Annotated in this window: 49 protein-coding genes and 1 tRNA gene (2 of these 50 only partly in view); 26 read left to right on the forward strand and 24 right to left on the reverse strand. The window is 65.2% G+C overall.

The window, feature by feature from the left end; translation table 11 throughout:
• Window positions 1–559 carry the 3' portion of a 23S rRNA (guanosine(2251)-2'-O)-methyltransferase RlmB gene (gene rlmB / locus ACZ0AJ_RS06230; protein ID WP_183551326.1) on the forward strand. Its footprint begins 185 nt before the window's first position, so only the last 559 of its 744 coding nucleotides appear in the window; the start codon falls outside the window, past its left edge; the stop codon is at window positions 557–559.
• A 187-nt stretch (window positions 560–746) separates the two neighbouring features.
• A complete protein-coding gene (locus ACZ0AJ_RS06235; protein ID WP_482898381.1) occupies window positions 747–1412 on the forward strand; it encodes a YceH family protein in 666 nt (221 codons plus the stop codon).
• On the opposite strand, the gene ACZ0AJ_RS06240 is transcribed toward ACZ0AJ_RS06235, so the two are convergent.
• The 7 genes from ACZ0AJ_RS06240 to ACZ0AJ_RS06270 form a co-directional block, all read right to left on the reverse strand.
• Window positions 1372–2160, reverse strand: a complete 789-nt coding sequence (locus tag ACZ0AJ_RS06240) for a hypothetical protein (RefSeq protein WP_499453194.1) — start codon at window positions 2158–2160, stop codon at window positions 1372–1374. The two genes, ACZ0AJ_RS06235 and ACZ0AJ_RS06240, sit on opposite strands and share 41 nt — an antisense overlap.
• Before the next feature lie 5 nt (window positions 2161–2165).
• The gene (locus ACZ0AJ_RS06245; RefSeq protein WP_499453196.1) at window positions 2166–3149 is read right to left on the reverse strand and encodes a hypothetical protein; all 984 of its coding nucleotides are present in this window, start codon (window positions 3147–3149) and stop codon (window positions 2166–2168) included.
• The gene (locus ACZ0AJ_RS06250; protein WP_499453198.1) at window positions 3146–4018 is read right to left on the reverse strand and encodes an ABC transporter ATP-binding protein; all 873 of its coding nucleotides are present in this window, start codon (window positions 4016–4018) and stop codon (window positions 3146–3148) included. Before ACZ0AJ_RS06250 ends, ACZ0AJ_RS06245 begins: the two co-directional genes overlap by 4 nt.
• On the reverse strand, window positions 4015–4383 hold the full coding sequence (locus ACZ0AJ_RS06255) for a GntR family transcriptional regulator (protein ID WP_499453199.1): 369 nt from the start codon (window positions 4381–4383) through the stop codon (window positions 4015–4017). Before ACZ0AJ_RS06255 ends, ACZ0AJ_RS06250 begins: the two co-directional genes overlap by 4 nt.
• Window positions 4384–4628: 245 nt before the next feature.
• Entirely contained in the window at window positions 4629–5396 is a 768-nt protein-coding gene (locus tag ACZ0AJ_RS06260) for a UDP-2,3-diacylglucosamine diphosphatase (protein WP_499453201.1), read from the reverse strand.
• 43 nt (window positions 5397–5439) lie between these two features.
• Window positions 5440–5931, reverse strand: coding sequence for a peptidylprolyl isomerase (locus ACZ0AJ_RS06265; RefSeq protein WP_499454237.1), 492 nt, complete (start codon window positions 5929–5931; stop codon window positions 5440–5442).
• A gap of 59 nt (window positions 5932–5990) precedes the next feature.
• A complete protein-coding gene (locus ACZ0AJ_RS06270; RefSeq protein WP_499453202.1) occupies window positions 5991–6608 on the reverse strand; it encodes a peptidylprolyl isomerase in 618 nt (205 codons plus the stop codon).
• A 286-nt stretch (window positions 6609–6894) separates the two neighbouring features.
• On the opposite strand from ACZ0AJ_RS06270, the gene cysS reads away from it, so the two are divergent.
• From cysS to ACZ0AJ_RS06315, 9 genes are all read left to right on the forward strand, one after another.
• Window positions 6895–8295 (forward strand): cysteine--tRNA ligase, encoded by a 1401-nt coding sequence (gene cysS, locus ACZ0AJ_RS06275; protein WP_499453204.1) that lies wholly within the window; start codon window positions 6895–6897, stop codon window positions 8293–8295.
• Window positions 8295–8984 (forward strand): DNA-3-methyladenine glycosylase family protein, encoded by a 690-nt coding sequence (locus ACZ0AJ_RS06280; RefSeq protein ID WP_258837698.1) that lies wholly within the window; start codon window positions 8295–8297, stop codon window positions 8982–8984. Before cysS ends, ACZ0AJ_RS06280 begins: the two co-directional genes overlap by 1 nt.
• 99 nt (window positions 8985–9083) lie before the next feature.
• On the forward strand, window positions 9084–10061 hold the full coding sequence (locus ACZ0AJ_RS06285; RefSeq protein WP_499453206.1) for an acetyl-CoA carboxylase carboxyltransferase subunit alpha: 978 nt from the start codon (window positions 9084–9086) through the stop codon (window positions 10059–10061).
• Between the two features lie 62 nt (window positions 10062–10123).
• The gene (gene tilS, locus ACZ0AJ_RS06290) at window positions 10124–11548 is read left to right on the forward strand and encodes a tRNA lysidine(34) synthetase TilS (protein ID WP_499453208.1); all 1425 of its coding nucleotides are present in this window, start codon (window positions 10124–10126) and stop codon (window positions 11546–11548) included.
• 158 nt (window positions 11549–11706) lie between these two features.
• The gene (locus tag ACZ0AJ_RS06295) at window positions 11707–12954 is read left to right on the forward strand and encodes an aspartate kinase (protein ID WP_183551359.1); all 1248 of its coding nucleotides are present in this window, start codon (window positions 11707–11709) and stop codon (window positions 12952–12954) included.
• 97 nt (window positions 12955–13051) lie between these two features.
• Window positions 13052–13144 (forward strand) — tRNA-Ser (locus ACZ0AJ_RS06300).
• Between the two features lie 546 nt (window positions 13145–13690).
• Window positions 13691–14254 carry an Xre family toxin-antitoxin system antitoxin gene (locus tag ACZ0AJ_RS06305; protein ID WP_499453210.1) on the forward strand — a complete coding sequence of 188 codons (564 nt, stop codon included), beginning with the start codon at window positions 13691–13693 and terminating at the stop codon, window positions 14252–14254.
• Window positions 14251–14724: an RES family NAD+ phosphorylase gene (locus tag ACZ0AJ_RS06310; protein ID WP_499453211.1), complete on the forward strand. Its 474-nt coding sequence runs from the start codon at window positions 14251–14253 to the stop codon at window positions 14722–14724. Before ACZ0AJ_RS06305 ends, ACZ0AJ_RS06310 begins: the two co-directional genes overlap by 4 nt.
• Before the next feature lie 21 nt (window positions 14725–14745).
• A complete protein-coding gene (locus ACZ0AJ_RS06315) occupies window positions 14746–15264 on the forward strand; it encodes a GNAT family N-acetyltransferase (RefSeq protein WP_499453213.1) in 519 nt (172 codons plus the stop codon).
• Window positions 15265–15290: 26 nt separating this feature from the next.
• Here the strand turns inward: ACZ0AJ_RS06315 and ACZ0AJ_RS06320 are convergent, their stop codons facing one another.
• The 4 genes from ACZ0AJ_RS06320 to ACZ0AJ_RS06335 all read right to left on the reverse strand — a co-directional run bounded on the left by ACZ0AJ_RS06320 (window position 15291) and on the right by ACZ0AJ_RS06335 (window position 22565).
• On the reverse strand, window positions 15291–20912 hold the full coding sequence (locus ACZ0AJ_RS06320) for an Ig-like domain-containing protein (RefSeq protein WP_499454242.1): 5622 nt from the start codon (window positions 20910–20912) through the stop codon (window positions 15291–15293).
• Between the two features lie 65 nt (window positions 20913–20977).
• Entirely contained in the window at window positions 20978–21511 is a 534-nt protein-coding gene (locus ACZ0AJ_RS06325) for a phage tail protein (protein WP_499454243.1), read from the reverse strand.
• A 10-nt stretch (window positions 21512–21521) separates the two neighbouring features.
• On the reverse strand, window positions 21522–22019 hold the full coding sequence (locus ACZ0AJ_RS06330; RefSeq protein WP_499453217.1) for a phage tail protein: 498 nt from the start codon (window positions 22017–22019) through the stop codon (window positions 21522–21524).
• A gap of 30 nt (window positions 22020–22049) precedes the next feature.
• Window positions 22050–22565, reverse strand: coding sequence for a phage tail protein (locus ACZ0AJ_RS06335; protein WP_499453219.1), 516 nt, complete (start codon window positions 22563–22565; stop codon window positions 22050–22052).
• A gap of 447 nt (window positions 22566–23012) precedes the next feature.
• Here ACZ0AJ_RS06335 and ACZ0AJ_RS06340 point away from each other — a divergent pair, with 447 nt between their 5' ends.
• Complete coding sequence (locus ACZ0AJ_RS06340; protein ID WP_499454245.1) at window positions 23013–24134, forward strand: Gfo/Idh/MocA family protein; 1122 nt, start codon at window positions 23013–23015, stop codon at window positions 24132–24134.
• Window positions 24135–24232: 98 nt separating this feature from the next.
• The gene (locus tag ACZ0AJ_RS06345; RefSeq protein WP_499453223.1) at window positions 24233–25465 is read left to right on the forward strand and encodes an MFS transporter; all 1233 of its coding nucleotides are present in this window, start codon (window positions 24233–24235) and stop codon (window positions 25463–25465) included.
• Between the two features lie 12 nt (window positions 25466–25477).
• On the opposite strand, the gene ACZ0AJ_RS06350 is transcribed toward ACZ0AJ_RS06345, so the two are convergent.
• Together ACZ0AJ_RS06350 and ACZ0AJ_RS06355 are read right to left on the reverse strand one after the other, a co-directional pair.
• Window positions 25478–25978 carry a hypothetical protein gene (locus ACZ0AJ_RS06350; RefSeq protein WP_183551392.1) on the reverse strand — a complete coding sequence of 167 codons (501 nt, stop codon included), beginning with the start codon at window positions 25976–25978 and terminating at the stop codon, window positions 25478–25480.
• Window positions 25975–29331, reverse strand: a complete 3357-nt coding sequence (locus ACZ0AJ_RS06355) for an nSTAND1 domain-containing NTPase (protein WP_499454247.1) — start codon at window positions 29329–29331, stop codon at window positions 25975–25977. The genes ACZ0AJ_RS06350 and ACZ0AJ_RS06355 overlap by 4 nt, the downstream gene beginning before the upstream one ends.
• Before the next feature lie 332 nt (window positions 29332–29663).
• Here ACZ0AJ_RS06355 and ACZ0AJ_RS06360 point away from each other — a divergent pair, with 332 nt between their 5' ends.
• The 5 genes from ACZ0AJ_RS06360 to ACZ0AJ_RS06380 all read left to right on the forward strand — a co-directional run bounded on the left by ACZ0AJ_RS06360 (window position 29664) and on the right by ACZ0AJ_RS06380 (window position 35103).
• Entirely contained in the window at window positions 29664–30497 is an 834-nt protein-coding gene (locus ACZ0AJ_RS06360) for a hypothetical protein (RefSeq protein ID WP_499454249.1), read from the forward strand.
• 4 nt (window positions 30498–30501) lie between these two features.
• Window positions 30502–31065 (forward strand): hypothetical protein, encoded by a 564-nt coding sequence (locus ACZ0AJ_RS06365; RefSeq protein ID WP_499453229.1) that lies wholly within the window; start codon window positions 30502–30504, stop codon window positions 31063–31065.
• Between the two features lie 44 nt (window positions 31066–31109).
• A complete protein-coding gene (locus ACZ0AJ_RS06370; protein WP_499453230.1) occupies window positions 31110–31541 on the forward strand; it encodes a DUF2231 domain-containing protein in 432 nt (143 codons plus the stop codon).
• A 29-nt stretch (window positions 31542–31570) separates the two neighbouring features.
• The gene (locus ACZ0AJ_RS06375) at window positions 31571–32830 is read left to right on the forward strand and encodes a PQQ-dependent sugar dehydrogenase (RefSeq protein ID WP_499456740.1); all 1260 of its coding nucleotides are present in this window, start codon (window positions 31571–31573) and stop codon (window positions 32828–32830) included.
• Window positions 32831–33048: 218 nt separating this feature from the next.
• On the forward strand, window positions 33049–35103 hold the full coding sequence (locus ACZ0AJ_RS06380; protein ID WP_499454252.1) for a TonB-dependent receptor: 2055 nt from the start codon (window positions 33049–33051) through the stop codon (window positions 35101–35103).
• Window positions 35104–35108: 5 nt separating this feature from the next.
• Here ACZ0AJ_RS06380 and ACZ0AJ_RS06385 read toward each other — a convergent pair whose 3' ends face one another.
• From ACZ0AJ_RS06385 to ACZ0AJ_RS06395, 3 genes are all read right to left on the reverse strand, one after another.
• The gene (locus tag ACZ0AJ_RS06385) at window positions 35109–35738 is read right to left on the reverse strand and encodes a Rossmann-fold NAD(P)-binding domain-containing protein (protein WP_499453232.1); all 630 of its coding nucleotides are present in this window, start codon (window positions 35736–35738) and stop codon (window positions 35109–35111) included.
• Between the two features lie 97 nt (window positions 35739–35835).
• Window positions 35836–36465 (reverse strand): superoxide dismutase, encoded by a 630-nt coding sequence (locus ACZ0AJ_RS06390; protein WP_499453236.1) that lies wholly within the window; start codon window positions 36463–36465, stop codon window positions 35836–35838.
• A 222-nt stretch (window positions 36466–36687) separates the two neighbouring features.
• Window positions 36688–37185 carry a nuclear transport factor 2 family protein gene (locus ACZ0AJ_RS06395; protein WP_499453238.1) on the reverse strand — a complete coding sequence of 166 codons (498 nt, stop codon included), beginning with the start codon at window positions 37183–37185 and terminating at the stop codon, window positions 36688–36690.
• Window positions 37186–37367: 182 nt separating this feature from the next.
• Between ACZ0AJ_RS06395 and ACZ0AJ_RS06400 the strand changes: the two genes are divergently transcribed.
• The 3 genes from ACZ0AJ_RS06400 (at window position 37368) to ACZ0AJ_RS06410 (ending at window position 43136) form a co-directional block, all read left to right on the forward strand.
• On the forward strand, window positions 37368–37706 hold the full coding sequence (locus ACZ0AJ_RS06400; RefSeq protein WP_499453240.1) for a hypothetical protein: 339 nt from the start codon (window positions 37368–37370) through the stop codon (window positions 37704–37706).
• 74 nt (window positions 37707–37780) lie between these two features.
• Entirely contained in the window at window positions 37781–40243 is a 2463-nt protein-coding gene (locus tag ACZ0AJ_RS06405) for a heavy metal translocating P-type ATPase (protein ID WP_499453242.1), read from the forward strand.
• A gap of 157 nt (window positions 40244–40400) precedes the next feature.
• On the forward strand, window positions 40401–43136 hold the full coding sequence (locus ACZ0AJ_RS06410; protein ID WP_499453244.1) for a PAS domain S-box protein: 2736 nt from the start codon (window positions 40401–40403) through the stop codon (window positions 43134–43136).
• On the opposite strand, the gene ACZ0AJ_RS06415 is transcribed toward ACZ0AJ_RS06410, so the two are convergent.
• Genes ACZ0AJ_RS06415 through ACZ0AJ_RS06430 form a run of 4 tightly spaced genes read right to left on the reverse strand, consistent with a single transcriptional unit; the run spans window position 43133 to window position 46763 of the window.
• Window positions 43133–44539, reverse strand: a complete 1407-nt coding sequence (locus ACZ0AJ_RS06415; protein ID WP_499453246.1) for a multicopper oxidase family protein — start codon at window positions 44537–44539, stop codon at window positions 43133–43135. The two genes, ACZ0AJ_RS06410 and ACZ0AJ_RS06415, sit on opposite strands and share 4 nt — an antisense overlap.
• On the reverse strand, window positions 44536–45951 hold the full coding sequence (locus ACZ0AJ_RS06420; protein WP_499453248.1) for a TolC family protein: 1416 nt from the start codon (window positions 45949–45951) through the stop codon (window positions 44536–44538). The genes ACZ0AJ_RS06415 and ACZ0AJ_RS06420 overlap by 4 nt, the downstream gene beginning before the upstream one ends.
• Window positions 45951–46289, reverse strand: a complete 339-nt coding sequence (locus tag ACZ0AJ_RS06425) for a hypothetical protein (protein WP_499453250.1) — start codon at window positions 46287–46289, stop codon at window positions 45951–45953. Before ACZ0AJ_RS06425 ends, ACZ0AJ_RS06420 begins: the two co-directional genes overlap by 1 nt.
• Before the next feature lie 60 nt (window positions 46290–46349).
• Window positions 46350–46763, reverse strand: coding sequence for a DUF2946 family protein (locus tag ACZ0AJ_RS06430; protein WP_499453252.1), 414 nt, complete (start codon window positions 46761–46763; stop codon window positions 46350–46352).
• Window positions 46764–46875: 112 nt separating this feature from the next.
• Here ACZ0AJ_RS06430 and ACZ0AJ_RS06435 point away from each other — a divergent pair, with 112 nt between their 5' ends.
• The 5 genes from ACZ0AJ_RS06435 (at window position 46876) to ACZ0AJ_RS06455 (ending at window position 51871) form a co-directional block, all read left to right on the forward strand.
• Entirely contained in the window at window positions 46876–47286 is a 411-nt protein-coding gene (locus ACZ0AJ_RS06435; RefSeq protein ID WP_499454258.1) for a hypothetical protein, read from the forward strand.
• Window positions 47287–47433: 147 nt separating this feature from the next.
• On the forward strand, window positions 47434–50139 hold the full coding sequence (locus tag ACZ0AJ_RS06440) for a bifunctional acetate--CoA ligase family protein/GNAT family N-acetyltransferase (RefSeq protein WP_499453255.1): 2706 nt from the start codon (window positions 47434–47436) through the stop codon (window positions 50137–50139).
• A 134-nt stretch (window positions 50140–50273) separates the two neighbouring features.
• Window positions 50274–50579 (forward strand): hypothetical protein, encoded by a 306-nt coding sequence (locus ACZ0AJ_RS06445; protein ID WP_499453257.1) that lies wholly within the window; start codon window positions 50274–50276, stop codon window positions 50577–50579.
• Window positions 50580–50722: 143 nt separating this feature from the next.
• Window positions 50723–51082 carry a hypothetical protein gene (locus ACZ0AJ_RS06450; protein ID WP_499453259.1) on the forward strand — a complete coding sequence of 120 codons (360 nt, stop codon included), beginning with the start codon at window positions 50723–50725 and terminating at the stop codon, window positions 51080–51082.
• 204 nt (window positions 51083–51286) lie between these two features.
• The gene (locus ACZ0AJ_RS06455; RefSeq protein ID WP_499453261.1) at window positions 51287–51871 is read left to right on the forward strand and encodes a CDP-alcohol phosphatidyltransferase family protein; all 585 of its coding nucleotides are present in this window, start codon (window positions 51287–51289) and stop codon (window positions 51869–51871) included.
• A gap of 1841 nt (window positions 51872–53712) precedes the next feature.
• Here ACZ0AJ_RS06455 and ACZ0AJ_RS06460 read toward each other — a convergent pair.
• The 4 genes from ACZ0AJ_RS06460 to ACZ0AJ_RS06475 all read right to left on the reverse strand — a co-directional run.
• Window positions 53713–54957 carry a DEAD/DEAH box helicase gene (locus ACZ0AJ_RS06460; protein WP_499453266.1) on the reverse strand — a complete coding sequence of 415 codons (1245 nt, stop codon included), beginning with the start codon at window positions 54955–54957 and terminating at the stop codon, window positions 53713–53715.
• Between the two features lie 113 nt (window positions 54958–55070).
• The gene (locus ACZ0AJ_RS06465; RefSeq protein ID WP_499453268.1) at window positions 55071–55208 is read right to left on the reverse strand and encodes a hypothetical protein; all 138 of its coding nucleotides are present in this window, start codon (window positions 55206–55208) and stop codon (window positions 55071–55073) included.
• Window positions 55209–55276: 68 nt separating this feature from the next.
• Window positions 55277–57004: an ArnT family glycosyltransferase gene (locus tag ACZ0AJ_RS06470; protein WP_499454262.1), complete on the reverse strand. Its 1728-nt coding sequence runs from the start codon at window positions 57002–57004 to the stop codon at window positions 55277–55279.
• Window positions 56976–57499, reverse strand: the 3' portion of a protein-coding gene (locus ACZ0AJ_RS06475; protein WP_499453274.1) for a TVP38/TMEM64 family protein. Its footprint extends 181 nt past the window's final position; only the last 524 of its 705 coding nucleotides appear in the window; its start codon lies off the right edge, out of view; it ends in the stop codon at window positions 56976–56978. Before ACZ0AJ_RS06475 ends, ACZ0AJ_RS06470 begins: the two co-directional genes overlap by 29 nt.

Consider the following 57499-nt stretch of genomic DNA (forward strand, 5'->3'; position numbering starts at 1 on the left):
TACCGGCACCCGCCGTCACCAGGGCGTGATCGCGTTTGCCAGCCAGCTCGCGCTGGCGCGCAATCTCGATGAGCTGCTCGACGCCATCGAAGGTCCGCCATTGCTGCTGATCCTGGATGGCATCACCGATCCGCACAACCTGGGCGCCTGCCTGCGCGTGGCCGACGGTGTCGGCGCGCACGCGGTCATCGTGCCAAAGGACCGTGCGGTCGGCCTGAACGCCACCGCCGCCAAGGTCGCCAGCGGCGCCGCCGAGACGGTTCCGTACATCACGGTGACCAACCTGGCGCGCACGATGCGCGAGCTGAAGGAACGCGACATTCTCCTGATCGGCACCACGGACGACGCCGACAAGGGTCTGTACGAAGCCGACTTCTCGGGCCCGGCCGCACTGGTCATGGGTTCGGAAGGCGAGGGCATGCGCCGCCTGACGCGCGAGACCTGCGATGTGCTGGTCAGCATCCCGATGTTCGGTTCGGTCGAAAGCCTGAACGTGTCGGTGGCCTCGGGCGTCTGCCTGTACGAAGCGCGCCGCCAGCGTATCGGCCGCGACAGCTGATTGTTCTTCATGTCCGGATTGTCGCGCTCGCGGCAATCCGGGCAGTTTCATCCCTCCGCAGTACCAAAATTCCCACCCAATAACGCTCTTCCCGAATCGGCGACGAAACACGCCATGCCATCCTGCGCCAACGACGGTGGTAAACTCGTTTCGAACAACTGAACCGTTTGGCATAACAAGGAAACGCATGACGAATGAAATGGTGGCAGTACTCGATCCGGTCGAGCTGCGCGTGCTGGCCGTGCTGGCCGAAAAAGAAGGCCTGACGCCCGATAATTATCCGATGTCGCTCAACGCGATCGTCAATGGCTGCAACCAGTTGTCGAGCCGCGATCCGGTCATGCAGATCAGCGAAGCGGTCGTGCTCGATACGCTGCAGCGGCTGACCGAGCGCAAGCTCGTGAACGCCATCTCGCAGGCCGGCGCGCGCGTCGTCAAGTACGAACACCGCATGCGCATCAAGTGGACGCTCGAGCAGGACAAGCTGGCCGTGCTCACGATCCTGATGCTGCGCGGCCTGCAGACCGCTGGCGAGATCCGCACCCGCAGCGGGCGCCTGCACGAATTCAAGACCGTGGCCGATGTCGAAACGGCGCTGCAATTTTTGATCGACAAATACCCGCCGCTGGTCGTGAAACTCGAGCGCGCGCCGGGTACCAAGGAATCGCGTTATGGCCAGCTGCTGGGCGGCGAGATCACCATCGTTGCCGGCAGCGAGCAGACGTCCAGCAGCGCGAGCAACCTGACGCAGGGCGGCCGCATCGCGCAGCTCGAAGAAGAAGTCGCCGCGCTGCGCGGCGAGATGGAAGACCTCAAGGGCCAGTTCGAGGCGTTTCGCCAGCAGTTTCAGTAACCGGCTCGAACGCCAGTTCGATCAGCGCGTCGTCGCTCCAGTCCGGATCGTTCATGGCGGTGCGAAAGCTCTGCCCCTCGACCGGCAGGTCTTTCGTGCGATCACCTTCACGCAAGGTCGCACGTGCGAGGCGCTCTGGGGTGTCGAATTGAAAGCCCTCGCGCTCGGCATTGAAGAAATTGCACCAGTTGGGCGTCAGCAGCACGCTGTTGACGAACAGCGTGCGCATCAGGCCAAGCTCTTCCTTGCCGATCGCGACCAACACGTGGCATTCAAGCCGCAGGTCGCCCAGGCGCCGCACGTTCTCTGGCAAGCCAGGCGAGCGTACCAGAGGCGTCACGCGGTACATGCGCCGCTTGCGATTGAGGACCAGTTCGCTGTCCGCTGCCAGCGCTGCGCTGCTGCGCGGCACGATGGTTTCGAACGCATCGCTCAGGGGCAGCGGCAGCGCGAAGTCGTCCTTGCCTTCCAGGCGCAGCGCCAGTGGCGCCTCGCCCGGCTTGGGTGTCTTGTCGGTCCAGGCACGGCGCTCGACGCGAAAGCGCAAGGCGTCGGCGTTTGGTGCCATGCGGTGATGGCGCTCGAATGCGTCCAGGCCCGCGACGATTGCCGTGTACTTGCGCACTTCCGGCTTGCGGATCGCGTTGACGTGGATGGTCTCGGGACTGTCCGGTGGCGTGTCGGCAGCGCTGGCGCTGACGTTGATACTCGCCAGCATGCCCAGCATCAAGATGACATGAAGTCGCATCGCGCTTACCCCTCGTCACGCCAGCGGCGCAGGCGAATCGCGCCGTAGATCATGGCGCAGCCAGCGGCGGCCGCGATCCAGACACCCGGCGTGAGTAGCGTGGCATACGACGTGCCCAACAGCAGCGGCCCATCCAGCCCAGCCTGTTGCTGCTGCGCCAGCGCCTCTCCATTGACTTCGCCGAACCAGATCCCGGGGAACACGCCCAGCAGCACCCGCGCTACGATCTCTTCGCCGAACCACTTGACGTTCATCGACACGCCGGCAAAACGCCCGGCCAGGAAATCGAACCAGGCCAGGATGGCGAGCGCCACCAGCGGCGCACCGACGGCCCACAGGAACACGCGCGACTTCGCCCAGCTCGATACCAGCAGCAGCCAGCCCACTGTCGGCAACGCCCACAGGATGTACAGCGGCAGGAAGCTGATCAGATACACGGGCGCCAGGTAAAAGTTGACATTGGCCAGCACCGGTGCGATCAGGTTGATGCCCTTGATGGCCCCGCCCAGCAGGCCGATCACCAGCAGGATCAGCGAGGCGGCAATGCCGATCGCGATGGTCGCCAGCGGCGCGACCAGCAGCGCCGTCACCGCCTTCGACAGCACGGTCTGGGCATCGGACATCGGCAGCGATTTCCAGAACAGGATGCTGCGGTCGCGCCGGTCGTCGTACAGCGTCGCCATGCAGTAAAAGAACACGACCACCGGCAGCACGAAGAACAGCGGCGCCGTGATCACCAGGTAGCTCGACGCGGCGGCGGTGGCCAGCTTGGCCAGCACCGCCGGCGGCAGGCCATTGACCGTCATGACCTGTTCGCCACTGACCTGCACGTGGAACGACGGATTGGCGATGATGGCGTACAGGAAGCCGCCACCGAACAGCAGCACGATCACGGCGGCCACGGCCAGCGGCGCCCAGAAGAAGGCGCCCTTGTGTTCCCACAGTTCGCGCCGGATCAGCCATTTCATGGTGCTCATTGGCGTAGTCATGCGTAGGTTCCTTTCATGGTGGCGACGAACAGGTCGGCCACGCTCGGGTTGCGAACTTCGCCGAGCGCAGCCAGTTGCGTGCGGGAGAGGCCGCCGGCGCGCAGTGCGTCGAACAGCATCACGGATTTGCCGAACACCGTTCGCTCGTCGATCGGTTGCAGCGCTCTGGCCGCCGCCACCTTGTCGCTGCCCACCATGACTTCGACGTAGCGTTCGCCGATTTCTTCCATTGACGCGGCCAGCGCGATCTTGCCGTCACGGATGAACAGCAGGTCGGTCAGGATGTGCTCGACTTCCTCGACCTGGTGCGTCGTGATGACGATCGTCTTGTGTTCATCAAAATAGTCTTCGAGCAGGTTCTGGTAAAACGCCTTGCGGTAGATGATGTCCAGCCCGAGCGTCGGCTCGTCCAGCACCAGCAGCTTGGCGTCGATCGCCATCACGAGCGCCAGGTGCAGTTGCACGATCATGCCCTTGGACATTTCCTTGACCTTCATGGTTGGCGTCAGCTTGGTGTTGGCGATATAGCGTTCGGCCTTGCTGCGGTCGAAGCGCGGGTGCACGCCCGCCACGAAGTCGATTGCATCCTTCACGCGCAGCCAGCGCGGCAGAATGGCGACGTCGGCGATGAAGCAGACGTCCTTCATCAGCTCGTCGCGCTGGGTGCGCGGATCGAGTCCCAGCACCGACAGTTCGCCTTCACACTGGATCAGGCCAAGGGCTGCCTTGAGCGTCGTCGTCTTGCCCGAGCCGTTGGGGCCGATCAGGCCGACGATGCGGCCGGCGGCGATCTCGATGTCGATGCTGTCGACGGCGATCCGCTTGCCGTAGTGTTTGGTCAAGCCACGCGCGGAAATGACGTTGCTCATGCCGCACCTCCGTGGTCCGCGTTGGCCAGCAGCTCTTTGACGTCCAGGCCCAGGCGGCGGATACGCTCGAGCATCGCCGGCCACTCTTCACTGATGAAACGTGCGCGCTCGCTGGCCAGCAGTTTCTCGCTGGCGCCTTCGGTGACATACATGCCAATTCCCCTTCGTTTTTCCACCAGGTTCTCGTCGACCAGTTCCTGATAGGCCTTCGAGACGGTGATTGGGTTGAGTTGATAGTCGGCGGCAATCTGGCGCACCGAGGGCAGGGCGTCGCCGGCCTTGAGATCGCCGTCGAGCATCATGCCGACGACGCGCTCCTTGAGCTGGTGGTAAATCGGGGTCTTATCGTTCCAGCCGACGGTCATCTAGGGCCTCCGTGGTGGTTCGGTGCGGCGTCAGGGAGTTGCGCATGCCTGCCTCCTCATGGTGATATGTTGAAGTGGTGTTGTAGTTGAGTATAACAGTGGCCGCGCAAAGGTCAACATGCAGACGCGCGATTATGCAATGGGGATGTAGGGTGGGCGGGTTTCCCACCCACGCGTTCGAGCGACGTTCGCACACCCAGGCATGCCACGTGACGTTGAACGCGTGGGCGGCACAGCCGCCCACTCTACCGGGATGTCAGGATGGTGCCGTCGAAATCGTGACGAATGAGGCTGCCATCGGGGTGCAGCGCGAGCCAGCCGCCGCGGGCGGGTACCTCGTCCAGTTCCCAGTCGGGCAGCACATAGCGCAGCTTGTCGCCGTACGCGTGCACGGCGGGCCGGTGCGTGTGCCCGTGAATGATGACGTCGGCATCGAGCGAGGCGAACACATCGGCTACCGCATCGGGCGTCACGTCCATCGTCTCGTATGACTTGCCCGTGTGGGCTTCGCGCGAGCCTTCGCGCAGTCCGGCGATGATGCCCTTGCGCTGCGCGAGCGGCATGCCGAGAAATTGCGCCTGCCAGTCAGGTGCGCGCACCTGGGCGCGAAATGCCATGTATTTGGTGTCGAGCGTGCACTGCGCGTCGCCATGTACGAGCGCGATACGGCGCGAGCCGGCCTCGATGACATGGGGTTCCTGCAGCAGGGTCAGATGGGCGGCGTGCGCGAAGCCTTCCCCGACCAGAAAGTCGCGATTGCCCGCAATCCAGAAGACCGCCACGCCGGCATCGGCGACGGCGCGGATCGCCGTGATGATGGTCTGGTGGAACGGATCGGCAACGTCATCGTCGCCGGCCCAGTATTCGAAGATATCGCCGAGCAGGTACAGGTGCTCGGCATGCACCGCGCGCTCGGCCAGGAAGCGCAAAAATGCTTCCAGCGTGCGCGGGTGCGAGACCTGCAGATGCAGGTCGGAGATGAACAGCGCGAACGGGCGCGCAGGCAGCGTCATTGGCGTACTCAAGACGACGACTGATGCTGGTGCGCGCCGCGCATTACAGGACTTCGATTTTCTCGATGATGACTGGGTCGACCGGCACGTCGGAGTGCATGCCGCCGCGGCTGGTCTTGACGTTGTTCAGCGCGTCGACGACTTCCTGGCCACCGGTGACTTTACCGAACACGGCGTAACCCCAGCCGTCCTGGCCCGGGTAGTCGAGGAAGGTATTGTTCTTGGTGTTGATGAAGAACTGGGCCGATGCCGAATGCGGATCCGACGTACGGGCCATGGCCAGCGTGTACTTGTCGTTCTTCAGGCCGTTCTTGGCTTCGTTCTCGACGGTGGCCGGCGTTGGCTTTTGCTTCATGCCTGGCTCGAAACCGCCGCCCTGGATCATGAAGTCCTTGATCACGCGGTGGAAGATCGTGTTGCTGAAGTGGCCCTTGTTGACGTAGTCGATGAAGTTGGCAACGGTCTTCGGTGCTTTTTCAGCGTCCAGTTCAGCGGTGATGTTGCCTTGGTTAGTGGTGATGAGAATCGTCGTCATGTGGTGTCCTTGTAATTGGTTGATGGGCATGCGCGCCGGATGCAGGCGCGGCGGAACCGTTATTTTACTAGCTTGTCGCCCTTGAGCAGCGTCACGGACGTAATCTTGATCGGCACGACTGGCACGTTTTGCATGCCGCGCACGTCGTCGACCACGACGGCCTTGATCTTGTCGACCGTCTCCTGGCCCTTGACCACCTTGCCGAACACCGTGTAACCCGAGCCGCCGACGAACGGAAAATCGATGCCCGAATTGTCGGCCACGTTGATGAACCATTGCGACGTGGCGCTGTCAGGATTGTCTTCGCGCGCCATCGAAATCGTGTACGGCTGGTTCGACAGGCCGTTGTTCGATTCGTTCTTGATGGGTTTGAGCGTCTTGCGGCCCTCGAACTTTTCGTTCATGCCACCGCCCTGGATCATGAAGCCGTCGATCACGCGATGGAAGATCGTGCCGTTGTAGGCGCCGGACTTGGCATAGGCCGCGAAGTTGGCCACGGTCTTGGGGGCTTTCTCCTGATCGAGTTCGACGACGATCTCGCCCATGCTGGTCTTGATCGAATACTGCGGCATGTCGGCCGCCAGCGCGCTGCCGGAGAACAGCAGGCCGCAGGCGAGGGCAGCGGTGACGCCAGCGACGCGCACGAGGGCGAAGCGGCGGTTGAATGACGATGACATCTGGCTTCCTCTGATGGACCGCGCACGTGGCGCTGTCAAGGGTTGTCCCAAAAATAAAGCTGGTCCGTATGGGGCCAGCCGGGTTTTTATCAATGCTATACTTTCCTTGAAGCGCACAAGAGAAGCGCTTACAAACAACGTCCCATTCTATCAAATAAGAATAACACCGAGGCCCCAGGCGAACCCCACGCCGCACCCGTCCGGCTGGCGCGCATGCAATGCCGCGCCGGGATGGTCGTTGCGGCGCCGGCGAGCGTTTGCCATCCTCGTGCGAACCGAAAATTCAATGAGCCAACTCAAGATTTACAACACGCTGGCGCGTGACAAGCAGGTTTTCGTCCCGAAGGTCGCCGGCAAGGTCGGCATGTATGTCTGCGGCATGACTGTCTACGATTACTGCCACGTTGGCCACGCACGCATGATGATGGCGTTCGACGTCGTGTACCGCTGGTTGCTCGCGTCCGGCTATGAGGTCCAGTACGTGCGCAACATTACCGACATCGACGACAAGATCATCAAGCGCGCCGTCGAGAATGGCGAAACCATCGGTGCGCTGACGGGCCGCTTTGTCCAGTACATGGATGAAGACACGGCTGCGCTTGGCATCCTGCCGCCCACCGTCGTGCCGCGCGCAACCGAATATGTTCCGCAGATGCTGTCGATCATCGGCAAGCTCGAACAGAAAGGCCTGGCCTATCAAACCGCGGACGGCGACGTCAATTACGCCGTGCGCGGCTTCGACGGCTACGGCAAGCTGTCGGGCAAATCGCTTGACGACCTGCGCGCCGGCGAGCGTGTCGATGTCAACACCGGCAAGCGCGATCCGCTCGACTTCGTGCTGTGGAAAGCCGCCAAACAATCCGAGCCGCTTGATGCCAAATGGGATTCGCAGTGGGGTCAGGGCCGGCCGGGCTGGCACATTGAATGCTCGGCCATGTCATGCGCGACGCTGGGCGAACACTTCGACATCCATGGCGGCGGCGCCGATCTGCAGTTTCCGCACCACGAAAACGAGATCGCCCAGTCCGAAGGCGCGTTCGGCGCGCCGATGGTCAATTACTGGATCCACAACGGGTTCGTGCGCGTCGATAATGAAAAGATGTCCAAGTCGCTGGGCAATTTCTTCACGATCCGCGACGTGCTCAAGAAGTACGACGCCGAAGTCGTGCGCTTCTTCATCCTGCGCGCCCACTACCGCAGCCCGCTCAATTATTCCGACGTGCATATCGACGACGCGAAGGCAGCGCTGACGCGCCTGTACACGGCGCTGAACGGCATCGAGTTGGGTAATGAGCCGGTTGCGGTCGACTGGGACGAAGCCCACGCCCGGCGCGTGCGCGATGCGATGGACGACGACTTCAACACGCCGCTGGCAGTGGCCGCGCTGTTCGATCTGGCCGGCGAAATCAACCGCACCAGGTCTGTCGATGCTGCACGCCAGCTCAAGGCGCTTGCCGCCGTGCTCGGCCTGCTCGAACGGGCACCGCAGGCGTTCCTGCAGGCGGGCAGCCCCGATGCGGGCGAGGGTGGGCTGGACGAAGCAGCGATCCAGGATGCGATCGCTCGCCGCGCAGCCGCCAAGGCCGCGCGCGACTTCGCTGGCGCCGACGCCATCCGCAAGGGGTTGACGGAGGCGGGCATCGTCCTGGAAGACAAGGCCGACGGAACGACCTGGCGCCGTACATAATGCCAGCGAACAAGGACAAGTCGGGCAGCGTGGCTGCATTGGCAGGCACGTCGCCGGCGCACGATGCGCTCGCCGTGCCGATCTACTGGGCCGAAGCCAAGCGCGAACTGATGCAGCGCGACCGCATCATGAACAAGCTGATCCCGCAGTTCGGTGACCTGCATCTGCGTGGCCAGCCCGACCCGTTCACGACGCTGGCGCGCTCGATCGTCGGCCAGCAAGTCACGCCGAAAGCGGCCGACCTGGCCTGGGGCAAGCTGCTCGCCGTCTGCCCGACCCTGGGCCCCAGCCAGATCATCAAGCTGGGCGCAGTCCAATTGTCCGGTTGCGGTCTGTCCAAGCGCAAGACCGAATACATCCTCGACCTGGCCGACCACTTCAAGGCCAAGCGCGTCCACGCCGACCTGTGGTCCGAAATGGATGACGAGGCCGTCATTGCCGAGCTGATCCGCATACGCGGCATCAGCCGCTGGACAGCCGAGATGTTTTTGATATTTAATCTGCTGCGGCCGAACGTCCTGCCACTGGACGATCCCGGCCTGATCCAGGGCATCAGCCAAAACTATTTCTCGGGCGAACCGGTTTCGCGCAGCGATGCGCGCGAGGTGTCGGCCAACTGGGAACCCTGGCGCACGGTGGCGACCTGGTATTTGTGGCGCAGCCTGGACCCGGTCGCCCCTGCGGCCTGAGCCCCGATCCGCCCGACACGCCACCGGCTTACGGTAGAATAGCGCCCTGATCCGCCGTGCAGCCACAGAGCACGGCCAAGACATTACCCCGGAGTGACAATGACTAAATTAACTTTCCTCGATTTCGAGCAGCCGATTGCCGAGCTCGATTCCAAGATTGAAGAGCTGCGGTTCGTACAAGATGATTCCGCCGTCGATATCTCCGAGGAGATCGATCGCCTGGACAAGAAAAGCCAGCAGCTCACCAAAGACATCTACGCCAAGCTGACTCCGTGGCAAGTGTCGAAGATTTCGCGTCACCCGCAGCGTCCGTACACGATGGACTATGTGAACTCGATCTTCACCGATTTCCATGAACTGCACGGCGACCGCACCTTCGCCGACGACCAGTCGATCATCGGCGGCCTGGCCCGCTTCAATGGCCAGCCCTGCATGGTCATCGGCCACCAGAAGGGCCGCGACACCAAAGAGCGCGCGATGCGCAACTTCGGCATGCCCAAGCCCGAAGGCTACCGCAAGGCCATGCGCCTGATGAAGCTGGCTGAAAAATTCGACCTGCCGATCTTCACGTTCGTCGACACCCCGGGCGCATTCCCGGGCATCGAAGCGGAAGAGCGCGGCCAGTCCGAAGCCATCGGTCACAACCTGTACGTGATGGCCGAACTGAAGGTACCACTGATTGCCACCATCATCGGTGAAGGCGGTTCGGGCGGCGCGCTGGCCATTGCTGTCGGCGACGCCGTGCTGATCCTGCAATACGCGACCTACTCGGTGATTTCCCCGGAAGGCTGCGCATCGATCCTGTGGAAGACGTCCGAGCGCGCGGCAGACGCCGCCGACGCACTGGGCCTGACCGCGCACCGCCTGAAGGCGATGGGCCTGGTCGACAAGATCGTCAACGAGCCGCTGGGCGGCGCGCACCGCGATCCGAAACAGATGGCGCAATTGCTCAAGCGCGCACTGGCCGACACGCTGCGCCAGTTCCAGGGCATGAAGACCAAGGACCTGCTGGAAGCGCGTCACGCCAAGCTGATGGCATATGGCAAGTTCAAGGAAACGCCGCCGCGCGAAGAGTAAGCCTGACCAGCGAGTTTTAATCAGCGAGTCCCAGCAGCGAGTCCCAGCAGCGAGTCCCTACAGTGAGCAGAACCAATCGCGGGACCGATCCAGCCGGATCGGTCCCGGCAGCATGCAATGAGGCGCTCGCGCGCCTGTCCACCACCTACACGCCCACCTCGATCGCGATCGCCTGCAGCGGCGGCCTCGATTCGATGGTCTTGCTGCACCTGGCCCACGCCTGGTGCGCGCAGCAGGGCATCCCGCTGTATGCCTTCCATGTCCACCACGGCCTGAGCCCGAATGCCGACGCCTGGCTTGCGCACTGCGAACGCAGTTGCGCCGCGCTGGGCGTGCCGTTCGACCATCGCCGCGTGACAATCCCGGTCGACGGTTCCGGTGTCGAAGCAGCCGCACGCCGCCCCCGTTATGCGGCGCTGGGCGCCATGTGCCGTGAGCATGGCGCGACGTTGCTACTGACCGCCCATCACCTCGACGATCAGGCCGAAACCGTGCTGCTGCAATTGCTGCGCGGCTCGGGGCCGGCTGGCTTGTCCGGCATGGAAACAGCCAACCGCTCGCCCGGCTTGCTGGGCGATGACGTCACCGTGATGGCACGGCCGCTGCTGACGCAACCCCGCGCGGCGCTCGAGGCCTACGCCGCGACGCATGCTTTGACCTGGGTCGAGGATGAATCCAACCAGGATGCGCGCTATGCACGCAACGCGCTGCGCCATCAGGTGATGCCGGCGCTGGCCGCGAACTTTCCCGGCTTCCAGGCGCGCCTGGCGCGCGGCGCGGCGCACGTCGCGTCGGCCCAGCGCATGCTCGAAGAACTGGCGGCGCAGGACCTGGCCGCCTGCCTGGATGGCGATGCGGTCGACCTCGCGGTGCTCGGCGCGCTCAGTGCCGATCGCATCGACAATTGCCTGCGCCATCTGTTTGCCGTACGTGGGCTGGCAATGCCGTCGACGGCGTGGCTCGCCGAGATGGTCTGGCAATTGTTCTCGGCGCGCGAGGATGCGCAGCTGAAGGTTACGCATCCCGACTGCCACATCCGCCGCCATCGCGGCAAGCTGTTCCTGACGCCGCACTTGCCCGAACTGGAAGGCATGCGCGACCCGGACGACCTTGGCATCTTCGTCAAGGAAGGGCAGCGCTTCCGTTGGCAGGGCGAAGCGTCGATGGCGTTTCCGGCCTACGGCGGCGTGCTGCACTTCGTGCCGGCCGCCTGCGGCTTCGACGCCGCCTGGCTGCGCGCGCTGCCGTTGATGATCGATTTTCGCAAGGGCGGCGAGCGCCTCAAGACAGCGGCCAACCGGCCCACGCGTGGCCTGAAGGCGCACTTCCAGGCGCTGGGCGTGCCGGCCTGGGAGCGCGAGCGCCTGCCCACCGTCAGCCGTGGTCGCGAGCTGTTGTTCGCCGCCGGCATCGGGATGGATTGCGCGCATGTGCTGGAAGGCGGCGAGAACACGATCGAATTGCGCTGGGAAGCGAGCACGGCCTGAGGTAGAGCAGCAAGCGCGGCCAGTGGCGTTGCGAAAAGCATTAGGTTATGTTCTTTTCGTATAGCTTTTCCGCCAACGAGCCTTGTGATGCCGCGCTGCACCATGCTAGAGTGAGGGTCCCTTTTTGATCCTTACCCCTAGCTGGAACCCTTCCTGATATGGCTTTAATTGTCCACAAATATGGCGGTACGTCGATGGGATCGACGGACCGTATCAAGAATGTCGCGGCCCGTGTGGCCAAGTGGCACGACGCAGGTCACCAAATCGTCGTCGTGCCGTCCGCCATGTCGGGCGAAACCAATCGCCTGATCGGTCTGGCCAAGCAGATCATGGACCAGCCCGATCCACGCGAACTGGACATGATCGCCTCGACCGGCGAGCAAGTGTCCGTGGGCCTCCTGGCCATGGCGCTGCTGGCCATCGGCAAGGACGCGGTCTCGTACACCGGCTGGCAGGCGGGCATCCGCACCGACTCGTCGTTCACGAAGGCGCGCATCCAGTCGATCGACGACACGCGCGTGTTGCGCGACCTGGCCAACGGCAAGATCGTCATCATCACGGGTTTCCAGGGCATGGACGAGGACGGCAATATCTCGACCCTCGGCCGTGGCGGTTCGGACACCTCGGCGGTTGCCATTGCGGCTGCGCTGAAGGCCGACGAATGCCTGATCTACACCGACGTCGATGGCGTCTACACGACCGACCCGCGCGTGGTCGACGAGGCGCGCCGCCTGTCGAAGATCACCTTCGAAGAAATGCTCGAGCTGGCTTCGCTGGGCTCGAAAGTGCTGCAAACCCGCTCGGTGGAGTTTGCCGGCAACTACCAGGTGCCGACGCGCGTGCTGTCGTCGCTGACCGATCCCCTGATGCCCCTGGCCGAAGAAGCCAGCTCCGGCACCCTGATTTCGTTTGAGGAAGAAAGCAATATGGAACAAGCCGTCATCTCCGGCATCGCCTTCAATCGCGATGAAGCAAAGATCACCGTCCTGGGCGTGCCGGACAAGCCAGGTGTCGCGTTCCACATCCTGGGCCCGATCGCCGAAGCCAATATCGAAGTCGACATGATCATCCAGAACCAGTCGGTGGACGGCAAGACCGACTTCACCTTCACGGTCTCGCGCAACGACTATGTGCAGGCGATGAAGGTGCTGGAAGACCAGAAGGACATCCTGGGCGCCGCCAAGATCGTCGGCGACGCCAAGGTCTCGAAAGTCTCGGCCGTTGGCGTGGGCATGCGCAGCCACGTTGGCGTGGCCTCGGACATGTTCCGCACGCTGTCGGAAGAGGGCATCAACATCCAGATGATCTCGACGTCGGAGATCAAGATTTCGGTGCTGATCGACGAGAAGTACATGGAACTGGCCGTGCGCGCCCTGCATAAGTCATTTAATCTCGAACAAAGTTAAGCCAGTTTGCAATTTTTTGGGTGTGTTTTCTTGACCAAATGAGCACCAACCCTTAAGATGCTTGCACTCAGCGCTGACGGAAACGTTGGTACTGATTGGAGACGTGGCCGAGTGGCCGAAGGCACATCCCTGCTAAGGATGCATACGGCTTATACCTGTATCGTGGGTTCGAATCCCACCGTCTCCGCCAGAAAAAAGCAAAAAGCTCCCGCAAGGGAGCTTTTTCCGTTAACGCCTCCCGGAGACGAGGGGGCCATCTGCATGGCCCCCGCGTGGGATTCGAAGGGCTGCCCATACTTGGGCAGCCCTCTCCGAATCGACCATCTGCTGTGCGCAACGCGCACAGCGCAGCGCGCCGTGGGCGCGCTTCCCATTCACACTTTTGCATTAAAGCATGCGCCCCAACGCCCCAGCTCGCGCAAAGCGCGGCGTTCGTAGCCATCTGCTTAAGCCGAGCCCGTGTCGCAATGTCAGACCAGACCCCCGCCATCACATTCACACTTTTGCATTAAAGCATGCGCCCCAACGCCCCAGCTCGCGCAAAGCGCGGCGTTCGTAGCCATCTGCTCAAGCCGAGCCCGTGTCGCAATGTCAGACCAGACCCCGCTATCAGCAGCGACTATATGCAACCGATCACGCAGATTTGCTAACGTCTCGCAATCTGAACTCACCTTGGCAACCAAGGCTTGCTATCTGTCTCATTTGAACTATACTTCCGTATCAAAGGAGGCAAAGCATGTCGAACGCTAAAGCAGCCGCAAAGCTCCCTACAGACCACCACGCAGAGACAGTCAAACCTGCCCGCGCAGGAATGCAAAACGTGCTCATCGGCACAAAGCGGACAGCCTCACCGGCGCGGGCCGGCACCCATGTCGCCGAGGGCATTCCCCTCTACCGATCAGATCCCCAGGCGCGCATTGCCGTCATCCGCCACGGCATTCCTGCCGCAATGATCAGCAGCCTCTCGGCCCGGATGGGCATGAGCAAGGAAACCCTGTTGTCCAGCCTGGGTTTGTCGCGGGCGACCATCAGTCGCAAGGAGAAAGACGCTGCCTTGCTGTCGAAGGACGAATCCGAGCGCGTCCTGGGTGTCGAAACCCTGATCGGCATGGTGCAGGCGATGGTCGAGCAATCCGGCGATCCGGCCGGCTTCAATGCCGCGCGCTGGGTATCGGACTGGCTGACGAAGCCATTGCCGGCCCTGGCCGGCGAGACGCCTGCAAGTTATATGGATACGTTCGAGGGGCAAAAGCTGGTGGCAGAGTTGCTGGCGATGAGCCAGAGCGGGGCCTACGCTTGAACAAGCAGGTCTGGCGCATCGCCGTCGAGGCGCCTGCCTACAGCGCCAACGACTTGCGCGGAACCGGCGTGAAGATGACGGGCGGGCGCTGGAACAGCAAGGGTACGCCCATCGTCTATGCCGCTGACAGCATTGCGCTCGCGACCCTGGAAACCGTTCACTACCTGAGTAGCGGCGCTCTGCCTTTCAACCGCTATTTGGTACGGATCGATATTCCGGAAACGGTGTGGGCAGTGCGTCAGGTTCTTGACCCACTTCCAGGCGGGTGGGATGCCGTTCCGGCCGGGATGGCTTCCAGGCAGGCTGGCGATGCCTGGATCGCGTCAGACGCCACGGCGCTGCTGCTGGTTCCCTCGGTCATCGTCCCTGACGAATATAACGTTCTGATCAATCCACAGCACAGGGATGCCGGTGCCATTGCGGCGACGACCTTAAGGCGGTGGAACTATGACCCGCGGTTTTTCCCGTAACAGAACCGATCGCCATCCACGATGACCTTGGCCACGCTGCACATCCGTGACGCCGGCGCTGCCGACGAGGCATTCTTCTCCAGCCTGTACCGGAGCACACGCGACGACTTGCTGGCGCTGCCAGCCGATCCTTCGACGATCGATGGCCTGATCGCCATGCAGCACCGGCAACAAGTGGCTGGTTACCGCAACAGCTATCCGCACGCCGTGTATCAGGTGCTGGAACGGGATGGCGTGGCGGTGGGCCGTCTGGTCACGGCGGCCGTCGATGGCGTCATCCGGGTGGTGGACATCGCGGTGTTGCCTTCTGCACGCCGCATGGGTGTGGCGGCCGACGCCTTGCGCCGCCTGCAGGCGCAGGCGGCGGGGGCAGGGCATGCGGTGGCGCTGTCGGTGCGCCAGGATAACGTGGCCGCGCGCCATCTGTACGAGGCGCTGGGATTCGCCGTGGACAGCGAAGACACGATGCGCCTCGAGCTGCGCTGGTGCGCTCAGATTGGTGGCGGGCCGTCGCCAGACAGCGGCTTGCCCGTCAGGTAGCAGGTGTGCTCAGTGCGCGCCTGCGCTCACACCACCCACAAGCCAGCACCTGCAAACTGGGCGCCGACCACGCCGTCCTGGTTCAGCCAGGTGGCGATCAGCTCGGCCCGCGTGTGGTTCGTCAGGTAGTTCTCCCAGCTGGCCTGGCCGCCAGCCGCACCCGCGTTCAGGCCCGAGTTGTCGTACAGCGCCTGGACAAAGGCAGCATCGTTGATGCTGTCGTAACGCAATTTGAATTCGGCGGTGGCGATGAAGTCCTGTACCAGCTGCGCCCCGTCGACGTCACGCGCGAGCCACCACTGGAAGCCGCCCAGGTCGCCGGCGCGGTCCAGCACCGTCTGGTACAACAGGCCGAGTTGCTTTACCTTCGCCGGCCCGTCTTGCAGGAAGCCGAGGTCCAGCATGCCGTCGCTGAAGTCGCCGATATCGATGCCGGCGAGTTGGTCGAGATTGCCGCTGGCCTTGTCCTCCACATTCAACCGGCCATCCTCATCGATGATGAACTTGTAGTCAGCAGTCTTGCCGGCATAGACCCCGATATCGGCGCCGTCGTCGGCAATCCAGTCCGTCTCGCGCACAACCGTGCCTGCGCCGATCAGGTAGCCGTCCGCCGTGTTCCAGGCACGCTCGTGCTCGGCGCTTTGCGCAATCGCCACCAGCACGTCGGCGCGGCTGATGGCCGGGGTAGTAGCGCTGCCGGTCAGCTGGCCGAGCCAGTAGGTGAGGCCCCCGCCATCGGGCGTGCGGCCAAAGGCGTTGTCATACACCGCTTCGATGAAGCCGGCGTCGGAGGAGGCGCTGCCGCTGGCGGCCAGCCATTCGGGCGATGCGAGGATGCCCGCGGCCACGGTACCGGGCGTGACGCCGTCCTGCGCCCAGAAGGTCAGGCCGCCCAGGTCGGGGGCGCGACCCAGGGCGGCGTGGTACAGCAGCGAGATGGACGACAGCATCGGCTTGTCGGCGCCAAGAAAAGCCAGTTCCGTGGCCGAGGCGTTCAGTTCGGCCAACGTCAGCCGTTCTGTCTGGCCCGGTGCGAACAGCGCCGTCTCATGGCGCGCTGTCAGGGCCTCGTCGGCTTTGAGGTAGAACTCCCACCCGCCTTGCGTACTGCGCCCGCCCTGGAGCACGTTGTTGCCGGCGCCGCCGGCGAGGCGGTCGTTGCCGATGCCGCCGACCAGGATGTCGTTGCCGGAGCTGCCATCGAGCAGGTCGTCGCCGCCTGCGCTGCCGACGATGTCGTTGCCACCGCCGCCCAGGAGCACGTCGTCGTCGGCGCCCAGCAAGATGTTTTGGATGGCATCGTCGCCCGTCACAAAGTTGCGCCCGGCACCGCCGCGCACGGTGACTTCGCCGACGATGGCGGCGAAGTCGACGTTGTTCAGCTGCAGCGTGCTGCCTGCAGGCAGGCCGGTGGCGTCAATGACCAGGCCGATCGCGGTGGCGTTCTGGCCGCCGCCCACCGGCGTGATTGAATTTCCGTTGATCAGGATGGTCGGCGGCGCCAGGTCGGGTGCTGCGGACAACACGATGGTCTGGCTCTGCAGCAGCGTGCCCGGCGCCAGGCTGTCGAGGAAGCCGGCGCCGTTGCCGGTCATGCCCGACTGGGCGCTGGAACCGTCTTCGGTCTGGTTCCCGATGCGAAGGATCAGGTCGAGCAGGGCTTGCTGGCTGGTGAGCAGACTCGACGGCCCTTCGGCCCGCATGCCGGTGCCCACTGGCAGGCTGACCATCAGTTCGGTACGTGGACCGGCGCCGGTGCCCAGGCCCAGCGGGATATCGGCCAGGTTGCCGTTCGGGGTGGCCGGATCGTCGCTGCGTGTGCCGGTAATGATGGGCACTGTCAGCGCCTGGCCGGCAAGCCCGGTGACTGGATCGACCGGCAGGATTTCCGTCTGCACCGCGACGCCGTCGATCGTGTCCGATGCGGGCGGGTCGGCCGGCGGAATGACTGGTGGCGTGGTTTGTACCGTGTAGTTTGGCGAGGAGGCATTGCCAGCGCCAGGATTGCCAGCCAGATCGGCCACGTTGGCCAGACTGACCGCAACGACGTTGGATGCCGCGAAGATGTTGGCATCCGGCGTGAAGGTTGCGCGCCAGGTCATGCCAGCATCGAGCGTGGTGAACGTGCCCAGGGCGCCGTTGGGGGCCGTGACTGCTGACGCGTCGAAGCCGCTGACGATCTCGTTGAAGGCAATCGTCAGTTGCGCCGTCTCGCCGGCGCGCAGGTCGACGTCCGAGAGCGTGACAGTCGCCGTTGGCGCCAGCGTGTCGACCCCGTAGTTGCCGCTGGTCGTGCTGCCGGTGCCGGCATTGCCGGCCAGGTCGCTCACGCCGGCATAGTTCAGCGTCAGCGTGTTGGTGGGATCGGTGACGTTGTCGAGCGGGGTCAGAACGGCGGTCCAGATATGGCCGCCGTCGGCCGACATCAGGTTTGACAAGGCGCCGTTGGCAACCGTCACATCGGCTACGGTGAAGTCCTGCACGGCCTCGCTGAAACGGAACGTGACGGTCGCCGTGTCGCCGGCCGCAAGCGCGGTGTCGGTCAGCTCGATGGCTCCCGACAGCGTTGGCGCCGTCTGGTCGACGGTGTAGTTCTGCCCGGCGCTGTAGCCGCCCGCGATGGGCTGGCCACTGCCGCCCTGGATGCCGGTGCCGCTGGCATTGAGGTCCAGGCGCAGCACGCCGTCGCCGGCGATGTTGTTGACGGTGATGCTCCAGTTCGCGCCGCTGCCGGAGACTGCACCGATGCTGGCGGTGACGCCACCGCTTGCCACAAGCGTGAAGTCGCTTGCGTCAACGCCGGTGACGCTGTCCGAGAACGTGACCGCATACACGACGCTGGTGGCATTGGTCAGTTCGCTGCCCACGCGCACGATGCCGGTGACGGCAGGTGCAAGGGCGTCGACCAGGATGCCGGCGGTTGCCCCGACGGCGTTGAGCGTGGTGGCCGCCGCATTGCCAGCCGTGTCACGGATCGTGCCACCATTGAACGACAGCGGCCCATTCATGGCGATACCGTCGGCGTCGGCATTACCCGCAACGACCGTGTAGCGGAAGATGAGGGCAGTGCCGCCCGAACCGCTCACGTAAGCGGCCTGCACCGTGCCGCCATTGTCGAGGGTAAGCGGAAGCGAGGGTGTGCCGTTGGTGGTGTCGACCGTCACCGCCTCATTGAAGTTGACGGTGAACTCCAGCGGATCGCCGGCGCCATAGGTGGCCAACGCCGGCACCGACACCGACGTGACGGAAGGGGACGTGTAGTCGAAGGTATAGCTCTGGCCACTCGTATAGCCGGGTGCGGCATTGCCGGCGCTGTCGGCAATGCCGGTGCCCGCGTTCTTCAGATCCAGGCGCAGCGTGCCGTCGCCGCTGATGCTGTTGACGGTGACGGTATAGGTCGTGCCGCTGCCGGCGACGCTGGTGATGGTGCCGGCCGCGGCGCCCGTGCCGGTCAGCTGGAAGTCGCCAACACTGACGCCGGTGACGCTGCTGTCGAAGGTGACCGCGTACTGGACACTGGTGGCATTGCTGACCGCAGTGGCGACGCGGTTGATCGAGGTCACAGCGGGCGCCAGGGTGTCGTAGCTCAGCGCAGGCGTGGCGCCGGCGCCGCCGCTGTTGCCGGCGGTGTCGGTCCAGGCCGCGCCGGCGACGCTGATGCCCGCCGCGCCGCTGTTCGTACTGGCGGTCGGCGTGAAGGTGGCAGTGCGGATCGCGCCGCTGCCCGAGATGGCGCTCAGGGTGCCGCCGCTGACCTGCACGTCGCCAACGCTGCCATCCCAGGTGAAGGTCGCGCCGGGGTCTTCGCTGAAGGTGAACGTGATGGTGGCTGTTTCACCGGCCTTGAGCGCCGCGCTGTTGCTGGTGATCGCCAGCGTGGGCGCGGTACGGTCCAGCGTGATGCCGAGGCCGGTGCTGGGCGCGCTGACCAGCCCACCGCTGGCCGACGTGACCGTGGAATACACATTGTAGTTGCCGTCGGCCAGGCTGGCGACATTGATGCCGTTGACCGTCCAGACGCCATTGCTGACCGTTGCCGTCCCCGTGGCGTCGGTGCCGGCGTCGTAGCTTGCGTTGCTGTTGCTGTCGACGAACACCCGCACCGTGCTGCTGCTGTCGCCGGCGGCGCTGGTGCCGCTGAAGCTCAGCGTGCCGGCGTTGGTGATGTTGTCGTTCTGGGAGACGCCGGTGTCGACGGCGGCGCTGCCCGAGAGGTCGGGTGCGCCCGGCGTGGAGGGCGTGACATTGACGGTGATGGTGCGGTTGGCCGTGGCGGCGCCATCGCTGACCTGGATGGTGAAGGTGTCGTTGCCGGCAAAGCCGGCATTCGGCTGATAGGTCAGGGTGCCGCCCGGCGTGATGCTGGCGCCGCCGCTCGCTTGTGTGCTTGGTGTAAAGACCAGCGTCCCGTTCGCGGGGCCGCTGGTCTGGGTCCAGGTCAGCGTCTGGGCGCTGTCGGTATCGTTCACGCGCACCAGGCTGGAGAAATCGGTGGCGGCCGCGTTCGTTGTCAGCGCAAGCGGGGTATTCGCGCCCACGAAGGACGGCGCGGTATTCGGGGGCGGCGCGGTGCTGACATTGGCCACGGTGATGCTGTGGAAGTTGAGGTTATCCGGCCCATTGATTTGCGTATCGGGCCCGGTGGCAACGATTTTCCAGGTGATGGTGATCGATGCGACCGCGTTGTCGGCAAACGAGGCCCCGCCGTTCAGGATGGAGCTCGCCGAAAATACATTGGTACTGTTGGGAATGTACGATCCACTCAGGACATGGCTGCCGATGGTCTGGCTGGCGAGATCCTTGGTGATGATCGACAACGCACTGAAGCCCTGGAAATTTTCAAAGAACGAGAACGCCAGGTCCTTGAAGGTCAATGTGCTGACGCCTGCGCTGCCGCCGACCTTGATCGTGATGCTGCCGCTGGTATCGGGCGTAAACTGGTCGGCGGTGTACATGACGGTGCCGTCGACGCCAATGCCGTTGCTGATATCAAATTTGTCAGAGAATCTGACGAAACCGGCGCCGCCCGAATTGGGCGGGCTGTCGGCGCCGCCAAAATCGTAGGTGCCGTCGGCCAGGCCATTGACGGCCAGGATGCCGGAATAGCTGGCCAGCGATAGCGTCGACAGCGGATTGCCGGCAGCGATTGCACCGCTCGAGCGCTCGAGGGTCCAGTTGCCGCCCAGCGCGGTGGCACCGGTCAGATCGGTGGATGCGGCAACGTCGGCGCCCGTGGCGCCTGCCATTGCATCGACGAATGCAGCGCCGGCCGTGCCCGCGCCGACCGAGCAGCCATACAGCAGGATGTCGGCGTCGGCATGCAGGGCCTGGCGGATCGTCGCCAGGTCATCGACGTGACCGGACAGGTTGTCTCGGCGCAGTTGCAGCGCACCGAGCGATACAGCGCCTTCGCTGCCGTGCGACACGATATGGAGCGCGTCGATCCCGCTGCGGCCCTTCAGCACGGCCGCGATGCCGGCCAGGCCATCCAGCCCGGGATCGAGCACATGCACCTCGGCACCGGGCGCCAGATCGGCCAGCAGCAACTGATAGTCGGCGACGTCGGCCTCGACGAAGACGATGACCGTGGGCGCCAGCGGCGACGCGGCGTCGGGCGGGGATGGTGAGAAAGCGTCTGGATGGTTCATGGCGTGGACATGAGAAACATCGAAAGAAGGAGCCGCGGCCCTGACGCCGCTGGCCAGTGCCGGGGCTACGTTCGCGGGGGATACACGCCCACCAGGGCGATGATGCATCGCACGGGCAGATACGGCTGCATATTGTTGTGTGCCTGGCCGCCGCCGGCAGCCGACAGCGCCATTGGGTGCATGGTGACGTCGGGCTTGGGCGCAAACCCCCTGGTGTCCATCGGGTTGCGGCCTGCTTTCGGCGTTTTGGTCCAGACGGCGCCGGTCGGATCGCTCAGCGTTCCCTGATTGTCCAGCGCCTGTGGAACGTGCGTATGGGCTGGCATCTGTGACGCGAGCAGCGTCACGGCCGCCTCGCCCCCTTGTGCGCCCAACGGCCTTGACGTCAGGCCGGGCCCGTCGCCCTGGTGCATCGGCACGCGCCCGCTCAGGTCGGGCAGCGCGAATGTCGTGCTGCCATCGCCGCCATAGGCCGCCCCGATCACGCTGTACAGCACGGTGTTCTGCTGGATGGGCATGAGCTGGCCGTTGCAGTCGGCCCAACCTTCAGGGACATACGTGCCGCTGAACAGGCGTACTTCTCCGATGTAGGGATCCATGGATGTCTCCTTATGAACGCGGTGGGTAGATACCCTGGATCGCGATGCAGAAACTGATCGTCAGGTAGGGCTGCATATTGTCGTGTGCTTGTGACCCGCCTGCCGTGCTCACGGCACGCGCGCCCATCGGAACGTCGGTGGCGCTCGCCGCATAGGTATCGACGCTTTGAGGCCAGACATTGCCTTGCGGCGGGATCAGCGTCGCTGTCTCCCCGGATGCCTGTACCGCGTGGGTATGCGTGGGCAGCTCGTTGACGGTGAGGGTATGGTTGGCCTCGCCGCCCGCCGCGCCCAGTGGATACGTCGGCGACAGGTGCAATGGGACCCGGCCGCGCAAATCGGGCAAGCCGAATGTGGTGACACCATTGCCGCCGTAGGCGATGCCGAGCAGCGAATAAAGTGCTTGATTCTGTTGGACCGGCAACATCTGGCCCTGACAGGCAAGCCAGCCACGGGGAATCAGGCCGAATGAAAATGACCTGATTTCGCCCAGGAAGGGGTCAGCCATGAAGGATTCTCCTGTTGTGTGCTGTGACGATCAGGCCTGGGACGGAAAAATTCCCTGGGTCGCAATGATGAATGTCAGCGCCATGAACGGCATGAGGTTATCGTGGGACTGGTTACCGCCCGCGGATAGAACGGCGGCGGCGGACATTGCAACGAGAGGGGTGTCGGCGGCCGGTTTTTCGAATACCTGCTTTGCGGCCCATACATTATTGGTGGGAAGCGGCTGATCTCCTGATGCCGACTGGGCGGCGGGAAGATGGCCATGGGCCGGCATCTGCGACGTCAGCAAGGTCACGTTTTCAGCGCCGCTTTTCTGGCCCAGCATATAATTGCTTCCACCACCATTTCCCACGCTGATTGGCACCCGGCCGCGCATATCGGGTACCCCGAACGTGGTCACGCCGTCGCCGCCATAGGTCGTGCCGATCAAGGTGAACAGCACTTCGTTGTCCGTGATCGGCAACAGCTGGCCATTACACAACGCCCAACCCTGGGGCGCATAGCCGCCGGCAAACATCCGGATCTCGCCCATATATTGATCGGACATCCTGTCTCCTTGTGTGGAAATGAAGTCGCAATACAAGAATGATTTGACGCAGCCTGTGGTGCGGCGGTTCCGGCTTTATTTTTGGAAAATTCTACAGGAAGGTCAGCGCATATTGCGCGTTGAATTTTAATTGTTGCGTCTGCGCCAAATTATCTTTGAACAGTACTTTGTTAATATTCTGCAAGCCGGAATTTTTTAATTGATGGTATGTCCAAATAATACTTCCGTTGAATGTTCGCTATTTAAAGTACTGACATTGATTGATATCAAAGTGCTCGGTAATTTGTTATTGACATGTACTGTCGGCAATCGGATCTGCCAGTGGCACGGCGTTTCCGGGCATCGCGCGTCCCAGGATTGCAGGGCAGTGCGCAGCAGGATCGGCGCGACGCCGTTAAAATGTCGGATGCAGCAATTGCTGGTTCAACAGTTTTAGGGAGTCCTCGCATGACCGTTTCAGCCACTCCCGCAGTGTCCGTCAATAAAATCCGCGTCGGCATCGTCGGCGCCGGTACCTGGGCCGAATATGGCCACATTCCGTCGCTAGCCCTGCTGCCCGAGTTCGACCTGACTGCCGTCTACAGCCGCAGTGCCGACAAGGCCCAGGCACTGGCCGCGCGCCATGGCATTGCCTATCCCGTCACCTCGCTGCAGGCGCTCGTCGAGCATCCCGAGGTGGATCTGGTGCTCGTGCTGAACCAGGCGCCGCAGCACGAGGCCGCCATCCGCGCCGCCATCGCGGCCGGCAAGGACGTGTATTCGGAATGGCCGCTGACCACCAGCACCGCCGTATCGGCCGAACTGGCAGCGCTGGCCGAGCAAGCCGGTGTGCGCCACATCGTGGGCCTGCAGCGCCGCCTGTCGCCGAGCTATCGCTACATGAGCGATCTGCTGGCCGAAGGCTATATCGGTGAACTGCGTTCGGTGCGGATGCACGTCAGCGTCGACGCGTTCGGCGCGCGCCGCATGGGGTATCTGGCCTATACGGTGCCGACCGAGAATTTCTCGGATCTGCTGCCGATCTTCGGCGGCCACTTCCTCGACATCCTGTTCAGGCATTTCGGCTTCCCGCGCACGTTGAGCGCGTTGACGGCCAACCAGATCCAGCAAGTGACCATCGTCGACACGGGCGAAACGCTGCCGCGCACCAATCCCGACCAGGTGCTCGTGACCGGCACCTTCGCCAACGGCGCCGTGCTGACCGTGCAGCTCGAAGCGGGCAAGCGCAACAATGCCGGCGTGCAGATCGACCTGACGGGGACCGAAGGCGATTTGCGCATCACCAATGCGACCAGCTTCGGCCCATCGGTCAATCTGATCGAAGGCGCGCGCGGCGATGCCCAGCCGTTGCAGGCGCTGCCCGTGCCGGCGCAGTACGACTGGCTGCCGGCGCATGCCCTCGGCGGCAGCGTGGCCGAGCTCGCCCATCTGTATGCGGCCTATGCGCGTGACGTGCGGGACGGCACGCAGCTGGCGCCGACCTTCCTTGATGCCGTCAAGATGCATGTGGTGATCGACGCGATCATCGCGTCCGACCGCAGCGGCAGCCGGGTCGATCTGAACGTCTGATCCGCCAGCCTGCACCTTTTCACTGATTTCAGCGTTCGCAGCAGCGTTGCATGGGTCAACCATGCGTCGCCGCTGCGGCGTTCGCCATTGCATTACCCATGACACCAGATACCTTGACGCACCCCGACAAACTCCGCGATCAACCCGCCGTCCCGAAGCTGCCACTGACCTCATTGCTGGCGCTGACGATGGTCAGCTTTGTCGTCATCCTTACCGAAGTCCTGCCCGCCGGGCTGCTGCCGCAGCTTGCTGCCAGCCTGGACAGTTCGCAGTCCGTGATGGGCCAGCTGATCAGCATCTACGCGCTGGGTTCAGTATTGGCCGCGATCCCGCTGGCGGCCGCCACGCAAGGGGTGGGCCGCCGCACCTTGCTGCTCACGTCGCTGGCCGGCTTCGTGATTGCCAACACGATCACCGCGCTGTCCACCAGCCTGGCGCTGATCTTTGTCGCCCGGTTCCTGGGCGGTGTGGCGGCCGGCCTGGCCTGGGCCATGCTGGTCGGCTACGCGGCGCGCATGGTCGCGCCGCAGCACAAGGGCAGGGCGATCGCCATTGCGATGGCGGGCACGCCGCTGGCGCTGACGGTCGGCATCCCGCTCGGCACCTATGTCGGCAACCTGGTTGGCTGGCGCATCGCGTTCGGCGCGCTCAGTGCGCTGGCGGCGCTGCTGATGCTGTGGATCGTGCTGCGGCTGCCGGCGCTGCGCGCCATTCCCGGCCAACAACGTCAGAGTGTGGCGCAGGTGTTCGCGCTGCCCGGCGTGCGCACCGTGCTGACGGTGCTGTTGCTGTACGTCGTCACGCACAACCTGTTGTACACGTATATCGCGCCGCTCGTGACGCTGGCCGGGCTGGCGCCGCGCGTGGATTTCCTGCTCGCGCTGTTCGGCGGCGCCGCGTTACTGAGCCTGCTGCTGGTAGGAACGCTGGTCGACCGCTGGCTGCGCCAGCTAGTCATGGCCAGCACGGGTCTGTTCTTGCTGGCCTGCGTCATGCTGGCGCTGTGGCCCGGCGTGCAAGCCGTGGTGTACGTGGCGATTGCGGTATGGGGACTGGCATTCGGCGGCGCCGCGACCTTGTTCGTGACGTCGTTGTCGAATGCATCGGGGCCGGGCCAGGACGTGGCGCAGTCGATGATGACGACGGTCTGGAATCTCGCGATCTTCGCCGGCAGCGTGGTGGGCGGCATGTTGCTGGGCCACTTCGGCGCGGGGTCGTTTGCCTGGGCTGCCACGGCAACGCTGTGCGCAACCCTGCTGATCATCTGGCGCAGCCGCGCGCAATTCTACTGGCGGGGCGCCGCGGCGCGCGCCCCTGGCGAGTCCGGCTAATTGCTTGCCGCTCTATTTGCCCACGCCGTTCTTGATTTCGGGATCGGTGGTGGCAATCAGCTCGAACACGGGCGTGGGCGATTTGCCGGTCGACTGCTTGCTGAACACGAGGATCACGCCGCGCGTGGTGTGGGGAACCACCGGAATGACCATGAACCGGTTGGCGTCGAACAGGCAGGCGCTCGGCAGGGGATCGGCGCTCACCGACAGGGTGCGCGCCACGCCCGCGTACAGGGTGACACTGCGGTCGAGCCGGTCGCCCGTCAGGTGCGTGTGCTGCAGAATGGCCTCGATGTCAGGCTGAAACAGCATGACGCCATTCGCATCGCCACCGTCACGCCTGGCGTCGAGGTCCTTGGGCGAGATCTTTTCCCAGTATTGGTCGCTGCCAGCCTGCGCGTAATAGAACACGTTTTCCACACTGCCGTCGTCGGGAATGACGGGCACCACGAAGAAGATGGGGGCACTGCCTGGCACGGATGCGGCAATGGAGACCGGCGCTGCTGTTGTCATGGTGCGATCCTGGTTGAAACTGCTTTAAGAAATGCTGGCGATTGCGGCCGGTAGCCGCCCTGCGTCAGCGTTTGCACATCGGCGCCGGTGATGGCGCCTTCCCCTGCACATGCACGTGCCACCAGCCAGGCTTCGCGCACGAAGCCCGCCTGGCCCGTGTCGATGGCCGGCTGCAAGGCGCTGCGCGCCGCCTTACACTGCGCGGCCGGATAGGGGCTAGTCGCCTCGCCGGCCTCGGCCTGCAACAGCAGCATGGCGGCCCGTGCCTGCAGCTCCCGGCCCTGCCACAGATACGGATACTGCGTCATCAGGCCGCGGATATCCTGCGCCGCGGCGCTGGCCTCGGCGCGCCCTTTGGCCGGGTCGCGTGCCCGCAGCGCTTGCGCGGCGAGCACGAGCCGCGCCTGCACCGCGCCCTGGCGCCACTCGCGCATGGCCTGGCCGGCCTGGTCGTGACCCGCCAGGCGGCGCTGCAGTGCGGCCAGCTCGGCGGCGATGGGCATGCCGGCATCCGACTGCGCCAGCAGCAGGGCGCTGTCGGCCAGCAGGCTTTCGGCCTGCCAGAAGGCGTTGCTGGCGCCAGCGACCAGCGCCTGGCGCATCCAGCGCCCAGCCGCCTGCCTGGCCGCGATGGCGTCAAGGGGCCGGCCCAGCGCCTGCATGGCTTCGGCGCGCCGGCTTTCGATGACGCCCAGGTCGCGCAGCCGCACCGCTTCGCCCGGGCGTGCCTGTTGCAGCCGCTGCTGCACAGTGCGCGCGGTGTCGTACAGCGCCAGTGCGCGCCGGCTGTCGCCTTTCAGATGCGCGAGCTGGCCCAGCCAGGCGCGCGCGCTGGCGACCGCATCCTGGGCGTCGATATCGTCCGGATGGTCGGCCAGCACCGCCAACTTGAGCGCGAGCGAGGCCTCGAAGCCGCGCTGCGCATCGGCCCAGCGGCCGCGCCGCATCGCAATCGAACTCAGGCTGCCGAGCGCATAACCGAGCTCGGCCCTGGCCTGGGGATGCGCCGGTGCCGCGGTCAGCCAGGCCTGGCTCGCCGTCCGATAGCGGTTCATCTGCACCGTGGCGTCATCCAGGCGCCCGGCGTCGTAGGCGATCTGGCCCAGCCAGAATGCGCTGGCGCCCAGCGTCTTGTAGTACTCGCCAGGATCGAGGCCCGGCGCCGGTCCCATGGCCGCGAGCAGGGCGTAGGCGCGCGCCAGCGCCGTGCCGGCCAGCGCGAGCTGCTGCGTTCCCCGGCTGCTGTTGACTTCGCCGATCACGACGAGCGCCTTGGCGCGCTGCAGGGTGTCGGCCGGCAGCTCGTCCCGGACATCCTGCGGATTGAGCACCTGCAAGCCCTGTTCACCGATGCTGCCGAGCAGATCGAGCTTGCCGATCGGCCGCAGCTGGTCGGCAAGCTCACCCAGCATGAAAGTAGCCAGGCGCCGGCTCTGGCGCTCGCGTGCGGTCACGGTGTCGGCCAGCTGTGCGTTGTGCACGGCCGCCAGGCCGGCGGTCAACGCCAGCGCCAGTGCGCCGACCAGCGCGCCCACGCGCCAGCGGGCCAGCGCCGTGAGACGCGCCTGCGAGCGCGTCACGAAGTCATGCTCGTCGCGCCCGAACAGTTGCGGCGCGGCGCGCACCGCATCCCGTGATTGCCACAGCAGCGGCACCCGCGGCAACAGGCATGCCCTGGCGCGGCCACTGTCCAGCCAGCGGCGCACCCACGGTCCCAGCTCGGCGCGGGCGGTCAGCGTCGCCCGGTGCTGCGCAATCCAGGCAGTGACCCGTGGCCAGCGGCGCAGCAACGCTTCGTGCGCGACGCGAAAGCCGATTTCGCCGCCGCCAAGGCGGTCGGCCACCAGCAGGCGCGCCTCGATCAGTGCATCGACCAATGCCCGCTCATGCACGTCAGCCAGGCTGGCGCCGGTGACAGAGCGACTGCTGGGCGACGCGTCGTCGGCCGACAGGGTGACCAGACGCGGCAGCAGGCGCGTCAGCGCTGCTTGCTGTACGACCGGCAAGGCCGCCAGGATCGCCTCGGCCCGGCTGCCGATGGCGCCTTCCAGGCCGCCCAATGCATCGTAGGCGGCCCAGGTCAGCTCGTCGCCCGGCGCACGTGCCAGGTACAGGGCCTGCAACGTGTATTGCAGCAGCGGCAGGGCGTCGCCGGCCTGCATCGCATCGGCGCACAGGCGGTCGTCAAGCCGGTTCAGGCTGCTCGCATCGCTGCCATAGACCAGGTTGGCCGCGCGCGCGGGCAGGCGGATCATCTGCATGATGGCCTGGGCGTCGGGTGGGGCCAGGTCCATGTGCGCGCCGTGCTCCTTGTCGTGCATGAACAGGCGGTGGGACGACAGGCTGGGATAGACATCGTTGCGGCACACGGCCAGCACCAGCACCAGACTGCTGCGTACCAGCCGCCCAATACAGTCCAGAAACGCCTGCAGGTCCGCGGTCATGGTTGGGGCGAACAAGCCTTCCAGGCGGTCCAGAACCAGCAGCGGCAGGCCCTGGTTGCCCGTGCGCTGCGCCTGCAAACCGATCCGCAGCAGCCGGAGCACGTCGTCCGGTTCGGCGCGCAGCAGCGCCGCCAGCGAGGCAATGCTGTGGCCCGACAACAGCGCGACATTGTCGATCTCCCAATCGAGCAGGGCGCCGGCCAGCGCCTGCCAGGGGCCGGTCTCGTCGAGCGCGCCCAGATCCAGCACCGTCGCGGTGCAGGCCCGCACGCGCGCATCGCCCGGCGCGGGCGCGGCCAGCATGGCGGGAATGAGGCCGGCCCGCACCAGCGATGTCTTGCCGGAGCCGCTCGGACCCAGCAGCACCACCAGCGCATGGCCCCGCGCCTGCTGCTCACCAAGACGCCGATGCAGTTGCTTGATGGCCTCATCACGGCCGAAATACACGGCCGCATGCTCCGTGCCGAACGGTTCCAGTCCCCGAAACGGCGACGCGCCGCGCCAGGCGCCGCTCAGGCTGCGCGGTCCGCCATCGGACAAAACGCGGATCGGGGCGATCAGCCGGTAGCCCTGCTTGCGGATCGTTTCGATGTAGCGGGGGCTGGCGGCCGCGTCCTGCAGCGCCCGGCGCAGGCCGGCGATGACCTTGTGCACCTGGTTGTCGCCCTGCACCTGGCCGGGCCAGCACGCATCGAGCAGGGTATCGGCCGTCACGACCTCGCCGCTCCGGCGGCACAGCTCGGCCAGCACGGCCATCGGCCGCGGCTCCAGTGCGATCACGTCGTCGCCGCGCGCGATCCGGTGCGCCGCCACGTCGATCGTCCAGTCGCCGAGCAGGAAGCGGCCATTGTCGATCAGCGGGTCGCCCGCGCGCAGCGCACGTAATTCCGGTGGTGATGCGTAGTTCAAGATCACTCCCTGGGGGTGGGTGAAGCGCATCCCGGTCGGCCGGGGCAGGCGGGGCAGGGCCCGCCGACTTTGTAGGCTGTAAATATCTCACGTGAAAGATGGTTTTGTAAACCTGACAATCTTTCGGTTGCACTGACTGTGGTTATCTGGATGGACGCCGCGCCGCTGGCCGCAGGCGCGGGAGCGGGCAGGCTAAAGCAGCCACTTTACTCAGTTGAATCAGGTACTTGCGGTATGTGCAGGCGCGGGAAGGTAACCGGAAGGCAGCGACGCCCGGCTTGCCATAGGATGCGTCGGCACAGTGCGTACGACACGCGCCAGAGGAGAGCACGATGAACCCCCCCGCATTGTCACTCATCACCGGAACGCCGGCCGTCGCCAATGCGCCACGGCCATGCTCCGATGACGTCGTCCGCGAGGCCTTGCAACGTGTGGTGACGAGCAAACGATTTGCCAAGGCACGCCGCTGCACCGCGCTGCTCAGGTATCTGGTCGAGCGCGTGCTGCTGTGCGACGAAACGGCTGCCTCGCCGCCGGAGCACGAAATCGGCGTTGCCGTGTTCGGCCGCGATCCGGCATCGTATCTCCCCGCAGACGATCCCATCGTCCGGGTCCAGGCCGGACGCCTGCGCCTGCGCTTGACGGCGTATTACGCGGACGAAGGCGCCGCCGATCCCTTGCGCATCACGGTGCCGCAAGGCCGTTACCACGCCCGCATCGCACTCGCCGACAGCCAGCCGGCTGGCCCCGCAAGCCGCGCCGCCGCGCCGCTGTTGCTGTTCAGCCCACTCATCTGCCTGTGCGGCGACGCGCAGGCCGCACACTTTACTGCAGGCCTGAACGACGAACTGGGATTCCGGCTGTACCGTGAACTTCACTCGCTCAGTCTGGCAAGCGCGGACCGCGCGACGCCGCCGGCCGAGCGGCCCCGCGCCCTCTACCTGCTCGAGGGCGCCGTGCGCCAGGATGCCTTGCTGCTGCGGGTCTCCCTGATCCTGCGGCAGGGGGCAGGCGGGGCAGTGCTGTGGTATGCGCAGTTCGATCGTGCCCATGACAGCGACCTGGACAGCGACAACGCCATCGGCGACCAGGAGCAGATGGCCGCGCGCTGCATGGCAGCGTTGCAGGAACACCTGCCCCGTTGCCTTTCCCTGCGAACGCCCTGAGGCGATGGCCAGGTACCGACCCATACTGGCCATCGTGGTCAGCCACCCGCATCTGGTGGGCAGGGCCATCGACCTGCGCTTCATCCCCAGCCTCGAGACGACGGCGCTGATGCTGCGCGACGGCTTGCTGCTGCGCCATACGCCCGATGGCGCCGAACTGTGGTGCGATGCCGCGCAGGCGTCGGCGGCAGCGCAGTGTGTCGTCGTGCTGCCGCTGGTGTTCCAGGTATTCACGCGCAACGCCCGGCTGGAATCCTGCACCCACTGGCCGGTGGCGCGCCCACTGCGCTATGTCTGCGCTGCCGGGGAGGCGCAGATGCAGCCCGAGACCCTGGCTGGCTCGGGCGCTTCCCGCCGCCCCTTGCTGACGGTCGAGATCGACCACCGGCCGGCGCCCGAGTCCTGTACCGGATCGCACTGGCGGCGAAGCGGCCTCATTGAAGGTTTATTGAAGCCCGGTGCTACGGGCGAATACCGTCTTCACCATCGATGTACGGACGGGGCGATTGGTACGACGACGACGCGCGATGTGCGGCGTGCTCAACGATGCGACAGTCAGTTGGCATAGCCGCTATAGTCTGCGTTATCAAAATTACCAATAAGGTCAACCCCATGTCTACTGTCACCACGGCCAGCGCAGGCTATGTCCGCGCGCCAGGCGTGCTCCACACGATCCTGCTTGCCGGCAGCGTGTCGCTGTTCCTCGGCGCATTGCTCAGCGATTACACCTACTACAACACTTACCAGATCCAGTGGAGCAATTTTGCTTCGTGGCTGAACGCCGGTGCCTTGCTGTTCGCCGGACTGGCGCTCGTGTTCGCGCTGGTCAATCTGCTGCGCGCCAGGCCAATGGCCGGTCAGCCGTTGAACTACTTCGTGCTGCTGCTGCTGACCTTCGTGATCGGCCTGGTCAACGCTTTCCAGCATGCCAAGGATGCCTGGGCGCTCATGCCGACCGGCCTGGTGCTGTCGGCCATCGTCTTTATCCTGATTTGCATTACCGCTGTCGTAGGCCTTAACCCACGTTCGGGAGGACTGAAATGAATCGCTCGAGCGCACTTGCCCTGTTCAGCATGACCCTGCTGGCCAGCGCCTGCAGTAACGAAGCCAATACCAACCTGGCCAGTGGCCCCGATCCGAAACTGCCAGCCCCCGAGCGCGGCCTGTTTCCGAGCATGAAGATTGCCGAGCCGACTGCATGGGGCGATCAGAAGCCGACCGTGCCAGAGGGCTATAGCATCACGGCCATCGCGACCGACCTGAAGATCCCGCGCCAGATGCTGGTGCTGCCGAACGGCGATATCCTGGTAGCGGAAGGGCGTGGCGGCAGCGCGGCCAAGCTCAAACCGAAAGACGTCATTGCCGGCTACATCAAGGCGCAGGGCAATACCAAGGTCAAGGGCGGCAATCGCCTGACGCTGCTGCGCGATGCGGACGGTGACGGCCAGTACGAGCTCAAGACCGTGTTCGCCGAGAACCTGAATGCGCCGTACGGCCTGGCGTTTGCCAATAACAAGCTGTACGTGGCGAACCAGGATGCGGTCGTCACCTTCGATTACCAGCCGGGTCAGACCAAGGCTGCCGCAGCGCCGGTCACGCTCACGCAGCTGCCCGCCGAGATCAACCACCACTGGACGAAAGCGATGACCGTCAGCCCCGATGGCCGCTATGTCTACGTCGGTATCGGTTCCAACAGCAACATCACCGAGCGCGGCATGGAAGCCGAAGTCGACCGCGCAATGGTCTGGCAGATCGACGTGACGACGGGCGCCCACAAGCCGTACGCCACGGGCCTGCGTAACCCGACGGCGCTGGCGATGAATCCGGAAACGGGCCAGCTGTGGTCAGTCGTAAACGAGCGCGACGAGCTGGGTCCGGACCTGGTGCCGGATTACCTGACGTCGGTGAAAGAGGGCGGCTTCTATGGCTGGCCGTACAGCTACTGGGGCCAGAACGTCGACCCGCGCGTGATGCCGCCGAACCCGAAAAAGGTGGCGGCTGCCATCAAGCCGGACTATGGCCTTGGCTCGCACGTCGCGGCGCTGGGTCTGCACTTCTCGCTGCCGACGATGGGCGCAAAATTTGCCAATGGCGCGTTTGTTGGCGAACACGGCAGCTGGAACCGCGACAATCCGGTGGGCTACAAGGTGATCTTCGTGCCATTCGCCAACGGTCGTCCGGCCGGCGCGGCAATCGACTTCGCTACCGGCTTCCGGGATGCCAATGGCAAGACACGTGGTCGTCCGGTCGGTGTGACGGTCGATCCGCGCGGGGCGCTGATCATAGCCGATGACCTGGCCAATACGGTGTGGCGCGTGGCGCCGAACCGCTGATCGTCATTTGAAGCAACCGCCGCAGCGCGGATGATGCCAGGCCTGGCGTCATTCGCGCTGCGGCTTTTTTTCGCCTTCTGCTTTGTCGTACCCAATGGCACCGCGGGTGTTGTCCGACTTGGCCCCACCGTGCATATTGCCATCACTACTGATAATGGTTTATCATTATTGACTCAGCAAGCATTGCCGCTTGCGCTGTCCATGACAAGGTCTTTCTGATGACATCCAAGCTCCTTCCTGTTGCCCATGCACTTGCTCTGGCAACCCTCGGTTCCACGTTGGCCCATGCTGCCGATCCCGCAATCGTCATGGGCGAGGTGCGCGTCAGCGCCCAGCGCGATGCCGGTGCCTTGCGCTCGAGCCGCGTCATGACATCGGTCGACGTGCTGGGGGCGGACAAGATCGAAGACAAGAACGTGACCAACAGCTGGGAGCTCGTCGGCCAGTTGCCGGGTGTGCAATTGACCGAAACGCGGATGGGCGCCGAATCGGGCAAGGCGAGTTTTCGCGCCTTTAACGGTGAAGGCTATATCAATGGCATCAAGGTGCTGATCGACGGCATCCCGAGCAATGTCAACAGCGGCAACCAGCGCTTCATCGACATGATCTTCCCGCTCGAAGTCGACTACATCGAAGTGGTACGCGGCACGAACGACCCGCGCTATGGCCTGCACAATATCGGTGGCAACCTGAACATCGGCACGCGCCAGGGCGGCAATTATTTTGACAGCCGATTCACCTACGGCAGCTTCAACACGCGCGAAGTGCAGGCGGCATATGGTCGCGAAGCCGATGGTTTTGCGCAAAACTATTTCGTGGCCAGGCAATTGACTGACAGTTACCGCGCGAACGGCGACTCCAATAAATACACGGTCGGCGGCAAGTGGTTCGTCACGTCGAACGACAAGGCTGTCACGGCTGGCCTGGTCGTGCGCACCTACCAGCACACGTCGGGCGAGCCGGGCTTTCTGACTGCGACCGAGCTGGCTGCCGACCGCCGCCAGTCGCCGCGCAAGAACGCCAATGACAAGACCGACCGCGACATGCACCATGCCAGCGCGCACCTGGACTGGCACATCACACCGAACGCGTTCCTCAGCAACAAGCTGTACTACAACGAATACAAGGACGACCGCCGCGTCACCTTCACCAGCAATCCCGAGGGCAATGCGCCGCGCCAGCGCCGGCTGTGGGACGAAGAACAGCTTGGTTTCATGAGCACGCTGACATGGCGCGCGAACGAGCGCGTCACGGTCGATGGCGGCGTCAATACCGAGCGCCAGGACAATGGCTACCGCCGCCTGCGCTACAACTTCGCAATCCCGACGGACTTCACAACGCCGGCCCGCACCCAGAACGACGACCGCTACAAGTTCAACAATGTTGGCGCCTATGTGCAGGCGGTGATCAAGGCGACCGATACCATCCAGCTCGTACCGGGGTACCGGGTTGACCGCTTCACGGGCAACCAGCCACTGGCGGGCGGCACGAGCGCAGGATTGCAGGATTACGGCTGGATCAAGCAGCCCAAGTTCAGCATGGTCTGGAGTCCGGCGGCGGACATCAGCGTGTATGGCAACTGGGGCCGCACGTTCCAGATCCTGACGGGCTCCGTGGGCCCTGCCTACCTGGTACCGGGCCAGGCGCCGTTCGACGCGTCGGTCAATACCGGCAAGGAAGTTGGCGTCAAGCTCAAGCCCACCACGCGCAGCGACCTGCGCCTGGCCATCTGGCGCCAGGATGCGACCGGCGAAGTGGCGAACATGCCGGCCACCGGCACCACGGTCGGGCTGGGCGAGACGCGCCGCGAAGGTCTCGATTTCCAGCTGTCGGGCAAGGTCACCGACAAGCTCGAACTGTCGCTGTCGCACTCGCTGCAGAAAGCGGAAGTGATCAGTGCGCTGGGCGCGAATGGCGTCTCGCTGGCCGGCAAGGAAGTATTCTCGACGCCGCGTCACATCACCAATGTCAGCCTGGACTACAAGCATTCGGACAACTGGCGCTTCGGCCTGCAGGGCCGTTCGCAGGGCAGCTACTACATCGATAATCCGAACGAGCAGGGCAAGTTCGGTGGCTTCGTACTGTTCGATGCCAATGTGCGCTACGCGATCTCGGCGCGCACCAGCATCGATGTCCAGGTCAAGAACATCGCGGACCGTCAGTACGAATACGCGTGGTACGACAACTTCTTCTGGCCGGCAAGCCAGGCGCAGCCGATGTTCTCATCGGGTAATGGCCGCGCTGCGTATATTTCACTGAACGTGAAATTATAGGGCGCTCAGACCAGCTGCTCGGAGGGGACGATGTGCACGCCCGGGCGCGCCTGCAGCGCGGCGTCGACCAGGGCGTGCGCGATGCGCGGGGCAGGGTTGATGCGCCAGCGGCGTGGTAGTACGGGCCCGAGCAGCCCTAGCAGGACGCCGGACACCCGTTCGCCGGGGCGTTGTTCCTGGCGCTTTCCGCCAATCAGGCCTGGTCGCACATGCGTCAGCGATGCGAATCCCAGCCCGGCCAGATCGCGTTCGAGTTCGCCCTTGACGCGGTTGTAGAAAAAACGTGCGTCGGGATCGGCGCCGATGGCCGAGTTCAGCACGTGGCACGGCGTGCCGTGCTGGCGCGCCAGCACGGCCACGGCCAGAGGGTAATCGTGGTCCACGCGCCGGAAAGCAGCTTGCGAACCGGCGCTGCGCATCGTCGTGCCCAGCGTGCAGATGACGGCGTCGGCCTGCCACCAGGTCGCGTCCGGCGGCAAGGCGTCGAAGTCGACGACGGGCGCCTGCAGTTTCGGGTGCACCGGCAGCGCTCGCCGCGTGGGCGCCACCACCGACGTGACCTTCGGGTCGGCCAGCGCCATCTCCAGCACGTGGCTTCCAACCAGTCCGCTCGATCCAACCAGCAGCAATTTCATGGGGTGTCCTTCGTCGCAAACGTAAACGACACGAGGCCGGCGTCATGGCCGGCCTCGCGTGTGAAGCAAGGCCTGCAAGGCAGGCCCGGGCACCGGCTTATTTGGCCAGCGCTTCTTCGTAACGGCGTTCGACTTCCGCCCAGTTGATGATGTTGAAGAAGGCCGCGATGTAGTCAGGGCGCTTGTTCTGGTATTGCAGGTAGTACGCGTGTTCCCACACGTCCAGGCCCAGGATCGGCGTGCCGCCCGACATGCCGGCGAACTGGCCCATCAGCGGGCTGTCCTGATTGGCGCTGCTTTCGACCAGCAGTTTGCCGTCCTTGCCGACGGTCAGCCAGGCCCAGCCGCTACCGAAGCGGGTCTGCGCGGCTTTGGTGAAGGCATCCTTGAACTTCTCGTAGCCGCCCAGGTCGTCTTCGATCGCCTGTGCGACCTTGCCCGTTGGCTGGCCGCCCTCAGGCGTCAGCACGGTCCAGAACAGCGAGTGGTTGGCGTGACCGCCGCCATTGTTGCGCACGGCGCCCTGGACGGCTTGCGGCAGGCTGCCGATGTCGGCGATCAGCTGCTCGACTGGCACCTCGGCGACGCCGGCTTCGCCCAGCGCGTTGTTGACGTTGGTGATGTAGGCCTGATGGTGCTTCGTGTGGTGGATTTCCATCGTGCGCGAATCGAAATGCGGCTCGAGGGCATCGTAAGCGTAAGGCAGTGGTGGCAATGTGTATGGCATGATCATTCTCCGTTCAGATGGTTGGGAACACTGTTCCGGTATGAAGCGAGGCACCAGGGCCATGTTCGTCACGGCCCGGCGTCGTGCATGTGCTGGTCAAGGTGGGATGGGCAACGCACACCCCGGGGCACCCGCCGAAACCTGTTCAGCGTGTGCCCTGACTTGTCCAGAATACCAGCATCTGCAATTGGCTGCCGCGCAGGGTGAGCGCGAAGGCAATGATCAGCGTGCCGGCCGGATCTCGGTACTCTGCATCATCGTGTTGCGCCAGCCGTCGGTCTGCAGCTGCCAGACGCGGACATAGCGCCCGCGAAACTCGCGCGGCCCGCCGGCTGGCTGCAGATCGGCCTGCATGCGACCGCGGACGATGGCGGTGTGACCGCTGTCGAGCAACTGGATTTCCATGCTCACATTGCTGTACGAGCGAAACTCGTATTCGTCGCGCGCCAGCACCTGCATGAATTCACTGCGGGTGCGCACGCGGCCATTGGTTTCGACGTGATAGTAGTCGGTGGCGATCAGGTCGCGCAGGGCATCGACATCGCGTGTGGCGACGGCCTCGGCAAGGTGCCGTTCGGCGTCGCGCAGCGCCACCATCAGTGGCGACTGCGCGGTCGTGACGGCGAGGCCGGGCGGGGCACCCCGCAGCGGCACGTGCGCCGTCGCAGCGCCTGAGGCAAGCAGGCATGACAGGAATAGAGCGGACGGCAGGGCGCGCATGATGACTGGTCCATTAAAGCTGTATGTCAGTATATAAAGTCTGGCATGCCAAGAATGTAACAGAATGTTGCAGAAAAAGGCCGTTTTTGCACGCCTGGTGCGGGTGTGGTTGTTATCGGGCCGACAATAGGACTACACTGGCGGCTCCGGCACGTTTGGCCGGTGACTCACCGGAGTATTTCATGACGATGGCAGGTGGCGGAAACGTCCCTTCGAACGATGTCGCCCTGCGCGCGTCGATGGGCATTGACGCCGTGCGCGTCGCGCTGGCAACGGCGATGATCCTGCTGGTGCCGCTGGCGGGGATGCAATTCGCGCATGGCGTCCAGTGGACCGGCTTCGATTTCGCGGTCGCCGCAGTGCTGCTCGCCGGTGCTGGCTGGACCTGTCTGCGCACGGGCCGCCGCGTCGCACGCCTGGTCCTGTGGCAGCGCGTCGCCGTCATCGGCGCACTGGCGCTGGTGTTTGCTGCACTGTGGGTCGAGCTTGCGGTGGGCGTACTGTTCAACTTTGGCAGCTAAATTCGGCAGCTAAAGTCAGGCACACTTCACCGAGGTGTTGACCTTCCCGTAGTGGGAAGGTTTATCCTTGTCGGATGGATGCCAATACACTCTCTCCCGCACAGCCGCCGGTCACACTGGTAATCGATGGCATGACCTGCGCCTCCTGCGTGGCGCGTGTCGAAAAAGCCCTGGCACACGTCCCTGGCGTCACGGGCGCCAGTGTCAACCTGGCCACCGAAAAGGCCCGGATTGACGGCGCTGCGCCACCGGCAGCCCTGTTGGCCGCCGTTGAAGCGGCCGGCTACGCGGCCCGCATCGAGACGGCTGACGCGCCGGCCGCGCCCGCCAAGACCGGCGCCGCCACCTGGTGGCCGGTCGCTGTCGGCGCGCTCTTGTCCATCCCGCTGGTGTTGCCCATGTTCCTGGCGCCGTTCGGCATCGATGCGATGCTGCCCGGCTGGGTGCAGTGGCTGCTGGCCACGCCCGTGCAATTCTGGCTCGGCGCGCGCTTCTACCGGGCCGGCTGGAGCGCGCTGCGCGCCGGCGCCGGCAATATGGACTTGCTGGTTGCGATCGGCACGAGCGCCGCCTATGGCCTGTCGCTGTACCTGCTGCTGACGCAGAGCGGGCATGCTGTATCCCACCTGTATTTCGAATCGTCGGCCGTCGTCATCACGCTGGTGCTGCTGGGTAAATGGCTGGAAGGCCGCGCCCGCCGCCAGACGATCGAGGCACTGGGCGCGCTGGAACGCCTGCAGCCCGCCGACGCCGTCGTGCGCCGCGACGGCGCCGATGTGCGCGTGCCGTTGGCGGCCTTGCGCGTGGGTGACGTCATGGTGGTCAAGCCTGGCGAGCGGGTACCGGCCGATGGCGTCGTGCTCGAGGGCCTGAGCCACGTCGACGAATCGCTGCTGACCGGCGAGAGCCTGCCACTGCCCAAGGGACCGCTTGACGCGGTCGTGGGCGGCGCCGTGAACGCGGAGGGCCTGCTGCTGGTGCGCGCCAGCGCCGTCGGCAGCGCCACGACGCTGGCGCAGATCATCCGCATGGTCGAAGACGCGCAGGCGGCCAAGGCGCCGATCCAGCGCCTGGTCGACCGGGTCAGCGCCGTGTTCGTGCCGGTGGTGCTCGCCATTGCGCTCGTCACGCTATTGGCCTGGGGCGTCGGCACGGGGGACTGGCAGGGCGCGCTGCTCAACGCGGTGGCCGTGATGGTGATTGCGTGTCCGTGCGCGCTGGGCCTGGCCACGCCGACGGCGATCATGGTCGGTACCGGCGTGGCTGCCCGTCACGGCATCCTGATCAAGGACGCCGAGGCACTGGAAACGGCGCACGCCGTCGATGTCGTCGTGTTCGACAAGACCGGCACCCTGACCGAGGGCCGCCCGCAATTGCTGGCGTTGGAAGGGCGAGACGCGACGCGCCTGCTCACGCTGGCCGCCGCAGTCCAGCAAACCAGCGCCCATCCGCTGGCGCGCGCCGTGCTGGACGAAGCGGCGCGGCGCGCGCTGCCCGTGCCGGATGCGACCGACGGGCGCGCGCTGCCGGGCCGCGGCGTGCAAGCCGACGTGGATGGCGCGACGATCCTGCTTGGCAACCGGCGCCTGATGAACGACCTCGGCGTAGTGGCGGGCGGGGCAGAGGCGCATGAGGCGGCCGGGCGCACCGTGTCCTGGCTGGCCGAGCGGCGTGGCGACACCGTCACTGTGCTTGGCCTGCTCGCGTTCGGCGACCGGCTCAAACCCGGCGCGCAGGACGCGGTCGCAAGGCTGGTCGCGCGCGGCATCACGCCTGTGCTGCTGACCGGCGACAGCGCCGGCGCCGCGCAGGGCGTGGCGCGCGCGCTCGGCATCACGCGCGTGCATGCCGAGGTGCTGCCGGCCGACAAGGCCGACGTCATCGCGGCGCTGCGCCAGGCTGGCCACACGGTCGCCATGATCGGCGACGGCATCAACGATGCACCGGCGCTGGCTGCCGCCGATGTCGGCATGGCGATGGCGACCGGGACCGATGTCGCGATGCACAGCGCCGGCATCACGCTGATGCGGGGCGATCCGATGCTGGTGGCCGACGCGCTCGACGTCTCGCAGCGTACCTGGCGCAAGATTCGCCAGAACCTCGGCTGGGCCTTCGTGTATAACCTGATCGGCGTGCCGCTGGCCGCCTTTGGCCTGCTCAATCCGGTGCTGGCCGGCGCCGCGATGGCGCTCAGTTCGGTCAGCGTCGTGGCCAACGCCTTGCTGCTGCGCCGCTGGCGCGCCGCGCCGAATGCCACCCCTGCCACCCCTGTCACCGGTGTGCCTGCACTCGAGTCCGCCCCCATTCCTGCACCCCCCACCAAAGGAGAACTTCCCATGTATGAATTGACTGTTGCCGACATGACCTGCAAGCACTGCGTCGGCCGCGTGACGGCCGCCGTCCACGCCGTCGACCCGGCCGCCACGGTGAACATCGATCTGGCCAGCGGCAAGGTCCGCATCGACAGCGCGCTTGAGGTGGCCCCGCTGGCGGCGGCCATTGATGGCGCCGGCTATCCGGTGACGGCCGGCGTCTGAAGCAGGCCGGTCACACGGCCCAATATGTTTCCTGGACGATAAGCGGATAAATACACCCCCAAACAATATTCATTTAGGCTATATTTTGTAGAAAGAACAATACCGAACACTGGCATCCCCGACCGACCTCGTCAGCGGAATCCTCATGAGAGATGGTGTGCTCGCAGAACCTATCGACCTGGTCAAGCATCCGCCCGGTAGGGCCCAGCTGCGCCGGGTTGTCATGGTGCTGGCGGCGCTGGGGCTGCTGTTTGCGGTCCTGGTGCCGGCAGCCGGCGTGCCCTTGCCGCACGCGCCGGAATTCCTGCCGATCTATCTGTCGACGCTGATCGCCAGCAACTTCGTCACCGGCATCCTGCTGCTCGGCCATGTCCACACGCGGCGCTCGCTCGCCCTGGGCATCCTTGCGCTCGGCTACCTGTTCACGGCGCTGATCGCCGGCGCCCATATGCTCACGTTCCACGGGCTGCTTGGCGACGAGGGCGTGCTCGGCGGTAACCCGCAGACCGCCGCCTGGCTCCACGCGGCCTGGCACGCGCTGTATCCGCTGTTCGTGCTCGGCTATTCGCGCAGCGCGCGCGGGCGCCTGGCCGGGGCGCCGCTGCCGCCACACTTCATGCGGATCGGCGCGCTGCTGACCGCGCTGTTCGTGTCGCTGCTGGTGCTGGTGGGCACGACCGGCGCGCCGTATCTGCCCAGGCTGATCGACGGCACGCGCACCTTGCCGCTCTACCATGGCATCTCGGTCGCAATACTGGCGCTGTCGGTCTACGTGCTGTACGCCACGGTGCAAAAGCGCCCGCGCACCGTGCTCGATGTCTGGCTGACCGTGGCGATGGCGGCGTGGGTATTCGAAGTGGGCCTGTCCTGCGTGTTCAATACGGGTCTCTACGACCTCGGGTTCTATGCCGGGCGCTTGTACGGGCTATCGACGTCGCTGTTCGTGCTGGGTGCGCTGGCGATCGACAATATCGCGCTGCATGCGCGTCTGCATGCAACGTTCCAGGAAATGATCGAAACGCGCGCCCACGCGCAGTGGCAAAGCCTGCTCGGCACCGTGTTGCGCCAGTTGCCCGACGGCGTGCTGATCGTCGATGCCCGGGGCCGCTGCGTGATGGCGAACGACCAGGCCACGCAAATGGCGCGCCACTTCGGGGCCGACGGCGTCAAGGGCATGCTGGACCTGATCTGCGAACCGGTCGCACGCGCAATCGGCGGCCGGGCCTTTGACGACGCCTTGATCGAGAGCGTGCAGGGCGGCGCGCGCCGTGTGTACGCCGTCAGCGGCGCGCCGCTGCGCGAGAGCGCCGCCGAACTGGCCGCCGCCGTGATCGTCATCGACGACATCACCGAGCGCACCGAGGCCAGTGCGGCGCTGGCACGGGCGCTCGACCAGACCCGCTACCTGATCGAGAACACGCCGCTGGCCGTGATCGAATGGGACCGCGACCTGGTCATCACGCTGTGGAACCGCCGCGCCGAAGAATTGTTCGGCTGGTCCGCAGGCGAGGCCATCGGCCAGCGGATCGACGGCATGGGCATGATCCACGAGGGCGATGCCAACCAGGTCGACACGATGATCGCGCGCCTGATCGACTCCGGCACGCGCTACGCCAAGTCGGCCAACCGCAACCGCACCCGCGACGGGCGCGCGCTGTGCTGCGAATGGTACAACTCGGTGCTGGTCGACGAGGCAGGCGAGATCCAGACCGTGTTCTCGCTGGTGCTGGACGTGTCCGAGCGCGAAGCGGCGATGCACAGCCTGCGCGAGGCCGACGGGCGCAAGGACGTCTATATCGCCACGCTGGCGCACGAGCTGCGCAATCCGCTCGCGCCGATCGCCAATGCGGCCTCGCTCCTGCGCAGCAAGGCGCTGGCGCCGGAACGCATCGAATGGATCGCGGCCATGGTGGCGCGCCAGACCGACCAGATGGCGCGCCTGCTGGACGACCTGCTGGACGTGTCGCGCATCAGCCGCGGCAAGATCGAGCTGCGCCGCGTGCGGGTGGACCTGGGCCGCTTGCTGCGCGAGACCCTGCAAACGAGCATGCCGCTGATCGAGGCCGGGCGCCATCAGGTGGCGCTGCGGGTGGCCGACGAACCGCTGTGGGTCGACGCCGATCCGCTGCGCCTGACGCAGGTGTTCGCCAACCTGATCACGAATGCGGCCAAGTACACGCCGCCCGGCGGCGGTCTCGAACTGGGTTTGCGGCGCGAAGAAAACCAGGCCGTGGCGTGGGTCGCCGACAGCGGTGTGGGGCTGGCGTCCGACATGCTCGAACGCGTGTTCGATCCGTTCGTGCAGGCCGGCAGCGCCAGTCACCTGGCGCAGGGCGGCCTGGGGATCGGGCTGTCGCTGGCCAAGGGGTTCGTCGAACTGCATGGCGGCAGCATCCGGGCCGACAGCGACGGGCCGGGCCGCGGAGCGACCTTCCTCGTGCGTCTGCGCCTGTGCGAGGAGCCGGCCATGGCGCCGGGCGAAGTGCTCCCCGTGCCTGACGGCGCTGCGCTGGGCAAGCATATCCTGGTCGCCGACGACAATGTGGATGCAGCGGAATCGCTGGCCTGGCTGCTGCGTTCCGAAGGCGCGACCGTCATGGTGGCCCACGATGGCGCAGAAGCGCTGCGCCTGCACCGCGAACGGCCGGCCCGGATCGCGGTGCTCGACCTGGGCATGCCGCACCTGGATGGCCTGGAACTGGCGGGCATGCTGGCCCAGGATGCGCCGCGCCCGTACCTGGTGGCCGTGACGGGGCGCGGCAGAAAGGAAGACCGGGCCGCCTCGCTGGCGGCTGGCTTCGACGAGCACTTCACGAAGCCGGTCGCGCCGCAACAGCTGATCGCGCTGCTGCGTAAGGTACCTGAGGTACCAGAGACACCGGCAGCGGGCTAGTGGTGCTCGTGCCCCGTCATGTCGTTCGCGCCGGGTTTGCGCGCATCCATCGCCTGGCCGGCGGGCGCCGGTGCCGGGCGGGCATCCGGCGCGCGTGGCGCTGGCGGTAGCGCCTCGGCGCCGTCGCCCGTCCATTCGCGCGCGACCGTGCCGGGCGGATGCCGGTACCAGCCAGGGTCGCTGTAGTCGCCGCGTTTGAGGCCTTCGCGCACCTTGAGCACCGTGAACATGCCGCCCATTTCCAGGTTGCCGAACGGGCCATCGCCGCTCATCATCGGCAGCGTGTTGGCCGGCAGCGGCATCTTCATGTCGCCCATCGAGCCGCCCTTGTCGCCCATGACCATATAACCCGGCACCAGCTTGTTGATCTTCTCGGCCACGCCGCGATGGTCGACGCCGATCAGCGTGGGCACGTCATGGCCCATCGCATTCATCGTGTGGTGCGATTTGTGGCAGTGGAAGGCCCAGTCGCCCGGCGCATCGGCGACGAACTCGATCGCGCGCATCTGGCCGACGGCGACGTCGGTCGTCACCTCGGGCCAGCGCGCCGACTTCGGCACCCAGCCGCCATCGGTGCCAGCGACCTCGAAGCGGTGCCCGTGCAGGTGGATCGGGTGGTTCGTCATCGTCAGGTTGCCGACGCGGATGCGCACCTTGTCGCCCAGGCGCGCGACCATCGGATCCAGGCCCGGGAACACGCGGCTGTTGATGGTCCACAGATTAAAGTCGAGCATCGTGTTGGTGCGCGGCGTATAGCTGCCCGGTTCGATGTCGTACGAGGACAGCAGCATCACGTAATCGCGATCGACGGCGTGCTGGCGCGGGTTCTTCGGGTGCGTGACCCAGAAACCCATCATCCCCATCGCCATCTGCTGCATTTCGTCGGCGTGCGGGTGGTACATGAAGGTGCCGGCATGGCGCGCGACGAATTCGTAGACGAAGGTCTTGCCGGGCTGGATGCCGGGCTGAGTGAGACCCGTCACGCCATCCATCCCGCACGGCAGCAACTGGCCGTGCCAGTGCACGCTGGTGTGCTCGGGCAGCTTGTTGGTGACAAAGATGCGCACGCGGTCACCCTCGACCACTTCGATGGTCGGGCCCGGACTTTGGCCGTTGTAGCCCCACAGGTTGACCTGCATGCCGGGCGCGAATTCGCGCACGACCGGTTCGGCCACCAGGTGGAATTCCTTGACGCCGTCCTTCATGCGCCATGGCAGCGTCCAGCCATTGAGTGTGACGACAGGGTTGTACGGACGCCCGCCCGTCGGCACCAGCGGCGCGGCGGTGGCGCTTGACGTATGGGTCGGGGCTTCCGGCAGCGACGCCGCGCCGGCACGGCTCACGAGCGAGGCGCCCAGTGCCGTGATGCCGGCGCCGGTCAGGAACGATCTGCGGTTGGTCATGGTGGGGTGTCCTTCATATCAGTGGTCGATGGCGCCGGCAGGCGCGTACCGATGGCGGTTTCCAGGTCGACCTGGGCCAGCCAGAAATCCTTCAGCGCTTCGATGGTGGCGTGCACCGCCCCAGCCTGTTCGCGCGCGTCGGCCAGCAGCTCGAACGGGCTGGCCAGCATGCCGTTGTAGCGCAGCAGCGTCTCGTCCGCGATCTGCTTGCGTAGCGGGATCACCTGGTCGCGGTAGTGGCGCGCCACGTCGTAGCTGGCGCGGTAGCCGAGGTAGCCCGCGCGCGCCTCGCTGCGGGCGTTGACCGCGATGGCCGCGACCTGGCCGAGCGACTGCATGTACACCGCTTCAGCGCGTGCCACGCGGGCGCCGCCCCAGTCGAACAGCGGCAGCTCCAGGCCGATCTCGTAGCCATCACTCTTTGGCTCGCCTGTCTCGCGCTTGTCCGCATAGCCCAGGTCGAGCACATTGACGAAGCGTGTAGTGCGCGTGAGGCCCAGGTCCGCGGCGGTGCCGCTGGCGGCGGCGCGCGCGGCCTGCACGTCCAGGCGCTGGCTCAGCGCCGTGCGCTCGATGCCGGTCAGTTCGGCGGGCGCCGCCGGCAGGTCGGGCAAGCGCTCGGGCAACGTGTAGAGCGCCTGCGCGCCCCACAGGCCGAGCTGGCGCGTCAGATGTTCGCGCGCGGCGTTGGCCACGCGGTCGGCGCGCAGTACGCCGGCGCCGGCTTCGGCGTGGAAGGCCGACTCGCGCGCCAGGTCCAGCGCACTGGCATTGCCGGCCTGGGTCATGCGCGCCATCAGTGCGCTTGACGCGTCGGCGGCGTCGGCCACCTGCCGTGCGTAGGCCACGGCCTGGCGCGCCGCCACGGCCTCGATCCAGGCGCGCCGGGTGGCGTTGACGTGATGCTCGATGGCGGCGGCCACGCGCAGCGTCGTCTCGTCAAGGCGCCGCGCGGCCATGCGCTGTCGCAGCGGCATCGTGAGCAGGCCCGCCAGATCGATCGAGACCGAGCGTTCGGTTTCCCGGTTGCCCCCGCCATCCATGCGCGAGAACCCGAAGCCCGGATTGCGCAGGCGCGCGGCCTGGGCCACGTCGGCCTGCGCGATGCCGGCTTCCCAGTAGGTGGCCTGCAGGCCCGGGTGGTTCAGCACAGCAATCTGCACGGCCGCGTCCTGCGTCAGCGGCGCCTGCAGCAGCGTGTCGATCTGCGCCTGCAAGGCCTGGCGGTCGGCATCGCTGCGCAGCAGCCGCGCGTCGACGCCCGTGCGCGCCTGCGCCGCAGCAGCGCTGGCCTCGAAGGCGCGCTCGGGTGCGACGCTGGCGCAGCCAGCTAGCAACAGGCCCACGCTTACGGCCAGGCTCGGGGCCAGGCTCGGGGCCAGCGCGGCATGCCATGAGATTGGACTAGCCATCAGTGGTGCTCCTTGTGGTCTGGCTGGGCAGGGGCAGGGGTGTGGTGGTGCGCGTGCGGATCGGGCGCCGGCTTGCCGTGCCCGGCATGCGCGTCGTGGCCGGGCTGGGCCGCCACGATGCGGTTGTGTTCCTGCCAGGTCCGATCAGGGGTGGTGGTCGCGGCGGCGCGTGCCGGGGGCATGTACGCCGGCTGGTAGCGGGTGTCCGGGACGGCGGCGTCCGGGTCGGTGGCGTTGGCGGCCGGCGTGGTCCGGTGGCCGCTCTGGGCTGCGGCCGGCGTCAGGGAGCCGGCCAGAATGCAGGCCAGCAGCAGCTGTGGTCGGGTAAAGGTCGACATGGTTCCTCGTTCGGTGAAATGCAGTGATGCCGCGCCGGCGTGGCGCGGTGGTGTGCTGATTCAGGCGAGCGGGAGGCGGGGAGGTCGTTCGGGTAACGCGAGGTCGACGGCCTCGGGGCGGCCGGTGGCTGTCTCGATCAACCGGGTCGACAAGGTCTGCGGCGCGGCGGGGACCGTTGGTGCGCCGGCCATGGCGGCCCCGATGCAACAAGCGGCGCAGGCGCTGCAGCGCTCCTGGTCGTGGTCCGTCGGCGCATGGTCGGTGGCCTTGGCAAGCTGCGGGCCGGTATCGTGGCAGTGCTCCGCTCCGGCGTCCATCTGGTGCGAGGCAGCCATGGCGGTCACGCCGCCGTGCTGCATGGCAGCATGGGTGCACGCCAGCATGCCTGCCGAAGCGATGCCCTGGAAGGGAATCGCCAGCAGCAGCAGCCACACGAGCGCGCGGCGCAGGCAGACATGGAGGGTAGAATTCACGCGCCAATTCTAGCATGGCGTCCGCGCAACACTGCTGTCATGATGACGGCCGGAAACCTTGCGGGGCAAGGGGGCGGCTGATAGCATGCCGCGTTTATGCAGTAATCATTCAATGGCAAGGGCAAGCATGGTGTTGATCGAGCGACTGCTCGCTCTGCGGCGCAGGAAGAATCGGGAAGAAGTGGCGGGCAGGGCGGCCGAAGTCATTGCACACGTCCTGTTCGACGTCGGGGTCGACCGCTTCCTGAACGGCAGCATGCTGCTCGATCGCCAGTTCCGCCTGCGTTTCTACGCTGTGCTGCCGCCGGCGTCGGACGACATGCTGGCGGCCATCGCCCTGTGCGATTTGCCTGAAGCGCAGCATATGCGCAGCTGCATGGCCGACATTGCCTTCGATGCGGATGTCGTGGCGTGTCACACGCAGGGTCTGGCCGATGGCCTGATGCGCGAATTGCTGGCCTGTTCGGCCGAACTGCGGGCGCTGCCCGAGCAGCGACTCGGCGCCGTCTTCGCGTTCCGCTAGCCGCAGCACGGATTTTGTGCGCGCTGCAGCGCGCCATGGCGGTATGCTGGTGGTCCTTGACGCCACTGACGCAAAGGTCCTATCCATGTCGCATGCCGCCTGCTACCTGAACCGCCCGGCCATGCCGCGCACCTTCCCGGTGCTTTCATGAGCGTCCGTAACCTGCAGCACCTGTTTGCGCCGCGGTCGGTGGCGCTGATCGGCGCCTCGGCGCGCCCGGGCAGCATGGGCGCCACGCTGTTGGCCAATCTTGAGGGCGGCAGCTTCAAGGGCAAGCTGTTTGCCGTCAATCCCAAATACACGCAGCTGGGCGACTTGCCGTGCTACGCCGGCGTGGCCGACTTGCCCGAGGCGCCCGACCTGGCCGTCATCTGCACGCCCGCAGCCACTGTGCCGCAACTGGTACGCCAGCTGGGCGAGCGCGGCACGCGCGCCGCCGTGGTGCTCACCAGCGGCCTGGCGCGCGGGCGCGATGCCCGTGGGCGCAGCCTGCGCCAGGCCACGCTCGATGCGGCGCACCCTTATCTGCTGCGTCTTCTGGGCGCGAACAGCGCGGGCCTCTTGGTGCCGGGCCTGGGCCTGAACGCCAGCGTGGCCCACAGCGGCGCACTGCCGGGGCGGATCGCGTTCGTTTCGCAGTCCGGGTCACTGATGACGGGCGTGCTCGATTGGGCGCGCACGCGCGGCATCGGCTTTTCGCACTTTATTTCGCTGGGCGACTCGGCCGACGTCGACCTGGGCGACGTGCTCGATCACCTGGCCAGCGATGGCAATGCCGGCGCGATCCTGCTGTATGTCGACCAGCTGCGCTACGCGCGTAAATTCATGTCGGCGGCGCGCGCCGCCGCGCGCAGCAAACCGGTAATCGTGCTCAAATCCCGCAGCGATACCGACGGCGCCCGGCCGGCGGCCAGCGAAAGCGGGGCGCTGGCCACCGAGGACGACGTGTTCGACGCCGCGATCCGGCGCGCCGGCATGCTGCGCGTGCACACCACCGAGCAGCTGTTCGCGGCCGTCGAGACGCTGGCCTATGCGCGCGTGCTGCATGGCGAGCGCCTGGCCATCGTCAGCAACGGCCTGGGGCCGGGCGTGCTGGCGCGCGACGCGCTGCGTTATGGCGGTGGCGTGGCGGCGACGCTGTCGCCCGAATCGGTCATGCGGCTCGATACCGTGCTGCCGGCCGGCTGGAACGGTGCGCAGCCCGGCAATCCAGTGCGTGCCAGCCCGGTCAACCTGCTGGGCGGCGCGCCGCCCGAGCGCTACGCCGCGGCGCTCGACGTGCTGCTGGCCGACCCCCAGGTCGACGCCGTGCTGATCGTGCATTCACCGACGGCGACCGTCGACAGCCGGGACGTGGCCAATGCGATTGCGCCGCTGGCGCGCGCGGCTTCGCGCCCGATCCTGTCGTGCTGGCTGGGCGGCGCCTCGGTCGTGGCTGCGCGCGCCGTTGCGGCCGAGGCGCGCATGCCCACGTACCGCACGCCCGAAGACGGCGTCAACGGCTTCCTGCAACTGGTGAACTACCGGCGCAACCAGAACCTGCTGATGGAAGTGCCGCCGTCGATGGCGGGCCATATGGCGCCCGATCGCAGCGCAGCTCGCGCGCTGGTACGCGAGGCGATCGCCGCCAAGCGCCTCTTGCTGTCGGATCCCGAGACCAAGGCGATCCTGCGCGCGTACGGCCTGGCGCTCGTCGAGACGCGCGCCGCCGTGGACCCCGATGCGGCCGTGGCGGCAGCGCGCGCGATCGGGTTCCCGGTGGCCGTCAAGATCCTCACGCCCGACGTGATGCACAAGTCCGATGTGGGCGGCGTGACGCTCGACCTCGATTCGGAAGACGCCGTGCGCGCCGCCGCGTTGCGCATGCGCGCGCGGCTGGGCGAACTGTCCCCGCAGGCGCGCTTCGACGGCTTTTCGGTGCAGGCCATGTGCCGCCGCACGCACGGCCACGAACTGATCGTCGGCGCCGCGCTCGACCCGGTGTTCGGGCCGGTGCTGGTGTTCGGCCAGGGCGGCGTGGCGGTCGAGGTGCTCGATGATTATTCGGTCGGCCTGCCGCCGCTGAACCTGGTGCTGGCGCGTGACCTGGTCGACCGCACGCGCGTGGCGCGCCTCCTGGCCGGCTACCGCAACCGGCCGGCCGCCAATCTCGACGCCGTGCTGGCGGTGCTGATCCAGGTCTCGCGCCTGATCTCCGATATTCCGGAAATCGTCGAGCTGGACATCAACCCGCTGGTGGTCGACAGCCGCGGCGCGATCGTGCTCGACGCGCGCATGCGGCTGGCGCTGGCCGACCGCTCGGGCAGCACGCTCGACCGGTTGGCGATCCGGCCCTACCCACGCGAACTTGAAGAGACGATCGAGTGGCAGGGCGCGCCGCTGCTGCTGCGCCCGATCCGCCCTGAAGACGGCCCGGCGCACCTGGCGTTCTTCGACGCGCTCACGCCCGACGACGTACGCTACCGGATGTTCGTGCGCATCCGCGAGCTGCAGCCGTCGCAGCTGGCGCGCTTCACGCAGATCGACTACGACCGCGAGATGGCTTTCATCGCCACCCGCAAAAACGCGGACGGCGTATTCGAGACGCTGGCGGTCGCCCGTGTCGTGGCCGATCCCGATAACACGAGCGCTGAATTCGCCGTTACCGTGCGCTCGGACCTCAAAGGCATGGGGCTGGGACGCATCATGATGGAAAAGCTGATCCGGTATTGCCGCGCGCGCGGCACCGGCGAGATCGTCGGCGAAGCGCTGCCGCAGAATTCGCGCATTGTCGCGATGGTCAAAAAACTGGGCTTCGACGTGACGATCGACCGTGAGGACGGCACTCGAAACATGCGTCTCGCATTACGTTAACTGTTTCGCGCGCCATGTGACATTCGGAGGATTTTGGGTTGTTTTGCGGTGGTAAGGTGGCGGTGTTTGTCGCCCTGTCACGTCGTGACGATTTGTACCGCCTCTTGTCAACAGGGTCCGACCCTGCACCTGCGATGTCCCGACTCGGTTTGTTGTTGTGCGCCCCGTACGCCGTGTTCATTCTGGTCTGCGTCGGCATTGTCTCGCTCGGCGCTGGCGACGATGCGTCGCAGTTGATCTTCCTGCAACTGCCGATTGCCGCCCAGCTGGTCATGGTGCAGGCGCTGGGCCTTGGCCGCGCCCTTGAATTCCTGTCGTGGCCCGACGCGTACGGCCTGTTCGTCACGCCGGCCTTCGTGCTGCTGTATGCCGCCGGCGCGCTGTGCGAACGGGGCCTGGCGCGCCGGCGCGGCCTGGCGCCCGCGCGCAGCGGCGTCTGATCTGGGCACGGCGCAATGCCGGCTCAGGATGCCTGAAAAAACCTGTTACTTGCTCTGGCGGCAACATGGTCGTACAGTGAGCTGTACCGACCGTCTGCTTTCGGCCAAAAGCGGTCGTTAACCATTTCAGCTTGAGGATATCTATGTCGGGAAATATTGAAGAGATTCGTCCGGTCTTCGAGCAACTGGAACGTCATATGCTCGACGTTGTGAACGGTGTCCAGGATGGTAAGGAAATCAGAAGATCCGCTTTCGAACGGACCGAGCAGCTAAGCAAGCAACTAACTGCGCTGCTTAAGGGCCAAGAGCTGCTACCTCGGTACATCTTGCTGCAGCTAAGTCAAGCCGCGACCATTCTTCAGGATGAGGCATCGTACATGCCAACCACTGCGGACAAACAAGAGGCGCTTCGAATGGCAAGCGCAATAAAGCTCACCTTGGACTCCATCCTGAGAGGCGAGTGTCACGATGATCGTCGCCCCGGAATTCCTCGGATTATCTAAAGCATATCGCTGCGTTGCATACGTCCGCTATGGGTCGAAAACGGTCCTTCGTTACGGTCAGAGGTTTTAAGCCTTGGCGGCCTGCTATGCTGAGCCCACCGCCTGGGTTCGGCCATGATGGACGCGACAAAGGTATACGAACGACCTGAGAGAGTTCCTGTCCACAGTTACCGAGGGTGCGGTTAACCGCTGCACAGATTATTGGTGTATCCGCTGAAACGACTCATACCTTGGTTATTGGTCATTGCCCGGGCACTACTCGCTCCGGTCGCAATATGGATCGCAGTTGCAGGACTACCTGCAGCGCTGTGGATGGGGCAGTTCGTCGTGGCCGCGATGTCTGATTGGTTTGACGGGAAGCTGGCCCGCCGCTGGGGAACTGCAACACCAGGTTTGCGCCAGGCTGACAGCATCGCGGACACGATCTACACCTTTGGGATCGCGATCAGTCTTTGGGTGAGTCATCCTGAAATTATCTACGCGCATCGCTGGGGTATCGGCATCGTGATCGCATTGGAGCTACTTCGTTATCCATTGGATTGGTGGCGTTTCGGGCGCGGTGCGAGCTACCATGCGCTGAGCGCAAAGCTTTTTGGGGTTTCGCTGCTGGTCGCAGTCAGTATGGTTGTGATGTTCGATTACGCGGGACCCTTCCTCTGGATTTCCTTGTTCGTAGGCCTTCTGTCGGAACTGGAAGGTATTTTGATTTCACTAGTCCTTCCGAAATGGACCCATGACGTCAGGAGCCTAAAAAGTGCGATTGACATCCGTGCCGGCAAAGCGCAGTAATAGGCAACGATGCTTGATCCTACGCCTGCATTGAGTCGCATCCGGCCGGTTTCGACAGACAGGAATCGGCCAGAAGCTGCCGGTCAACACACTACGGGAGAAGCATGGCTATCTGGCAGTTCACGGTAGGGCTCGTGCCACGAGCCTGGGCGGAAGCTGAGGGAAGCGTTCCTGCAAAGCTATACGACGCGGACGGTTACACTGCCATGTCTGTAGCATGGCGGGATGAGCAACTCGATTTCGATATCGATGACTTGATGTCACGAGTATTGCCCGCCGCTGCATCGTGGGGTGACGAAATCAGAATTTGGGGTGATGAAACAACGAGCGATATCCAGGTTTGCTATGAAGGCATTGCCGTCGAGTCGGTACAGATTCGCATCGATACCCGAAACAGTACATCGGACTTGTGCTCCAAGATCGTTCGACTCGCACGGGCCATGGACTGCTATCTGTTTCTTCCAGGGGACCGCTCGATAATTAGCGCGGACGAGGCTGCCCTCAGCAACGCTGTCTGCAAATCAAGTGCAGCGCGGTACTCAGCAGATCCCCACGCGTTCCTTGAATCGCTAGCCCGACTGCCTTCCTAGACCAACGGAAGACAGCGTCAACGTCCGCTTTGGGGCGGTACCGGGCAGCCAGGGCTATCCCTGGATTTTCGATCGGGCAACCTGCTATGTTAGCTCGACTGGCTGGATTCGGCCAAAGCATACTTCCTTTCTATCTCTGACCGATGCCTATTGCGCCCCTCGAACTGAGTTATGAACCGCCGGCACACGGGTGGATAAAACTTCGCCTGACGATTTTCGACCAGGAGATCGAGATCGACGCATCTGATGTTCCTAACGATCCAGTTCAGCAGTTGGTAGTTGCTGTGAGTGCGATGAGCGAAGGCCGGGATGCATCAGTTTGGTGGCATCTTGAGCCTGAGTGGTACGTCATGAGGTTCAAGCACACATTAGGGGGCGTTCGACTAGATATCGAACGTTGTCAATCGCCTGATGAGACCTCAAAGCAGTCAATTGTTGCCTGCTGTGGGGTGGATGTAATGGAGCCATTCCTAGGCTTCTTGCGAGACTTTCGATCACGGAATTTTTCTGAGGACGACTGGCCTAAAGTTGATTGGCGGCCACTGGACCAGCCCCATGTACCGTTCTCAATGTGAAGTGCTTCAATCGCTGCACTGTCCAATATGGGTCGATAGCGGACCGACGCAGCGTCAGTCCGGCACTAACATAGCGGCCACGTTCGTAGACGGACTAATGCCATAAGCACTACTTCCTGAAGATCTGTGGTCGCTTATAAGAGATCATCTTTTGGCCTATCACCGATCGCCGAAAGGCGGACGCCCACATATCGATGATCGCGTGGCCCCAGCGGGGATCCTGTTTAGTCCTCAAGACTGGAATACCGTGGGAGCACCTGCCGCGCGAACTCGGCTGCGGCTCAGCCGATCGCGCCAAATTCGGAAGCAAACCCCATCTGCTGATAGATGGGCGTTAGCTTGCGCTAGTAGCTCATATCTCAGGCGCGCAACTACACGACTCGCGTTTACCCACCCCGCTGGTAGGGTGGGTTTCGGCAGCAAAAGGATTCGCAGGCCGTGCCAGAAAACGCCCAGTTAAGCTGTATTCCGATCAAGCGTATGCTCCGAGAGTCCATCCGGCTTGGTTGCGCCATCGGGGCATTGCAGCTCGAATCGCGCGCGCCTTGGGTTGGCTACACCGTTTTCGCAGACTGCGCACACGACATGAGCGACGAGCAGACATCCGCCAGGCGTTTCTCTCACTTGCCTGCTCGCTCATCTGTTCGCGTATGTCCAACGGTGTTCTCAGGCGCTCTTAACGCCGAAAGCGCACATCTTCGCTGACCACCGGCGCATTGCCCTTGGGCTTCTTCGGTTTCTTTGGCTTCTTGACGATCTGACCCTTTGCATCGGTCTGCGGCACGCGGTGCTCGGGTGCATAGCCTGGCTCTTCCACGCGTTCGAGCGTCTGGCGCGTGAGCACCTCGATCGCTGCCAATTGCTCGACTTCGTCCGCGCACACCAGCGACACCGCTTCGCCGCTCGCGCCCTTGCGGCCCGTGCGCCCGGTGCGGTGCACGTAGTCCTCGGCCACGATCGGCAAATCCACATTGATCACGGCCGGCAGGTCGTCGATGTCGATGCCGCGCGCGGCGACGTCGGTAGCGATCAGCACGCGTACTTCGCCGGCCTTGAAACGGTCGAGCGCGCGCAGGCGCGCCGGCTGCGGCTTGTCGCCGTGGATCGAGTCGACCGGAATGCCTTTGGATTCCAGCAGCCCGAGCAGCTCGTCGACCCCCTTGCGGGTACGGGCGAAGGCCAGCACCTGCGTCCAGTCGCGTTTTTCCAGCAGGTGCACGAACAGCGCGGCCTTGCGCTTCTTGTCGACCGGGATCACCCACTGGCGGATCGCAGCGACGGTCGTGTTGCGCGGCGTTGCCTCGATGCGCACCGGTTCGCGCAGCATCTGGTTCGACAGTGCGCGGATCGGGTCCGAGAACGTCGCCGAGAACAGCAGCGTCTGGCGCTTCTTCGGCAGCAGTTTCAGAATGTTGTCGAGCTCACGCGCAAAACCCAGGTCGAGCATGCGGTCGGCTTCGTCCAGCACCAGCGTTTTGACTTCGTTGAAGTGCACCGCGTTCTGCCGATGCAGGTCGAGCAGGCGGCCCGGCGTGGCGACGAGCACGTCCACGCCCTTGCGCAGCGTCATCATCTGCGGATTGATGCTGACGCCGCCATAAGCCACCATCGAACGCAGTGGCAAGCCTTCGGCATAAGTGCGCACGCTTTCGTGCACCTGCTCGGCCAGTTCGCGGGTCGGCACCAGGATCAGCGCGCGCGCCGCGTTGTTGCCCACCTTGCCGCCCATGACAAGACGCTGCAGGATCGGCAGCGTGAAGCCGGCCGTCTTGCCGGTGCCGGTCTGGGCGGCGGCCATCACGTCGTTGCCGGCCAGGATGGCGGGAATTGCCTGCTCCTGGATGGCGGTAGGCGTGTGGTAGGCGAGGGCGTCCAGGGTGCGGACGATCGGCTCGATCAGGCCGAGGGAAGCAAACGACATGGGCAGGACACCTTGCGACGAAAAATGGACAGGCCGCAGTGTAACCTGCCGGCGCCGGCATGGCGATCATCGGCGCGCCGCCAGAGCGGCATGCCAAGCTTATTCGTGCAGAATCAGGACGACGCTGGCGTGTGCGGGGCCGTTTGCGCGGCCGGGGCGATCGGCTGGGCCGGCGCATTGTGTTCGCGGCAGCCGCCCAGCATCAGGCAGGCGACGGTCAGTACAGCGGCGGAATAAGTGCGTAGTTGCATGATGAATCCTCCGGGTAGCAGACAATCATCATACGCCGTACCGGCGCGCGCTGGCGCGCCTTGGCGGCCTATGACAGGATGTCCTCCCTGACGGGAACATAGCGATACGGTGCGTGGCCGACAGACCCGTCGCAGCGCTCACGCAGCGCCGTGGCATCGAGAATGACCCAGTCGCGCCGATGGGCCTGGCCAAGCACGCGTTGGCGCGTCAGATCGAAGCAGCGCAGCGTCAGGTGGTCGGGCACCAGCAGCACGCGCGCAGGATCGGCTCGCATCCAGTGCCATGCGCTCGACTCTTGCTGCGTCAGCGGCGCCAGATAGCTGAAATGCACCAGCGGCCGGTCGGCAAACAGCAGGAACTGTTCCTTGAACTCGAGCATGCCGACTTGCGTCCCAGGCCTGATCTGGCGCTCGAGTTCCTGCAAAACGGCGCGCGGCGTGCGATGCGGGTCGAGGGTCGGCCACAGCCAGAAGGCGATGCACAGCCAGGTCAGCAGGCTGGCCAGCGCAAGTTGCTCGAACAAGGCGCGCTTGCGCAGCAGCAGGGGGATGCCGGCCAGCGCCAGCCCCAGCAGCAGCACAGCGGGCGCCAGTGCCGCGACGGCGTCGGCATAGTCGGCCGCCCGGGCTGGCAGCCGGTGGGGCGCCAGCCACGCGACGCCCGCCAGCGCCATCAGCAGCACGCCCATCAGCACGAGCACTGCGCGCAACAGCACTGACGCGGCGCGGCGACTCGCGGCCGGCGTCTGTTCCCAGACGCAGGCGAGCGCCAGCGCGCACATCGGCAGCGCGGGCAGGATGTAGACCTCGCGCTTGCCTGGACTGAGCGAAAAGAACAGCAGCACGAGTGCAACCCAGCTCAGCAGGATGCGCAGCGCTGCGTCAGACGACCAGAGGTCGATGATGCCGCGTAGCCGCAGTACGAACAGCACGACCAGTGGAAACCACATCGTCGGCAAGGCAGTCGTCAGGTAGTAGTGCCACGGCTGGATGTGGTGCCATGCATTGGCATAGCGCTCAGCGGTTTGCCTGAACAGGATATTGTCGCGGTAGGCCAGCAGTTCGGGGCTGTGCACGCGCTCGACCGTGAGCCACATCGGCGCCAGCCACAGCGCGAGCGTGGCCAGCATCAGTGCGGGCCCCCACCACGCGCGCTGGCGCCAGGTCTGGTGCCCGGATTCATCAAAGCGGCGGCGCCAGATGGCCAGCGGGATCAGCATCAGTGCCGGGAGAAACCCGACGCCCTTGGTCATGACGCCCAGTGCCATCGCCACCCAACTGGCGGCATACCAGCCCCAGGCGGGCCCGGTCAGAAAGTGGCGGACCAGCCCATAGCAGCCGAGCGTGATCCAGAAGCACAGTACCGCATCGATCTGCGCGCCCTTGGCTTGCAACAGAAACTGCGGCGTGAACACGAGGATCAGCACGGCCGAGCGCGCGACGTGGTCGCCCCATAAGCGGTGCCCCAGGTCGAACACCAGCCACAGCGTCCCTAGCCCAGCCAGCGCACTGGGCAGCAGAAACGCGATCTTCAGTTGTCCGGTCAGCTGATAGAAGAGGGCGATCAGCCACATGAAGACAGGCGGCTTGTCCGGATAGAATTCGCCGCCTCGCGTGGGAAACAGCCACTGGCCCGATTCCACCATTTCGCGTGCGACCTGGGCAAAGCGCGGCTCGTCGGCTGGCCAGGGCGCGCGTAGCCCGATGCCGGCGAACAGCGCAATGAGCGTCAGCCCGACGAGCCACGGCCACCAGCTTGGGGCCTGCTCAAGGTTGCCGGTGTGCGGGCGTGGCATGCATTTGTCCCCGGATGTGCTGCAGACGCTGCTTGAAGCCATGATGGTAGAGGTAGAGCGCGAGCGCCGTGGACAGCGCCAGCGTCAGCAGACCGAACCAAAGCTGCTGTTCGTCGTGCAAGGCCAGGCCCGCGCCGGCAAAGCTGAACAGCAGCATTTGCGGCAGGTAGCCCAGCAGGCTGCCCCAGAACACTGCCGGTATGCTTAGCCGGGCCAGTCCCACGGCAATATTGGTCGCCAGGTTGCTGCCGACCGGCATCAGCCTCAGCGTGCAGATCCACAGCCAGGTGTCGCGGGCCAGCAGTTGGCGGATGATGGTGACCCAGTCGCCATAGCGGGTACTGGCCCAGGCAGTGCCGATGTGGCGCACGCAGCAGATTGCCAGCAGGGCGCCCAAGCCGGTCAGCAGAGTGCTCAGCAACGCGCCCGGCACGCCACCGATAACGCAGCCGCAGGCGAAGGCGAGCACCTGGCGCGGGCCGCCGAGCGCGGTAT

Source organism: Telluria sp. AC161 (assembly GCF_979258535.1).

Coding starts and splice junctions, on each gene's coding strand:
- ACZ0AJ_RS06245 (WP_499453196.1), bottom strand. CDS start 3,149: ATGACTACGCCAATGAGCACCATGAAATGGCTGATCCGGCGCGAACTG.
- ACZ0AJ_RS06270 (WP_499453202.1), bottom strand. CDS start 6,608: ATGTCATCGTCATTCAACCGCCGCTTCGCCCTCGTGCGCGTCGCTGGC.
- cysS (WP_499453204.1), top strand. CDS start 6,895: ATGAGCCAACTCAAGATTTACAACACGCTGGCGCGTGACAAGCAGGTT.
- ACZ0AJ_RS06435 (WP_499454258.1), top strand. CDS start 46,876: ATGGCAAGGGCAAGCATGGTGTTGATCGAGCGACTGCTCGCTCTGCGG.
- ACZ0AJ_RS06360 (WP_499454249.1), top strand. CDS start 29,664: ATGAACCCCCCCGCATTGTCACTCATCACCGGAACGCCGGCCGTCGCC.
- ACZ0AJ_RS06315 (WP_499453213.1), top strand. CDS start 14,746: ATGACCTTGGCCACGCTGCACATCCGTGACGCCGGCGCTGCCGACGAG.
- ACZ0AJ_RS06400 (WP_499453240.1), top strand. CDS start 37,368: ATGACGATGGCAGGTGGCGGAAACGTCCCTTCGAACGATGTCGCCCTG.
- ACZ0AJ_RS06470 (WP_499454262.1), bottom strand. CDS start 57,004: ATGCCACGCCCGCACACCGGCAACCTTGAGCAGGCCCCAAGCTGGTGG.
- ACZ0AJ_RS06390 (WP_499453236.1), bottom strand. CDS start 36,465: ATGCCATACACATTGCCACCACTGCCTTACGCTTACGATGCCCTCGAG.
- ACZ0AJ_RS06265 (WP_499454237.1), bottom strand. CDS start 5,931: ATGACGACGATTCTCATCACCACTAACCAAGGCAACATCACCGCTGAA.
- ACZ0AJ_RS06260 (WP_499453201.1), bottom strand. CDS start 5,396: ATGACGCTGCCTGCGCGCCCGTTCGCGCTGTTCATCTCCGACCTGCAT.
- ACZ0AJ_RS06240 (WP_499453194.1), bottom strand. CDS start 2,160: ATGCGACTTCATGTCATCTTGATGCTGGGCATGCTGGCGAGTATCAAC.
- ACZ0AJ_RS06250 (WP_499453198.1), bottom strand. CDS start 4,018: ATGAGCAACGTCATTTCCGCGCGTGGCTTGACCAAACACTACGGCAAG.
- ACZ0AJ_RS06445 (WP_499453257.1), top strand. CDS start 50,274: ATGTCCCGACTCGGTTTGTTGTTGTGCGCCCCGTACGCCGTGTTCATT.
- ACZ0AJ_RS06330 (WP_499453217.1), bottom strand. CDS start 22,019: ATGGCTGACCCCTTCCTGGGCGAAATCAGGTCATTTTCATTCGGCCTG.
- ACZ0AJ_RS06405 (WP_499453242.1), top strand. CDS start 37,781: ATGGATGCCAATACACTCTCTCCCGCACAGCCGCCGGTCACACTGGTA.
- ACZ0AJ_RS06415 (WP_499453246.1), bottom strand. CDS start 44,539: ATGACCAACCGCAGATCGTTCCTGACCGGCGCCGGCATCACGGCACTG.
- ACZ0AJ_RS06365 (WP_499453229.1), top strand. CDS start 30,502: ATGGCCAGGTACCGACCCATACTGGCCATCGTGGTCAGCCACCCGCAT.
- ACZ0AJ_RS06285 (WP_499453206.1), top strand. CDS start 9,084: ATGACTAAATTAACTTTCCTCGATTTCGAGCAGCCGATTGCCGAGCTC.
- ACZ0AJ_RS06370 (WP_499453230.1), top strand. CDS start 31,110: ATGTCTACTGTCACCACGGCCAGCGCAGGCTATGTCCGCGCGCCAGGC.
- ACZ0AJ_RS06340 (WP_499454245.1), top strand. CDS start 23,013: ATGACCGTTTCAGCCACTCCCGCAGTGTCCGTCAATAAAATCCGCGTC.
- ACZ0AJ_RS06335 (WP_499453219.1), bottom strand. CDS start 22,565: ATGTCCGATCAATATATGGGCGAGATCCGGATGTTTGCCGGCGGCTAT.
- ACZ0AJ_RS06255 (WP_499453199.1), bottom strand. CDS start 4,383: ATGACCGTCGGCTGGAACGATAAGACCCCGATTTACCACCAGCTCAAG.
- ACZ0AJ_RS06460 (WP_499453266.1), bottom strand. CDS start 54,957: ATGTCGTTTGCTTCCCTCGGCCTGATCGAGCCGATCGTCCGCACCCTG.
- ACZ0AJ_RS06305 (WP_499453210.1), top strand. CDS start 13,691: ATGTCGAACGCTAAAGCAGCCGCAAAGCTCCCTACAGACCACCACGCA.
- ACZ0AJ_RS06350 (WP_183551392.1), bottom strand. CDS start 25,978: ATGACAACAGCAGCGCCGGTCTCCATTGCCGCATCCGTGCCAGGCAGT.
- ACZ0AJ_RS06450 (WP_499453259.1), top strand. CDS start 50,723: ATGTCGGGAAATATTGAAGAGATTCGTCCGGTCTTCGAGCAACTGGAA.
- ACZ0AJ_RS06380 (WP_499454252.1), top strand. CDS start 33,049: ATGACATCCAAGCTCCTTCCTGTTGCCCATGCACTTGCTCTGGCAACC.
- ACZ0AJ_RS06345 (WP_499453223.1), top strand. CDS start 24,233: ATGACACCAGATACCTTGACGCACCCCGACAAACTCCGCGATCAACCC.
- ACZ0AJ_RS06325 (WP_499454243.1), bottom strand. CDS start 21,511: ATGGATCCCTACATCGGAGAAGTACGCCTGTTCAGCGGCACGTATGTC.
- ACZ0AJ_RS06320 (WP_499454242.1), bottom strand. CDS start 20,912: ATGAACCATCCAGACGCTTTCTCACCATCCCCGCCCGACGCCGCGTCG.
- ACZ0AJ_RS06440 (WP_499453255.1), top strand. CDS start 47,434: ATGAGCGTCCGTAACCTGCAGCACCTGTTTGCGCCGCGGTCGGTGGCG.
- ACZ0AJ_RS06420 (WP_499453248.1), bottom strand. CDS start 45,951: ATGGCTAGTCCAATCTCATGGCATGCCGCGCTGGCCCCGAGCCTGGCC.
- ACZ0AJ_RS06465 (WP_499453268.1), bottom strand. CDS start 55,208: ATGCAACTACGCACTTATTCCGCCGCTGTACTGACCGTCGCCTGCCTG.
- ACZ0AJ_RS06295 (WP_183551359.1), top strand. CDS start 11,707: ATGGCTTTAATTGTCCACAAATATGGCGGTACGTCGATGGGATCGACG.
- ACZ0AJ_RS06235 (WP_482898381.1), top strand. CDS start 747: ATGACGAATGAAATGGTGGCAGTACTCGATCCGGTCGAGCTGCGCGTG.
- ACZ0AJ_RS06395 (WP_499453238.1), bottom strand. CDS start 37,185: ATGCGCGCCCTGCCGTCCGCTCTATTCCTGTCATGCCTGCTTGCCTCA.
- ACZ0AJ_RS06385 (WP_499453232.1), bottom strand. CDS start 35,738: ATGAAATTGCTGCTGGTTGGATCGAGCGGACTGGTTGGAAGCCACGTG.
- ACZ0AJ_RS06425 (WP_499453250.1), bottom strand. CDS start 46,289: ATGTCGACCTTTACCCGACCACAGCTGCTGCTGGCCTGCATTCTGGCC.
- ACZ0AJ_RS06280 (WP_258837698.1), top strand. CDS start 8,295: ATGCCAGCGAACAAGGACAAGTCGGGCAGCGTGGCTGCATTGGCAGGC.
- ACZ0AJ_RS06375 (WP_499456740.1), top strand. CDS start 31,571: ATGACCCTGCTGGCCAGCGCCTGCAGTAACGAAGCCAATACCAACCTG.